Origin of the sequence: Pseudobacteroides sp. (assembly GCF_036567765.1) — a bacterium.
Lineage (GTDB): Bacteria > Bacillota > Clostridia > Acetivibrionales > DSM-2933 > Pseudobacteroides.
On record NZ_DATCTU010000098.1, the window covers coordinates 1 to 57,671 of the forward strand.

Genomic DNA, 57,671 nt, shown 5'->3' on the forward strand with positions numbered 1-57,671 from the left:
GTTTTTAAATTTTATAGTGTTCAGCCTTAAGAGGCTACTCTCTTTTTCTCTTGCACTACCCATTATTTTCTTATGGGTGCAAGCTATACCAGTAATGAATTTACATTGACTTTTTGCTGAAAATTTTTTGCAACACTAATGCTTTTATATATTACTTTTTAGCAAAATCCGGATCTGGTGTATCGGATGTTTTCACATACACATAGTAATTAGGTTTTTGACCTCTGACGGTATAATCACTACATTTCCATTGAATGAACATGAATGTTTTACCATCGAGCTGCTTTATTACATAAGATGAAATAGTAGTAATACCATCCATTGAACCAAAGACATACCCTTTAGTCCATTTTTCTGTCATACCTCCATCGCTCTTAATACAATATGATACTTCTCTACCGTCGTCATAGAAGTTATGAATACCCAACTGAACATATTTTCTACGGGTTATATCAGTTGAATCAAGTTGATCAGGTGAAGCAACAAAGTCAATTTGTTGCCATTCACCAACTACATCCTTATCCAATACGAATTTATAGTCCATAGAGTCATGCATACTGCCGTCTTTACCCTTTGTGACAGTGATCTTAGAGACAAGAGCATTAATCTGATCATCAAAAGAAGCTGTTGTATCCGGTATAGGAGTAGTAGCAGGTGTAGGTGTTACTGCCGAAGTAGTAGATGTTGTATCAGTTGAAGATACTACTTTATCAGTAATCTTAACTGATGCTGTAGTACCATCCCAAGTAACATCCTTACCCAGAGCATCAGCAATAGCTCTAACAGGTAAGTATGTAGTACCATCAACAGCAAATGGAGTAACGGCTTTGCCGTTAGAATCTTTATCGATTTTAACTCCATTAACATATACAGTGATGGGTTTACCACCAGATGTGAAACATGCCGTTATCTGTTTCACTACCTCTTTAGTAGCTGCCGCAAAAGCAGGTGTTGCTGTACAGACGATGAATGTGAGAATCATTCCGAGAGCTATATCCCCAATTTTGTTAAGTCTTTTCATTTCAATATCCTCCTTCGTATAATAAGTTTTGTTACTGGCATCAAATTATTATTTTGATACCAGATTACTGTTTTCATCCCTTGGAGCTGGAGGCGGTGCTGGTGTATCCGATGTTTTTACAAACACATAGTATTCAGAAATATTACCAGTTCTGACATAATCTCCATTCTTATGTTCTACTATCATAAACGTTTTACCATTAATGGTAGTTATGGCATAAGCAGAGATAAATTCACTATTCTCCAAACCAATGTATCCTTTAGTCCAGCGGCTATAGGAATCATAACGTTTTCCATTCGTTGTCCCGTGTTCATACATTATACCGTCATCATAAATACTGATACCAGACCAAGACGTCGGAGAATGTGGAGCGTCATTAGGATTAAAATGATAATACATATAAAGATAATCATATTTGTTAAAATATTGCCATTCACCGCCAGCATCCTTATCTGATGTGAAAGTATAATCCAATTTGTCATGCCATTTACCGTCAGCATCTATTGTAGTAGTAAGCTTTGCATTATCATCTTTAATACTCCCGGGCAAATTTACAGCAACACCATTAACTTTAAACGGTATTTGCCTGGCTCTCGGATCTGGCATATCAGAAGTTTTTATAAGCACTATGTAAAAAGGTTTTTGACCCCTGATGGTATAATTGTCACCCTTAAATTGTATAAACATAAATGTTTTACCGTTGAGGTGCTGTATTTCATAATGTGAAACGGTATATCCATTGCCCATAGAAGCGATATAACCTTTAGTCCAGGCAAGAGGCACAAATTCTTTATTTCCATCGGAATGAACACCGGTTACCATCATTCTTACGCATCCCATATAGAAGGTATAAGTAATGGGGTCCACAAAATCCCGTCTTGTCAACTCTATTGAATCAAATTTTTCAAGAGTTTCAACACTGTCAATTTCCCATGGCCATATATAACTTCTTTTTGTTGAATCGGTTCCATCAAAATCTTCAGGCGTTTTAACAAAGCCGATTTGTTCCCATTGCCCCATTGCATCCTTATCATCTTCGTAATCACCAACTTTTAGCACTTCATGAATAGCACCATTTTCATCTTTCGTAACAATAATATTTGGATCATTATCCTGATAAGTAGTAGTCTTGACTTTAGGAGTAGGTGTTGTCTTATCATCAGTTTTAATTGAAGTAGTGTCAGAAGTGGTTGCTGTTTTATCCGTAATCTTAACTGATGCAGTAGAACCATCCCAAGTAACGCCTTTCCCTAAGACGTCAGAGATAGCCCTAACAGGTAAGTATGTGGTCCCGTCAACAACAAACGGGGTAACAGCTTTACCGTTAGAATCTTTATCAACCTTAGTACCATTTACATAAAGGCTGATAGCTTTTCCACCGGAAGTGAAGCATGCTGTAAGTTGTTTGATTACCTCTTTAGCAGCCGCAGATGCAGGTGTAGTTGTACCAAGAATAAGTGCAAGTATTACACCAATTGACATGTAACCAAGCTTATTAATTTTTATCATTTTAGCCTCCCTTTTACTCAGCAACATTTTGCTACTGGCATCCAGTTGTTTTTTATAAATTCCATAAACCGGTTTTAATCGCTGCCATTCTTTTCTTTATTTCGGCAAAAGCATTGATTTTCAAAAGCATCGTTTTCAGTTTTTATTAAATTTTCCAGAAATCAGATTTTCTAATAAGAAAAAGATATGATGCTTTTCCGCTTTTCGTGTATATTTTTTAGGTCGTTTTTACACTCTTAATACTTACATTATCTGGATACAGGTATAGTAAAACCCACCTTGCTATCCAGTTTGCCATTTTAACATCTCCTTCGCAGTTATGTTAGTATATCATTGATTTACTAGCAAATTCATTAACCTTTGCAGCAGAATCACGGTATTTAAAAGAAGCTTAATAAGCATTCATATTTCACGTTTGAATAAAGCAATTAAATTTCTACAGTTTAAGCCATTTAACGTCTTTGGGTACATAACCGCGATCCTGTAATATAGAAGCAATTGCAACTTTCTTTAACATATTGCCTGTTTTATAATATTTATCAATCAGCTCACTGTCGCTTATGCCTTGGCATAGGCGTTTTCTTTTTCTTACGTTCAATTAGACAGTAATCATGTGAGATTACGAATACTATGCATTGATAGTAATACATGCTCCAATTTGCTGTTTTAGCATTAAGATTGTGCTTTCAGAATTTTTATTCTGCCGTTTTTATTGTTTTGCAAGAGATATTAATTTGACTTTGCCCCCGACGTTAAAGTGCTGAACTACAAAGTATTAAGTTCTATAACCTTAAGCAGTTCTTTAATACAATTTGTATCAACACAACGTATTCTACCTTCATCCCTTTTCTTTCTTAGCCCAATAGATAGGAGGGGATTAATTTGAATTGCTCCTTGTCCAATAAGCCAGTTAAATAAAGCATTTAGGTTACTATATGGTCTATTAAATTTAGCAGGACACGCATCTGATAGTGGTGTTAAGAAAGCTAATAACTCTTTTTTAGTATATCAATTTGCACTAAATTACCAGACTGTCTCATAAACCTTTCAAAAGTATTGTTATAAGCCCTAATTGTCAACTCTGACATCCCTTGTGCTGTCTTAAACTTAAGAAAATCACTCATAGCTTCATGAAGAGTCTCGTAATGATTATTTGTTACATTAGAAATGTTTTTTATACGTTTCCTTTGCATAGCAAAATACCCCTAAACTTTAATTTTAATTTGAAAGTTAAAAGGGTAAACCTTTATCCCTGATTGATTCGAGAGACATTAAAAAACCCACAGAACACATAATTCTGTAGGTTTGAGAGGCGCCACCCAGATTTGAACTGGGGAGTAAAGGTTTTGCAGACCTCTGCCTTACCACTTGGCTATGGCGCCATATCACTGAGACTAGACACTAGATCCTTACGGTTTCTAATTTCTAGTCTCAGTTGTAGAGCGGGTTACGAGATTTGAACTCGCGACTTTCACCTTGGCAAGGTGACACTCTACCGCTGAGTTAAACCCGCAAATGGTGCCCAGAGCCGGAATCGAACCAGCGACACGTGGATTTTCAGTCCACTGCTCTACCGACTGAGCTATCTGGGCATTTATGGCGACCCGGAAGGGGCTCGAACCCTCGACCTCCAGCGTGACAGGCTGGCATTCTAACCAACTGAACTACCGGGCCAAATTAAATCGTCTAACTTAGAACTTGATGCTTTTGGTGCTTCAACTCATCATCAGCCACAAGCGACAATTGATAGTATACTCAAATAAATTCATAATGTCAACACTAAATTTAATTATTATTGTAAATTATATCTCTATTACTAGCTATTATTTAATATTTCTAATTAATACTTACAAATTCACAATTTCTATATTAATCCTTAAAGCCTCTCAACAATATCCTTCAAATCTTGCTCGGTAAATTGATATTTTTCATTGCAGAAATGACAGACCAGCTCTGCATGATGTTGTTCGTTTATTATGTCATTTATCTCATCTTTCCCCAAGCTGACCAAGCCTGCTTCCATGCGATCCCTAGAGCAGTTGCAAAGATATTTGCACTGTCCCATTTCAGTAACCTTGGGGCTTAAGCCTTCAAGTATAACATTTAAAATATCCTCGGCCTTTTCATTCTTTAAAAGCTCTGATACCGGAGGTATGGTCTTAATTCTTTTTTCCAGATCATCAATAATCCCCTCATCGGCATCCGGCATAACTTGAATGAAGAATCCGCCGGAATTTATTATACTCTCATCCGAGTCAACCTGTACACCAAGTGATACAATAGTTGGGATCTGTTCTGAATAATAGAAATAACAGGATAAATCCTCAGCTATTTCTCCTGACACCAGATTAACGTATCCAACATATGGCTCTTTAAGGCCTAAATCTTTTATTATGTTAAGGTACCCTGGTTTTCCGACAGCCGAAGCAATATCCAGTCTGCCTTCATCGGTAAAAATGTTGTCCACCTGAGGATTGTAAACATATCCTCTTACATTTGATTTGGAATCCGCTACAACTACTATTCCCTCTATAGGGCCGCTGCCCTTCACCTGTATTGTTATTATGTCTTTTTCACCCTTTAGTGTCTTGGACATTAAAGCAGCTGCCGTCAATGTTCTTCCCAATGCGACAGAAGCAATTGCAGTAAGGTTGTGTACCCTGCTTGCTTCCCTTACCATATCGGTTGTGTCGGCCATAAATACCCTCAGCTTGCCGTCAGCTGCTGTGCCGCTTATTATATAATCCTGCATGCTATTATATAGTCCTTTCAAACTTATATTATATGTTTTGTAATAAATTGTTTCTTACAATATATATTTTAAAAATATATATTAAAAAATTGAAAACCCCGATATAAATTATACCGGGGTAGATAAGGCTCATTACCGTTTTAGTTTCGGTGTTGAACTAAATTAATTAGCTCTCTGAACTTTAGCAGCCTGAGGACCTTTAGCTCCTTCAACTACTTCAAATTCAACTTCTGCACCTTCCTCAAGTGTCTTAAAGCCGTCCATGTTTATTGCCGAAAAATGAACAAATACGTCATTTCCGCCATCTCTTTCGATGAATCCGAATCCTTTTTCAGCATTAAACCACTTTACTCTTCCTCTTTCCATCTAGAACTCCTCCTGAAATAAATACTAGTTTTGTAGGCATATTGCATGCCTCATCAATTCTACAACATTTTATCACACTATTCAACAGCTTGTCAAGAACAATAAAGAACATAAAGTCAAGAGCCAATATTTTCTTCATCGCATCTCCACAAATATATGCCTAAATTTATTTTTTCATTCATATCAAATATTATACCTTCCTTAATAAGAAGATCTTTCTGTGCTTCTCTTCCTCCAAATGCAAATCCTCCGGCTAGTTCCCCATGCCTGTTTACAACTCTGTGACAAGGCACATCTCCTTTATATGGATTTGAATGCAGTGCCCATCCCACAATTTTGGATTTTTTGGGTTCGCCCGCCATTCTTGCAATCTGACCATATGTTGCCACTTTTCCCTTGGGAATTTTTCTAACTATTTCATATACACGCTCAAAAAAACCCATTATCCAAACCTCCTCACTGTGACTTTCTACATACAAAGAAAATCCTTTCACTTTCTGTTTCCGGTTTTCTAAAGGAGAATTGGTCATATATACCTAAAAGCTCCATACCTTTTATACTTGATATTAGTGTTTTTAGTTCTGCTATAGAATAAGCCCTTTCATAATGGAGTTCATCAAACCTGTCATATTTACCCTGATTTTCTACAAAAAAAGTTAAATCAAATTCACATATTCTCTTAGATCTATTATAATTATTTGCCCATATGTACGTAATATCCTTGCCTACTTCATATAATACATTATTTCCCAGAGTGTTTTCCAGTTTAAATTCTGAATTTATATCAAAAATTAATAATCCACCTGGATTTAGGTAGTTTGCAGCAAGCTTGAAAAAATTTTTAAGTTTTCTCTTATCGGTAATATAATTTATAGTATCCATTAAACATAATGCAGCATCAACAGTTCCATACAATTCAAACTCAGTTATATCCTGGTTTAGGTATAATATGTCAAGTCCTTTCTCCTTGCTCTTTTCAGATGCACACGAAAGCATTTCGCAAGACAGGTCTACTCCTATCATTTCATAGCCCTTTTCGGCAAGATTGATGCAAACACTTCCGGTACCGCACCCTAAATCAAGCATTAATGAAGGCTTACAACTATATTTTTTGAATATACTCTCAATATAATCCGACCATTTTTTGTAATCCACATCATACATCAGCTTGTCATAAACATATGCAAAATTATTGTAAATAACACTTCCCCCTTATACCACTTTTAAAATATATGAACAAAATCATGAAATGATTTTGTCAACCTTGATGTTGTCATAAGAAATTGTGGTGTAGCATACACCATAATTTCCTAGACATTTAAAAAGTCAGCAAATCAAGCTTGCTGACTTTCTCCTGCATAATATAGCTTCTTTCTTTTTGAGACTATTCCGCCAATTCTTCCGGTTTCCTTCGCAGTCAGGCCCTTCCACCCAAGTTTTTTCACCTTTTCGCTTAAGCCCAATTCGGCTACAACCTGATTTTTTATTATTTCTTCAATTTTCTCCACAAATCCACCTCCATAAAAGAAGTACAAAATCGCTTTATACGCTTTTCATTTAGTCATGATCAAAAAATAACTTCCGCTATAAATTTTTCATTCATGCCTTAGTATGTGGAAATGTGCTGGTTTTATACAATATTTATATATAATACAAACTATTTAACTTGCTCTTTAATATAATCGACTGCTTTTTTAAACTGGACATCCTTTTCTCTAGGAATATGTGACACCGGATAATCCTTGTACTCGTCAAGGGACTCTATCTTTAAATCGGGCTCTATGCCAATACCTTGAATACATTTGCCGGAAGGGGTAAAGTACCTTGAAACCGTTACCTTCAACCCTGAACCGTCTTTAAAACCATAAACCTGCTGAACCAAGCCTTTTCCAAATGTCTTTGTGCCTATTAATTTACCCTTTTGGTGATCCTTGATAGCTCCCGATAATACCTCGGAGGCACTTGCACTATTACCATTAACAAGCACTGCCATCGGATAACCAAACTGCCTGTCATCAGACAATTTTTCATCCCTTTTTTTATTTTTGTCCTCTGTATAAACTATAAGACCTTTTGGTAATAGCCTGTCGGCGATTTCTACAACCTGCTCATAGTCACCCCCAGGATCATCCCTTACATCTATAATAAGACCTTTTAGCCCTTTGTCTAAAAGTTCATTTAAGGCTCTACTGAAATACGAATATGCATCATTGTCAAACATAAGAATCCTGATATAACCAATATTTCCTTCTAGCATTTCCCACTTTATGTTTGAAACTTTTATTTTTTTCCTGATAATATCAAGGTCTATGGACTTTTCTTCCGATGGTCTGTAAATTGTAACTTTAACTGTAGTATTTTCTTTTCCCTTAATCATTTTAATGATGAGATTCTCGTCTTTTATTGAAGTTACATCTTTTCCGTCAACTTTAATAATTTTATCGCCTTGTGTAAGCCCTGCCTTTTTAGCCGGCGATCCCTCAAAGGCCTCCACAATAGTCAATATCCCGTCATTATCCATTATTACATTCATACCGATACCAACGTATTCTCCCTCAGTGCGTTCGGAAAAACTGCTCATTTGTTCCTTTGTAAAATATACGGTATAGGGATCCTTCAATGCATCTGTCATGCCCGTGATGGCCCCCTCAAGCATCTTGTTTTCGTCAACCTTGTCATAATAGGTATTTTTTAGTATTCCTTTTATTTGATTAAATTTTTCTACACTTTCCTTATCAACTTCTTTTTTATCGAATGAGACATTATTTCCGCTACCCATCAAATTAAACCCATTAAACAGAAAGAATGTCAATATAAACGTAATTACTGCTGTCACAAATACCAAAGATATCATCCCTGCAACTATACTTTTTTCATTATTCAAAACATAACACTCCTTAGGTAGTTTATTAATATAATAATATGCATCAAAAAACACTTATAAACCCAGACTTATCCGGGTTTATATATTGTGACAACAATGTAGGGCGTTTCAGCCGTTTTTTAATGTATAAAAAATTAACGTGCATATTGGAGGGGGTTAACTGTAGCCCCATTTCTTCTTACTTCAAAATGCAAATGTGGTCCTGTAGACAATCCTGTACTTCCAACTTTAGCTATAACTGCTCCAGCATCCACGCTTTGTCCCGTACTCACCAAAAGCTTACTGCAGTGAGCATATAAGGTTGCAATCCCTCCGCCATGATCAATAATTACAGTATTACCATATCCGCTTTGCCACCCTGCTACAATAACAACGCCCTTATTTGCAGCTACAATTGAAGATCCTGATGATGCTCCAATGTCTATTCCAGTATGCATTTTATACTTTTTCAATACAGGATGGAACCTGTTGCCATAATAGGAAGTTATACTGTGGGAACTCGGTGCAGGCCAAATCATATTGCCGCCAATGTACTTTACTTTTCGTTGAAGAGACCTGATCTGACTTTCCAATTCCTTGGATTTTTTGATAAGCTCGTCTTCCTGCTCATCAAGCTTTTCAAGCTTATCGTTTATCTCTCTGATCTCATTTTCCAAATCAGCCCTTGATGCTTTAAGGCTTTCAATTTGCTTTTTCTTTTTGCCGATCATACTTTCTTTATCAAGCTTCATTTTTTCCTTGAGGCTTTTTTTATATTCAATATCGGATTTAGCTCGTTTAATTTCTTCAATAAGCTCCTTATCCTTTTTTGATATGGCTTGCATGTATTTAAGCCTTGCAAAAAAGTCTGTAATATTTTTTGATTTCAGTATGGTATTTGTCTTTCCATAGCTGGCATTCTCATACATTACCTTTAGCCTGGTCTTAAACAGCTCTTCCTGTTTTTTATAGTTCTCCAGTGTCTCATCGATAGAATTCTGGATTTCCTCAATTTCCTTCTCAAGGTTCTCTTTTTCAGCTATAAGCTCTTGGTATTCGGTACTTTTAGTATTCTGCACCTCTGTTATGTATTTTTTCTCATCAATTGCAGACCTAAGCTTGCTTTGCTCCTGCTTTTTCTGCTTGCTTATACTGTTTATTTTGCTGTTTATATTTTCTCTTTGTCTCTTTGTATCACTGAGCTTGTCTGCAGTAGAAGATAATGCAGTAGCTAAAATCATTATAACTATAAGAGTAATAGAAACCTGCTTTTTCATAACAGCCTCCTCGTCATATTAAAACCATAACTAATCTTACATTTGCACTAAATTGATTAGTGCAAATGTAAGATTAGTGATTTTAAGTTTGATTTATCATCAGTAAAATTTATATTTATGCACCCTTATACATATTTATACACGAAGGTATTTTCTTATAGATATACCGCTTCCAATCCCTCCGACCAAAATTCCTATAATACAATAGGAACCGACAACATAAAGCACAATTGAATTGATGCTTACAAAGCTAAGGCTTTCACCCAAAACACCTTTGCTGAGCTGGGCATCAATAGTGCTGTAACAATAGTAGGTTATTATAAATGATATTACAGCTCCTACAAAGCCTATTATAATACCTTCAACAATAAATGGCAAGCGGATAAACCAATCTGTTGCACCTATATATTTCATTATATTGATTTCTTTTCTCCGTGCAAAAACCGTAAGCTTTATTGTGTTGGATATAATAAATACCGAAACGCATAAAAGTATTGCCAAAAGAAGCATGCTGATGATTCTTGCCCAGTAAGATATATTGGATAATTGATCTACATTTTCCTCCAGAAAACCTATACTTTCAACACCTTTTGTGCTTCTAAATGTGTCTACTGTACTTTTTATATGCTCAGAATCTTTTATTTTAATAATAAAGGATTCCGGAAGAAAGCTGCCGTCATAGCCCTCCAATATACTGCCGTCTTCCAAAAGCTCTTTGCATCTTGCCAAAGCCTCTTCCTTTGTGACCCTCCTGACATCTGAAACATTGCTGTTCATTCTTATATTTGCCTCTATATCCTTTACCTGTGTTTCGTCGAGATTTGGGTCGCAGTATACTTCAATCTGAAGCTGCTTTACCATCATATCGTCTATCTTAAATTTCAGATTCATGCTAATTATAAGAAAAATACCAAAAACAAGCAGTGATGCAGTTACTATAACTATAGATGCAAGAGACATTAACTTATTTCTGTATGCATTTATAATACCGTCTTTAATTATATATTTGGTGGTTCGTATCTTCATCTTTGTATTGACCTTTCTCCTGATCCCTTATAATTTCTCCTTTTGAAAGTGCGATAACCCTTTTTTTCATTGTATCAACTATATTTTTCTCATGCGTAGCGACAACCACAGTGGTCCCCATCTGATTAATTTCCTCCAGAAGCTTCATAATTCCCCATGAAGTCTCTGGGTCAAGATTTCCCGTCGGTTCATCTGCTACAAGCAATACTGGATTATTTACCAAAGCCCGTGCAAGAGCAACTCTTTGCTGTTCCCCACCCGAGAGCTGATTTGGATAGGCCTTGGCCTTATTGCTTAGCCCTACCAAACCCAGTACCATCGGAACACGCCTTCTTATTTCTTTTGGGGATGCCTCTACAATCTGCATTGCGAATGCAACATTCTCATAAACAGTTTTTCCTGAAAGGAGCCTAAAATCCTGAAAAACCACACCAATGCTCCTTCTAAAAAAAGGTATTTCCTTTCTGCCCATTGTGGTAACATTAAAACCATTAACACTTACAGTACCATCTGAAACTTCCTCTTCCCTTAAAATCAGCTTAATCATTGTGGACTTACCTGATCCGCTTTGTCCTATAAAAAACGCAAAATCGCCTTTATTTATTTTTAAATTTATACCGGCAAGTGCCAAAGTGCCGTTTTGATATATTTTTGTAACATTTTCAAAGTTTATCACAACAACTCTCCTTAAAAATGAGCTTTAGTTCCTATTATTCTTTATCTGCTCTTCATTATAGTCCAAATATTTTTTCACCATCAATGCTATTTTGAAAATAACAGCTTCGTTAAATATCCTAATATCAAGCCCTGTCAATCTTTGAACCTTATCCAGTCTGTATACTACCGAGTTTCTGTGTAAGTACAAAGCCCTTGCAGTTTCCGAAACATTCTGGTTATTTTCAAAAAATTTAAGTGCTGTCACTACGGTATCATTGTCCAGCTTTTCTTTTGATTCGCCCTTAGAGTCATTTCTATGATCATTATCATGAAATTTGGATTCGCCGGAAAACACTTCGTTTAAGAACAGCTTGCAAAGGATAGGCGGAAGCTGGTAAATCAACCTGCCTATGCCCAAATTATTGTAGTTTATAATATTCTTATCATTTTCAAAGATCCCTCCGATTGATATTGCGGACTGGGCCTCCTTGTATGAGTTTTTTACTTCCATTATGTTATCGGCAATGGAACCTATACCTATACTTGCATTAATCATTACCTCTGCACTTAATGTATCAAGTATGGTTCTGGCTATAGAATCAATTTCACTTGCATCATCCCTGTTTTTTAATTCTTTTATCAGTACAATATTTACTTCGTCCACAACAACAACAAAATCCCTTGCTTTGTTGGGGAATAATTTGGATACCACGTCATAAACCATTTCGCAAACAGACATATCTTTGGTGTTCTCTGTTCTTATAAGTATTGCAACCCTTGCCGCATTGTTGGAAAGATGCAATTCCCTGGATTTCTGGAGCACATCACTGGGCAGAATATTATCAAGTATTATATTTTTAATAAAAGTCCCTTTATCAAGCTTTTCTTCATGCGATAAATTAGCATTCATTATATTTATCGTAATTAATGAAAGAAACTTAATTCCCAATTCTCCATCCATAGCCAAAAAAACCATGTTTTCAAGCTTATTTCGATTTAATATTTTTTGGTATGAGTATCCTGAAATACTTTTTATTTTTTCATCAGACTCAATAATATAGGCTGCATTCTCATCTATGTCTCCAATCCTGGATTCATCGGAGCATGCTATGATAACACCGGTTTCATCTAATACCCCAAACTCGGCATCTACTGTTTCTCTAATTTGATAGACAAGGCTCTGATATATCTTTGACTGCATATCTATCCACCTCAGCAATAATATATTTTGTATAGTATTATGAATAAATTGTGTTCAATTTGTATTTCATCCTTTTAAATAATTATACACTAAATAAACAAAATCGCAACGCGATTTTGTTTCCTTGAAAGACCGTCGTGAGAAATTGTGGTGTAGAATACACCATAATTTCCTAGACATAGCAAAATCGCAACGTAAAACATATACACATTACAAAAGGAGAAGATTAAATTTAATCTTCTCCTTAATTTAAAGGTATTTAAAGGTGATCGTAGTAATTAGTTCATTATTGTTTTTTCTGTTTCTTTGTCAAACAGGTGTATTCTGTTTGTATCAAAAGCTATCTTTATGATATCTCCAGCTCTTGCTTTTGTTCTTGGGTTAACCCTTGCTGTAAAGTCAACATCATCAACTACCATATAAAGGTAAGTTTCAGAACCAAGATTTTCTGTCAATTCAATTCTTGCTTCAACTAAACTGTCTGACATCTGATCAAGGAAAGCTGGCTCATCATGTAAACATTCAGGCCTGATACCTAAAATAACTTCCTTGCCGATATAGTCTGTTCCTTCAAGCTTCTTTGCCTTTCCTTCAGGCAGCTTGATTATATCCTTACCGAAAGTAAGGTATATACCGTCGCCTCTTTTTTCAACCTTTGCATTTATAAAGTTCATTTGAGGGCTTCCTATGAATCCTGCAACGAACATATTGCATGGTCTTTCGTAAAGTGCTTGAGGAGTATCTATCTGCTGTACATAACCGTCTTTCATAACAACTATTCTTGTACCCATTGTCAAGGCTTCTGTCTGGTCATGTGTAACGTATATAAAAGTTGTCTGGAGCTTCTGATGGAGCTTGTTGATTTCTGTTCTCATCTGAACCCTTAACTTTGCATCAAGGTTTGAGAGAGGCTCATCCATTAAGAATACTTTAGGTTCACGAACTATAGCACGGCCTAACGCAACCCTCTGTCTCTGACCACCGGATAACGCCTTTGGTCTTCTGTCTAACAAATGTTCTATATCAAGAATCTTCGCTGCTTCATGAACCCTTCTCTTTATTTCATCCTTTGGTATTTTTCTAAGTCTCAAACCGAAGGACATGTTTTCGAAAACTGTCATGTGAGGATACAAAGCATAGTTCTGGAAAACCATCGCTATATCTCTGTTTTTAGGGTCTACATCGTTAACAAGCTTATCGCCTATGTACAGCTCGCCTTCGGATATATCTTCTAAACCTGCAATCATTCTGAGTGTAGTAGTTTTTCCGCAACCTGAAGGTCCAACCAATATGATGAATTCCTTATCTTCTATATCCATATTGAAATCATTAACAGCTGTAACACCACCAGCATATCTTTTGTATACATTTTTCAGCTTAACACTAGCCATTTTTTCTCCTCCTATTGAGTTAAATACGATTATAATAATTTTACAAGTTCACAATACTACTATAACATTTATAATAGAATTTTAACAGACATACTTCTTAACAAATTTTATCGCATCTACTTGGTCAATTTGCATAAATATCTTGTTTAAAGCCGTATACATATATAAAACATGTTACCTAAACTATTAATTCAAATAAAATATTGAATTTTTATGCATCAGGATGTATAATTATGTAATAGTTGAGTATTATAAATTTCTCACGACAACGATCAAGATCGATAAAATCATTTCATGATTTTATTCATAATATTGTTTTACAGGAGGTTGTTTATGATTAATGTAGGAATTATAGGTGCCACAGGATATGTTGGAATTGAAATTTTAAGGCTTCTTCAAAAACATCCTGGCATAAGGGTTACTTCTATCGTATCTCAAAACTTTGTTGGGCAAAAAGTTTCCGATATATATCCAACATTGAGAAACGTTTTTGATATGGAATGTGATGCACTGGATATAGAAAGCATTTCTAAAAAAGCTGACATTTTTATTACAGCACTTCCCCATGGTGTATCAAAGGAAGTTATTCCAAAACTTATAGCTCTTGATAAAAGAGTCATAGACCATAGTGGAGACTTCAGGTATAAAGATGTAACAGTTTATGAAAAGTGGTATGGTATCACACACCAGATGCCTGAGCTTCTTGAAATGTCAGTATATGGATTGCCTGAGCTGTACCGTGATAAAATAAAAGATGCAAAAATTGTTGGAAATCCCGGCTGCTATCCCACATGTTCAATACTTGGCATAGCACCGCTTTTGAGAAACAATATTATAGATACCAGGAATATAATAATAGACGCTGCTTCAGGAGTTACGGGTGCAGGACGCAGCACGGATCTTCCATATCAGTTCTGCGAGTGTACCGAAAATTATAAGGCATACAAGGTTTCTAACCACAGGCATACATCTGAAATAGAGCAGGAATTGAGTTTTCTCGCAAATGAAGACATTTTGATTTCATTCACTCCCCACCTTGTTCCAATGAAAAGGGGAATGCTCTGTACATCATATGCCAATTTGAAAAATGAAACATCCACAAGTGAACTTATAAATATGTATAAAGAGTTTTATAAAGACGAATATTTTGTAAGGGTGTTGGATGAAGGCAAGCTTCCCGAAACAAAATTTACTGCCGGGTCAAACTTTATTGACATCAGCGTGGTTGTAGACAAAAGGCTAAACAGAGTGGTAGTACTTTCATGCCTTGATAACCTTGGTAAAGGAGCATCCGCTCAAGCTGTGCAAGACCTTAATATCATGTGCGGATATGATGAAAAAACCGGCCTCGAAGCACCCGGATTGTACTTGTAATAATTTTATTAAAATCAGGAGGAACATTAATGTATAAATCTATGGAAGCCATAATTAAAAAAGCAGAGATTCTAATAGAAGCTCTTCCATATATACAAAAGCTTAACGGAAAAACTGTCGTAATAAAATACGGCGGTAATGCAATGATCAATGAGGAATTAAAAAACTCGGTAATGGAAGACATTACGCTATTAAAATATATAGGTGTCAACCCTGTGGTGGTTCATGGGGGCGGACCAGACATAAACAAGGCACTTAACAGCTTTAATATAAAAAGTGAATTTATAAATGGCCTCCGTGTAACCGATTCAGCTACGATGGAAGTTGCACAGATGGTTCTGGTGGGTAAAACCAACAAGGAAATAGTCTCCCTTTTAAACCAAAAAGGTGGTAAAGCCATAGGTCTATGCGGTATAGATGGCAATCTCATAGAGTGCGAGCAGTATACCACAACAGTTGACGGCAAAGAAACCGACCTGGGATATGTAGGCAAAATCACCAATATAAACTCCAAGGTTTTGGATATAATAGCCAAGGATGAATATATCCCCGTTGTTGCACCCATAGGTGTGGGCAAAGACGGTAGAAGCTATAACATCAACGCAGACACTGTAGCAGGTGAAATTGCTGCATATTTAAAAGCGGAGAAGCTTATGCTTTTAACTGATGTGGAGGGGGTAAAAACTTCAAAGGACAGCACTGAAATACTATCAGCACTTACAACCAACGAAGTGCATGAATTAATTGATAAGAAAATAATCCAGGGTGGAATGATTCCCAAAGTATTAGGATGTATAGATGCCCTCGAAAAGGGAGTTGGCAGAACCCATATAATTGACGGCAGAATACCTCACTGTATTCTACTTGAGATATTTACTTATAAAGGCATCGGTACTATGATTATGAAGGAAAAGGTACTGTATCACAACAACGAAATGCTCTAAAACATGAAATGCACACTATATTTCGATCGGAGGTTTTAACCATGGAATTGAATGAAATTATGGAACTTGACAAAAAATACTTTGTAAATACATTTGGCAGCAGAACCCCTGTATGCTTTGAATACGGTAAAGGCATAAACTTATGGAGCACAGACGGCAAGAAATATACAGATCTTTTTGCAGGAATTGCAGTAAGTGCTTTGGGCCATTCACACCCCAACCTTGTTGATGCTATAAAGACGCAGGCTGAAAAATTTATACACTGCTCAAATCTCTATTACATTGAGCCCCAGGCAAAGCTTGCAAAGGCTCTTGTTGAAAACTCATGTGCAGATAAAGTTTTCTTTTCAAACAGCGGAGCAGAAGCCAATGAGGCAGCTATTAAACTTGCACGAATTTACTTTAAGAAAAAGGGAATGCCTGAAAAATACGAGATCATAACCCTTGAAAAATCCTTCCACGGAAGGACTCTTGCCACCATCGCAGCTACAGGCCAGGATAAGTATCAAAAACCATACTGCCCACTTACACCATCATTTACCAGTGTCCCTGCAAATGATCTGGAAGCATTAAAAAATGCCATAAATGAAAACACCTGTGCCGTTATGTTGGAACCAATTCAGGGAGAAGGCGGAATAAATCTCCTTTCACCTGAGTATATGAAAGGCGTTAGGGAGCTATGCGATAAGGAAGGCATTTTCCTCATTCTTGACGAGGTCCAATCAGGACTTGGAAGGACTGGAAAACTCCTTGCATATCAACACTTCGATATTGAGCCCGATATATTTACGCTTGCAAAGGCATTAGGCGGAGGATTCCCAATTGGTGCAATGTGTGCCAAAGATCATGTTGCCAAGGCTTTTGAGCCCGGAGATCACGGTTCAACCTTTGGGGGCAACCCTCTTGCATGTGCGGCAGGCCTTGCAGTAGTGGAAACCATGCTGAATGAAAAGCTTGTTGAAAACTCAGCAAAAATGGGAGATTACTTTATAGAACAGCTTTGCAGTTTAAAAGAAAAATATAGCTTCATATCCGACATAAGGGGAAAAGGCCTTATGATAGGAATCGAAGTAAGCAACGGTAAGGCAAAAGAACTTGTTACAGCATGTTTTGAAAGCGGTTATCTTGTAGGAAATGTGGGGCCTGGGATTATGAGGGTTCTTCCTCCTCTAATCGTGAGCAAGGAAGACATTGACGGCTTCATAAACGTATTTGATATTATATTATCCCGCTTTTCCAACTAAATTTGTAGTTTAAGGAGAGATTGCATGAAGTCTGTTTTAGTTCTTGAAGACGGCACATATTTTACAGGTGAAAGCTTTGGCCGCAAAGGTGAAGCTTTCGGAGAGATTGTATTCAATACCTGCATGACCGGATATCAGGAAGTAACAACTGATCCTTCCTATAATGGGCAGATAGTTGCTATGACTTACCCTCTAATAGGTAATTACGGATTCAACCAATTGGATAATGAATCTTACAAACCTCATATACAAGGCTTTATTGTAAGTGAGCTTTGTGATTACCCCAGCAACTGGAGATGCGGCATGAGTGCCGACAAGTACTTTGAAACCAATAACATTACCGGTATTAAAGGAATTGATACAAGGGCTTTGACTCAATATATCAGAAAGTTTGGAAGCATGTATGGTGTAATATCCAGCGAATGCGGGAACATAGATATACTGATGGAAAAACTTAAGTCCGAGAAAGAACGCAAAAGAAATCTTGTAATGGAAGTTACTACAAAAATTCCTGTTTATAAACCCGGTCCAGGGAAAAGGATAGTTGTCATGGACTTTGGGGTGAAAAACAATATAATAAGGGCTCTGCAGGACAGGAATTGCTATATATGCATCCTTCCTGCCTTTTCTACTTTGGATGACATTGTGAAACATGACCCTGAAGGTATACTTTTATCTAACGGCCCCGGTGATCCTATGGACCTGTTGTCTGTTAAGAACACTGTAGAAAGCCTCATTGGTTTAAAACCCATTATGGGAATCTGTTTAGGTCACCAACTTCTTGGAATTGCCCTGGGCGGGGTGACATACAAGCTTAAGTTCGGTCACCATGGAGGCAACCACCCGGTTAAAGACCTTAGAACAGGCCGTTGTTATATTACATCACAAAATCACAACTACGCTCTGGAAAAGGACTTTTCCAAAGATGTAACCATTACCCATGTTAATATAAACGACAATACTACAGAGGGCTTCAGGCACAACACACTTCCGATACTTAGCGTGCAATACCATCCGGAAGCCGCTCCAGGCCCACAGGATTCTGCTTATATTTTTGATGAATTTATGAATTTATTATAGATTTAAATCGGAGGTCAAAATGCCAAAAAGGGAAAATATAAAAAAAGTGCTCGTCATTGGCTCAGGTCCTATAATAATAGGTCAGGCGGCAGAATTCGACTACTCCGGAGCTCAAGCCTGCAAATCCCTTCGCGAGGAAGGCATGGAGGTAGTATTGGTAAACAGTAATCCTGCTACTATTATGACCGACAGAGAAATAGCAGATCATGTATACATAGAGCCAATTACCCTTGAGTTTTTGAAGAAAATTATAATAAAAGAAAAACCTGATGGAATACTGGCTTCCTTAGGAGGGCAGACAGGTCTTAACATGGCTGTTGAACTCTCTGAGGACGGCATACTCCAAGAGCTTGGAATAGAGCTTTTAGGAACCTCCTTGCAGTCTATAAAGCTCGCAGAGGATAGGGAGCTTTTCAAGCAAACCATGAACAGAATTACTGAAAAGGTCCCCCAAAGTGCCATAGTCACCAATATGGCAGATGCTCTGGAGTTTGCGGCGACCAACAAATTTCCCATTATCATAAGGCCGGCTTATACATTAGGCGGTACTGGCGGTGGAATTGCTACAAATTTGGATGAGTTTGAATATATTTGTGGCAAGGGACTTAAGCTCAGTATGATAAACCAGGTCCTTCTTGAGCAGAGTGTTGCAGGATGGAAGGAAATCGAATATGAGGTTATCCGGGACGGTGCCGACAACTGCATAGTAGTATGTAATATGGAAAACTTTGATCCGGTGGGTGTACATACAGGTGACAGCATTGTTGTAGCACCAAGCCAGACCTTGTCTGATATTGAGTATCAGATGCTCAGATCCGCCTCAATAAAAATAATCCGTGCTCTGGACATAAAGGGCGGATGCAATATACAGTTTGCCCTCAACCCACACAGCTTCGAGTATGTGGTCATTGAAGTAAACCCAAGGGTTAGCCGTTCAAGTGCTCTTGCATCTAAGGCTACAGGATATCCTATTGCCAGAGTGGCTGCCAAGATCGCAATAGGCCTAAATCTTGATGAGATAAAGAATTCTGTAACTCAAAATACTTATGCCTGCTTTGAGCCATCCCTGGACTATATCGTTACTAAAGTGCCCAGATGGCCTTTTGATAAATTCATTACAGCAGACCGAAGCCTGGGAACTCAAATGAAAGCAACCGGTGAGGTCATGGCTATAGGCCGAACCTTTGAGGAGTCACTGCTTAAGGCTATAGACTCGCTGGATATTAAAATCAATTATCAGCTTGGACTAAGCTTATTTGAAAACAAAACAGTGGCAGAACTGATGGAATTTATCCAACAAGCCCATGATGAAAGAATTTTTGCTATATGCAAGGCTCTGCAAAAAGGTGTTACTTGCGAAGAAATATGCAAGGTAACAAAAATCGATATGTTTTTCTTGAAAAAGCTTGAAAAAATCGTAAATATGGCGGAAGACATCAAAAATGCAGGCATAGCATTTTTAGATTATGACCTATACACAAGGGCTAAGAAGATTGGTTTCGGTGATTCGTACATTGCAAACCTGACCCGTGTATCTGTAGATAAAATAAGCGATTTGCGGCACAAGTACCCCATAAATCCGGTTTATAAAATAGTTGACACCTGTGCCGGTGAGTTTGAAGCAGTAACGCCTTATTATTATTCAACTTATGAGGAAAAGGACGATGTAACAGTATCTGAAAGCAAAAAGGTCCTTGTTATCGGTTCAGGCCCCATAAGAATAGGCCAGGGAATTGAGTTTGATTACTGCAGCGTTCATTCCATCAAAGCACTTACAGAAATGGGATACGAATCAATAATCATAAACAACAACCCGGAAACAGTAAGCACAGATTTCGATACTGCTGATAAGCTTTACTTTGAACCTCTTACTAAAGAATGCGTGCTCGATATAATAGAAAAAGAGGAGCCTGTGGGCGTTATAGTGCAGTTTGGGGGCCAGACAGCCATAAACCTGGCGGCTTCCCTTCAAAAGGAGGGCGTCCGGATACTTGGTACATCTGTTATTGATATTGACATTGCAGAAGATCGGGATAAATTTCTTAAGCTGTTAGAAAAGCTGGATATACCCATACCCCCAGGAAGCACTGCTTTTTCTATTGACCAGGCAAAAATTATAGCCAACCAGATCGGCTATCCTGTTTTGGTAAGACCTTCATATGTGCTTGGCGGAAGAGCCATGGAAATAGTATACAATGACCAGATGCTGGATGAATATATGGGCAGGGCTGTTGACTTGTCATCAAGACATCCCATCCTTATTGACAAATATATAGAAGGCAAGGAAATTGAAGTGGACGGGATCTGCGACGCTACAGATGTAATTATTCCCGGGATTATGGAACACATCGAAAGGGCCGGTGTTCACTCGGGAGACAGCATCTCAGTATACCCATCAAGGTCTCTTTCGCAGGAAATTAAGTATACTGTTGTAGATTACACCATAAGGCTGTCAAAGGCACTGAATATTCTAGGGCTTTTTAACATACAATTTGTAACAGACAATGAAGGCAAGGTTTACGTAATAGAGGTAAACCCAAGGGCCAGCAGAACAGTTCCCTACATGAGCAAAATAACAGGTATTCCAATGGTAAATGTGGCGACAAAGCTTATTTTGGGTAAAACATTAAAGGAAATGGGCTATACACCCGGCCTTTATAAAGAAACAGAGTTTTATGCAGTAAAAGCCCCTGTATTCTCCTTCTCAAAGCTCACCACGGTAGACACATTCCTTGGACCTGAAATGAAGTCTACGGGAGAAGTAATGGGAGTTGATAAGGATTACCACACAGCACTTTACAAGGCATTTGTAGCGTCAGGACTAAAGATTCCTTTAAACGGAACAGCACTTATATCTGTAGCCGACAGGAACAAGGAAGAGTGCAAGGACATAGCACAGAAGCTTTGGGATCTTGGGTTTAGGCTCATCGCCAGCGAAGATACTTATTTATATCTATCAAGGGCAGGAATAGAGGTTGAAGCAGTTTCCAATGAGGAAATACTTGATTATTTGAAGAACGATAATATTTCTCTTGTAATCAATACTCCAACCAGGGGCAGAATACCTACCAGGCTTGGATTCCAGTTAAGGAGAACCGCCATGGAGTATAACATTCCCTGCATTACCTCAATTGATACAGCTAATGCCGCATTGGAAGTTCTTGAGCATATTATCAACAAAAAAGATGCTGCGGTTTATGCATTGGACGAATATTCAGAATTACAAAGTTAAATGGGAATTATAAAAAACAACCGATCGTGCCTAACCATGAAAATAACTTTTTAGGAGGAATATACTATGAAGCACTTAATAAGTGTTTATGATTTGACATTAGAGGATATCAACGAAATTTTCAGCCTTGCAGAGAAGCTCAAGAGGCAGCTAAAGGAAGGCGTAGAGCATAAACTTTTAAAAAATAAGACCCTCGGGATGATATTTACAAAATCCTCTACTAGAACCAGGGTTTCATTTGAAGTGGGAATGTATCAATTGGGCGGTTACCCACTCTTCCTAAGCTCCAATGACATTCAACTTGGCAGGGGTGAAACCATATATGATACAGCTCAAGTTCTATCCAGGTATATAGACGGTATAATGATACGTACTTTTGATCACAGTGATGTGGAAGAGCTTGCCAAATACGGTGATATTCCTGTTATTAACGGACTTACTGATCTTATGCACCCATGCCAGATTTTAGCCGACCTCTTTACTGTTTATGAGCACAAGGGTGAATTGAAGGGCCTAAAGCTTGCGTATGTAGGTGACGGCAATAATATTGCAAACTCACTGCTCCATGGCTGTGCAAAAGTAGGAATGGATATATCTGTAGCTTCACCGAAGGGATATGAGTGCGACATGAACATCATAGCTGAAGCACAGAAGGATGCAGAGATTTCGGGCTCTAAAATCGTTCTTACAGAAAATCCTTATGAAGCTGTCAAGGATGCAGATGTAATATACACAGACACCTGGGTAAGCATGGGTCAGGAAGCCGAAAAAGCAGAACGCATTAAAATCTTCATGCCATACCAGGTTAACAGCGATCTGTTCTCAAAGGCTAAGGAAGATGCAATTTTCCTCCATTGCCTGCCTGCATACAGGGATTATGAGGTTACTACAGATATAATTGACGGTTCGCAGTCTCTGGTTTTTGATGAAGCTGAAAACAGACTTCATGTTCAAAAAGCTATTATGGTTAAACTAATGGGACAATAATCAGGAAGGTATTTGGCTATGAATTACTCGTTTATAATCAGGAAGGCAACCGCTGAGGATGCAAAGGCTATCCAAACCATTACAAAAATGGCTTTTAAAAAGTATATGGAAGATACCGGCCTTGAAGGAACAATGGATGCCCTTGAAGAAACTATCGAGGATATCGTTGCGGACATATACTCAAAAGAAGTTTTTGTTGCCTTCATTGATGATACTCCGGTAGGTACAATACGACTTAAGATAAACCCCGATAACACTGCATACATAAGCAGGTTTGGTGTCAATACCGAATACCATAATATAGGTATAGGCAAATCACTCATTAATCTGATTGACAAGGTAGTAAAAAACAAGGGTATAAAGAGAGTTACCCTTCACACTGCTTCCAAATACAAGGATCTCATCAGGTTTTACTACGGTAGAGGCTTTTACATTGAGTCTACTTCTTGTGATCGCGGATACATACGTGCACTACTGGTAAAAGAATACAATTAGGGAATTAGAAATCCCTCCTAAATCTTATAACAAGAGACTTAGGAGGGATTTCTTTTAATAGTGCCTATTATAGATGCTCTATAAGAGCCAGAATTATTGGCTTATCCTCACAAAGTCATATTTGACAGATTATAAATAACCTGTGCCATTTGTGCTCTATTTGTCAAATCTTGAGGGTTAAGCTTTACATTACTGCTGTTAATGATTCCATTATTTACGAACAGAGTCATTGCTTCCTTTGCCCAAGTAGCGATATTACCGGAATCACCGAAGCGTTCAATGTTTTCACCATCTGAAATTGCAGGTAATTGTTCAATTTTCTTTAATATATTATATAACATAGAAAACATTTCTTGTCTTGTTATTTCTTTATTAGGAGCATATAAGTCATTTCCGATTCCATTAGTTATACCAAGCCTTTTAGCCGAAGAAAGATATCCGGAATAGTATGTGTTTCCTGCATCCTTGAAATTTTCTGTCCAATTCTCATCCGGTTTTAAATTATATGCTCTCATAACCATAACAATAAATTGACCTCTTGTTAATTTGCTTTCCGGTTCAAATTTACCATTACCGTTACCAACAGTGATTCCTCTTGATGATGCAAAGCTTACTGCATCACTATACCAAGCATTACTTGTCACATCGGAGAAACTTAATTTGTTATAGCCAATAGCATATTTTGAGAAATGTGTGGTTTTAAATGTGATCTTACCTGTTGTGGCTTCGTATTTGCAGTTTTTAACTATTTCTGCCACACCTTTATCATTTATGTAATAAACCACTATTGCATTGATATCTTCTTCCGGCTTTGGTGAATAAGGAACTGATACAGCCACATTTCCTCCAAATTGTGATATGGTTTTTTCTTCACTTGTAACATTGAAATCATATACAGGTCTATCTCCTACAATTTGTCGGGTATCCGGAGATAATGTTGATGCTTCAACCTTTGAAGCTGTAATTTTTATATCACCCAAATTTGCATTTGAAATAGTTGAAAATGTCTTTTTATCGAATGAAATAGAAGCAACCTGGGATGAAATAGTAAAGGAATCGGCTTTACCTTCATGTATTAGCTTTATTGAATCTTTGTCTATATTGACTTCCACTGCATTGGCTGTTGCAGGTGTTTCCACTTCAAACAAAATTTTAGCGGACGCTTCTTTCCCATCCTTGACAGCTTTAGCTAGTGCCTTATTGATGGCAGTATTCGCCTCAGATTGTGTAATTTTAGCTGATGCATTGCCTTTGGTATCAGTAGTAGCAATTACAATTAACGAAGAATCATCCAGGTTTTTCTTTTTGTCTTCATCCTTTACGTTTGGTGTGGCTTTTGCCTCAGTCGGTGTTGATGTAGAAGTTGGAATGCTGGTAGGAACACTATTGTTAATTGATGAATTTGATGGAGAAGCAACTATAGATACTGTATAAGTTACTATTTTCCCTAATATAGTAATTGTAAGGGTTTGACTTTTGACCGCCGAGGCACTATTGAATCCTGTAATATCATTTTTTGATATGGTTTCTACTCTTGTGCTGCTGTCAGGATATGTGCCTGTTACTTCAAGTCCTGTAATGTCAAGTTTATCACCAACTGTATAACTCAGTTTTGAGGCGGGTTTAGTTATGGAAATACTGTCGGGAGCTATTATTTGTATATCATAAGTTGTTGTCTTTTCGGCAAAGGTTATGGTGAGTGTTTGAGTATCTGCCAAGTTTGAACTATCAAATCCTGTTATATTCTCCGCAGTAATATTTTCAATCCTCTTACTGAAATCGCTATAAGTGCCCTCTACTGCCAGTTCTGCTATGTCCAGGCTTTCTCCGGTTTTATAGCTTAATTTTGCAGCCAGAGTTTTTATGGAAATACTGTCAGGTCCAATTACACTTATAGTGTAATTCAATGTTTGTCCGAAATATGTAATTGTAAGCTCTTGAGTCTCAGTTATTTTAGAGCTGTCAAAACCGGTTATATGGGAAGGTGATATAGGCTCAACATATGTTATATCACCGGGATAGGTTCCAGTTACTTCAAGACCTGATAAATCCAATGATTCTCCAATTTTATATACTAACTTGGAAGCAGCTCCGGTTACTGATATACTTGTGGGATTTTTTATATCAACAGTATATGAGGTTATTTTTTCTGCAACTGTTATGGTTAATATCTGACCATCTACTTCTGTTGAACTATCAAACCCGGTTACGTTGTCTTTAGTAATATTTATGGTTTTTGTCTCATCACCACTATAATTTGCAGTTATTTCAATTCCCGTGATGTCCAATGTGCTCCCAACCGGAAAAATCAGTCTTTGTGCAGGAACAGATATGGATATGCTCTCAGGACCTATAATATCAACAGTGAATGTTGTTGTCTTGTCACCAATAGTAATGGTAATAACCTGCCCGTTAACTGGCATACTGCTGTCAAAGCCTGATATATCGGACTGTGAAATGCTCAAATCCTTTTCAACATCACCGGAAAATATTCCTCTTACGGTTAGTCCTGTAATGTCCAAAGATTCTCCTAATTTGTATGTTGATTTAGTAGCTGGTGTATTGACTTCTATGCTTTGTGGACCGGATATTTTAACATTATAGGTAGTTGTCCTGCCAAATGCTGTAATGGTCAAAGTCTGACTTTCGGCAGCCACACTGCTGTTGAATCCTGTTATATTATTTGCAGCAATGTTAACAGGTATGGTGGTGTCATCACTATACTTTCCAACTACTTCCAGTCCAGAAATATCCAGTGTATCGCCTAGGTTATAATCCAACTTGGTTGCAGGGGATGTAATTTCCAAACTGTTAGGAGTAAGAACATTTATCTTGTATGTGGAGGATTTGCCGCTTACGCTAACAGTCAATACTTTATCTGTTGCTGCCTGAGTGCTGTTGAAGCCTGATACATTGGCTGAAGTGATGTTCACCTCTTGAGTGCTGCCGTCGGAGTAAGCACCATTTACAACCAATCCTGTAATATCTAAAGTTTCGCCTATCTTATAGTTTAACTTGACGTTAGTTGAATCAAGACTGATGCTTAGCAGTGTTTTTTGTATTTCTTGAAATTTGAACAGTGTGGGATATTTTTCTGCATAGGCTTTTGCTGTAGAACCAGCATATCCTTTTATAAGTGTTTTAAATTCGTCCGATGATCCTCCACTAGAATTTCCACTGTAAATTGTACGATAATCATCCGGTATTATTGTAGTTCCTGATAAAAAGGTAACTGTTCTAACTGTTGAATATCTAAGAGCAGTACCGATATCAGCAACCCCATGGGGTATTACCAGCGTATTGACGGGTGCACCTCTTATAAAATTACTTCCCAAATAAGTTATACTGGAAGGAAGAGAAAGTGTTTGCAGTTCCCAGCAATCAACAAAAGCTCCAAACTCAATTTTTGTAAGTGTTGAAGGAAGGGAAACATTTGCTAGTGTATGACAGTTATAAAAGGCACCATCATCAATTGTAATTACACCTTCCGGTATTATCACACTAGTCAATGTAGTGTTTGCTTGTCCTGTATAATTCATACCTGTACTGTATCCAGTTTTGCTTCCGGACTGATCTGTATACCCATCACCAATACTTGTAACCGGATACCCTCCATTTGTTTTTGCTGGTATGGTAACCGATGAAGCAGTTCCAAAATATTGGACAAGGGAAGCAGTGGAATTTCTAATCCTATACTTGAAATTTCCTTCTGTTATTTCTGTGTAATTATCTCCATATCCATATGATGAAAAGTTAAAACATGTAAACAAATATAAGATGGTTATTATGCAAACATAAATACGTTTTAGTCTGATTTGATATACTTTATTCATATAAGGGAGCTCCTTTACATTAGTGTATTTTTAACCTGCTCTTTCCAGTGCTTTCAAAATCCTATCCTTTCGGAGCGGCTTCAGTATGTAGTCCTCTACCCCAATATCAAAGCCGTTCCGGGCAAAGCATTCCTTTTCCGACATCAGTACAATATAAACCATCTTCAATCGCCTTTTCAAAGCCAGTGCAAGGTCCAACCCAGACATACCTGGCATCTGAACATCTACAAATATGATGTCAGTTCCTTCCCTGATGGCTGCTTCCATCGCTTCTACTGCTATGGAATATGTGCCTATTATTTCTATCCCATCTACTTCGTATAGAATGTCGGATAGTTCCTTCAGGCACCATTCCTCATCATCCACCATCATCACTCTCAACTCTTCACCACCTTGATTATTTATTTGACTATACTTTTATTTTACAAACAAGCACTAGCAAATCACTAGCAAAACACAAAAAAGGACAGCTTTTGGCCATCCTTTATCTTGATTTAATGAATTTATATTCATATTTCTGGGTTTATCTGATTTTTTTAAGCCTTTTCACCAAATTCAGATTCTCACCAAAGGCTTAAGCCTCTTTTGCAGCTCATTGAATTTACAAATATAGCTTTCTCGGACAATATCTGACCAGATCCAATCCTCACCTTCAAGATACTCACCCCTATAGTATTGTATTGCGTTTTTTGCCGCTTCAATGGTGCCGGATTGAGTAAATATTTCATATGCTTTATCAAACTGCCTCACATCCCAGTCTACATCCTTAACCCTCAAAATATATCTGTCATCGTTATACTCAATATTTATCCCTTTACACCCTATTTCCTTCAAGCTTTTTCTCAAGGCATATACAGAGGTCTGAAGATAAGCCAGAGCTTGTTCCGGCTCATACGCCGCCCACTGCTCATCGCAAAGCTTATATTTTGTCAGCCCCTTTCCTTCATGCTGTAAAAGATAGGCAAGAAGCTCCTTTGATTTGGAGCGGCTCCATTTGATTGTACGGCTTCCATCAGAAACCTCAAAGGAGCCGAAGCAGCGTATATTGCAGACGTTGCTTTGCATTTCCGATTTATTTTTAACCTTCATAATCAGCTTTTCAACAGCTTTGTTAAGCCGTTCAGGGCGTATAGGTTTCAACATATAGTCAATTGCATTTACGTCAAAGGCCTGTGCCGCATAATGATTGTAGGCTGTAACAAACAACACTTCCATGTGGGGATTAATTTGACAAAGCTTCTCTGCCAGCTCTATGCCGGTTACACCAGCCATGTCTATGTCCAAGAATGCACAGTCCGGTTTTGTTGAAGGCAGCTCTCGCAGTGCCTCCAACGGATCTGAATATGCACCTGCTACCTTGATATTTTTATAATCACCTAGCATCATCTTTAATTCTTCCAGTATCACATGCTCATCATCAACTAATATTGCTCGAATCATACCTCATCACCTCTATTCGAATTGAATATTTTCATTGTTACAGTTGTTCCTTGCCCTACTATGCTCTGAATATCCAGTCCCTGACCATAGTAAAGTATCATCCTCCGCTGGATATTCCTAAGTCCCACTCCTGTCTTTGGATTTTTTTCTTGAAACAGTTCCGATAGTTTTTCGGGCGGGATACCAATACCATCATCCTGTACTGAAATAATGATAGCTTTTTGGCTCTTTTTCACACCGAGCCTCACCATACCGCCTTGTGGCTTTTTCAGTATGCCATGACGTATGGCATTTTCAACCAGTGGTTGAATTGCAAGCATGGGAACTGAAATATCAATGGTTTCATCTATGTCATATTCTACTTTCAGCTTGCCTCTGAAGCGTTCCTTTTCAATGGAAATATAAGCACGGACTGTCGCAAGCTCGCTGGCAATGGGAGTCACTCCTGCAAAGTTTTCAAAGTTAAAGCTTCCTCTCAGATAATCTGCCAGATCATAAAGAAGCTCCTTTGTCCGCTGAGGCTCTCGCGTACTGAGTGCAGCTATTACACTTAAAGAATTATATAGGAAATGAGGTTTAATCTGTGCCTGTAAAAAGGATAATTCTGTGGTAACCATTCCATTGACTGATTCTTTAAGTTGTACAAGGGTTCTTACTCTTGCCTTTAGCTCTAAGGCCTCAAATGGTTTTGAAAGATAATCATTGGCCCCGGCTTCAAATCCTGCTTGTAAATCCTCCGGCCTTGCTTTTGCTGTGAGCATAAGTACCGGTATATCCATGGGCTGAAACCGCTGCCGGATTTTTTTCAACACTTCAAAGCCTGATATTCTCGGCATCATGACGTCCAATATAACAAGGTTGTACCTGCTTTGTCTTTCAATCTCCTTTAAAAGTTCTTCTCCACTTGTCACTGCTTTTACATAATAGCCTTCGTTATCAAGAATGTTGAATAATGCAGTAAGACTTGCAGGATCATCGTCCACCGCAAGGATTGAATATGTTCTTTTTTCTTTCTCTTCAGGTGAAGTTAAACCTGAAATTTCATCTGTTTTATTTAGTGTTCTGATTATACTTTCCACATGCATATCAGCTTTAGATTCCCTACTCAAAGGCAGTGTGAATAAAAACCTGCTTCCTTTTCCTTCTTCCGATCTCACCCAAATGCTTCCGCCATGAAGTTCTATCAGTGTTTTTGTTATGGAAAGGCCAAGTCCTGTCCCCCCTGCTTCCCTTGTTTCAGTAGAATCTACCTGAAAGAAGTGCTTGAAGATGTCCTCAAGTTTGTCCTGTGGAATTCCGCTGCCTGTATCCGTGACCCAAATCTCTGCATAATCATTCTTTATAGCTGCACCCACCTCAATATACCCATGCTGAGTAAATTTAAGGGCGTTTCCTATCAGATTGTAAAAAATCTGACGCAAGCGTTCAGCATCTGCCTGGACAGGAGGAATTCCTTCGGGTATGTTGTTGATAAATTCTATCTCCTTGTCGCCTTTAAGCTGGCTTAATACATATAGTGTCATACCTACTACCGAATGCAGATCAACAGGCCTTTTATATAGCCGGATTTCTCCATTTTTCAAGTTTGATATATCCAGAATATCATTGATAAGGTTGTATAATCTCCGTGCCGCAGATATAACTATCTGAAGGTTTTTCTCCTGCATTGCTCCAAGTGTTCCACGGCTGCTTTCCATGACCGAATTGGTGATATTGATAATACCGTTCAGCGGCGTACGCAGTTCATGGGAAGTGTTAGCCAAGAAAGCATCCTTAAGCTTGTCCAGTTCAAGAAGTCGGATGTTCATAGTCTCTAAAGTATTAAATGACTTGTTATACTGCTTTGAAAGCAGAGAGAATACCGTGCCAATAAAGACTATCATAAACATATATCCAACATAGTTGTCACTTTTGACATTATTCAGATACAATGTGCCATCAGCAAAATATAACAACACACAGGTAAAAGCCACAACCAAACGTATAAGCTCGGATTTCTCGAGAGCCCCATATTGCTTTTTTATAATAGCTGATAAAAACACGATAATTATAAATACATAGGCTGCCATACCTAATAGCAGGGCTATGTTCTGAAATTCAGATGCTGTAGAAAGAGGAAACAGTATAAAAAACACACAATATCCGCCGAACAATATAAGGATTGATTTTATAAACCACTTCGGTATTGCTTTTTCTGCAATTTTTTTAGCAAACAAGCAAACGAAAATTATTGTCAAATGAAGCAATACATTATGAATCTTTACCAGTATATCATATCGATCTGACAGGCTTTCAAACATCTGAAGAAGGATTTTCTCACCATATAAGCTTTCAAATAATGAAAATGTAAATGCATATAAACTATAATACAATATGCTCAGGTCTTTTCGCCTTCCCAAAAACACAAAAAAGTAATACAGCCCTGTAATAAACAGGCAAGCAGCTAAAAAGCCATTTAAAAAGTTATTGCGTACCGACAACATGTAAATGTTCTTTTGATTTCCTAAGTAGATACTTTGTACTATGCCACCTTTCTTATAGTCAAAGTCAGCAACCTGAACGATAATTTCTATGTCCCTGTCTTTTGGATAGAAGGTCGCAGAATAGGGTGTATTTGCCATAACATATCCATCTTTTTTGTACAAAGCCGGATTTCCACTGGACAAAACTTCAGTGCCATCAATGAAAATACGGCTGGACATACGGATACTGGTGGTTTTTATCCCAGCTGCCGCCAGGCCATTCCCCAAGTGAACCTTCAATCTATAGGTAGCAGCTCCCTTATCAGAAAGCCGTACATTTCCTATGCTGCCCTGCCAATCGGAAGGCACCTTAATATATCCCGTAAGAGTACTTGTTTTTGGCTCAACTAAATCATTGGGTGTAAGAAGCCTGTTCCAATAAAATTCCCATTCTCCATCCAGTCTGACATTACCGTTTTTGCCAAAGTTCCAATCAGACAAGTCAAGGTAGCCTTGGTGGGCTGTGGGCTGAACAGGTCCATAGTTTTTTTGCCATAAATACAAATAAATTACTGTACCAATTATTATAAATAGAATCAGAACATATTTTTTAAAAAAACTGATTTTATTTATCACATTTCAATCCTCTTATGCTCAAAATATTCTTTCATGTATTTATCGTAAAACTAAAGTAAAAAGTTAAGTACTTAAGTTTCATACAAACATGAAAGTTTATTTTTTTATAGCTTCAGATTGAGATTTTCCAGTAAAGTATTTATGCCGCCCTCAAAATTGAAAAACAGCGGCCTGTTCTTTTCATCCAGGACTAGCAGATAAGGTATTGTCTGCTTAGGAAAGATTATAAAGACTTGGTCTAATGAATTTACCCCATAATCGGTAAGCCATTTGTTATTTATTTCTGCCGATGGTACTAAAGGCACCCTGACAATGTACCCCTTTTCGGGAAAGGCCCTAACTTTTCCAAACATTCCTGTGATCTTCGCTAAATATCCGAGAGCTTCCTTCCGAGCAACAGGATTTGCCTCAACCTCCCTTACTACCTCTCCCCTTGCGATATCAAAAATCTCAATGTTCTTATTTGTTATGTCCGAGTCTGAAGATACTAAGAAGGATACTAAATTGTTTCTCCCAAATTCACCGACATTAAAGCTTATGGATTCAAAATATTTTTCAACTTCAATGCTCTGTTTATACTTGTAAAAACCGCAGCCCATAGCACAAACCAGTATAAGGGCAAAGAAAACACCCATATGCCTTGTCTTCATTTTAACAATTACCATTAACATATCACCTCATTATTCATTATGTTGCGAAGTGATACTTTATTACTTTTTAGCATATGTTTGCGTAAATTATTAATCTTAATCCCTATTGTCTAATTAACACTTTTAATATAATTTATTGTGCTATACCGCTTCATTATCCGCCTGTTCAAGATTTGAAACTGAATTATTCTCTAAAGTGTCCATTCTATTCTCCCCATCCAACTTTTCTTTCATCAATGTTATTTCCTGAGTCAATCGAATTATTCTTTTTGACTGATTTGAAACTACTATGGTTATCTGCAACGAATATAAAATTAAAAAGAGCAGCCCGAAAACAAATAATACTGACGGAGCATATTTTATGTTAATTAACATGGATATCTTCTCTATAGAGACAGGTGATACCGATAACATTAAAATTACCACACCGAAAAAAATCCAAAGCAACGAATATTTTTCCGACAGCTTATTTTTTCTCACAAGCTCAACAACGATTAACAAAAACATGATACTGAAAATAACAGAGAACAAGTAAATATTCATTATCATGACAAAGCACCCGATCTGATAGAATTAATCAATAATACAATACTCACCTTAATCATGTAATAGGCAGATTTAAAGGGTGTGATGGAAGAGGTTCCCCCTTGTCTTTCATTCATTTCTACTGGGATCTCCATAACTTTAAATCCCTTTTTATGAAGTCTTATCAAAACATCCACCTCAGGGTAATCGGAGGGATACTTATCCGCAAAGTATTCGAGTATTTTCCGATTTACAGCCCTAAACCCCGATGTAGTATCCTTAATGGGGTTTCCGGTAAGAAGAGTAACCAGCCCTGAAAAAAACACCATCCCAATGCGCCTTGATAACTTTGAATTATAGCCGGTCTTCTTCACATACCTTGACCCTATTACCATATCTGCATGACCATCTAGCAAAGGGGCTATCAGATCACCTAAATAAGCAGGATCATGTTGTCCATCCCCATCCAATTGAATTGCTATATCGTAATTATTCACCTTTGCATAAAGATAGCCTGTTTGCACAGCACCTCCGATTCCAAGGTTATACGGAAGCTTTAAAACCTTCACACCATAATCCTCTGCAATCTTTGAGGTATTATCATATGAGCCGTCATCTACAACTACAAGATCAATATTATGACCTGAGTTAAACAAGTTGTTTATCACTTTTGAAATGCTTTTTTCTTCATTAAAAGCAGGTACTATAACCAATATTTTTTTATTCCATGTATTTATTGCATTCATATTGATTTGATGTGGGAATATTCCCTTACTCCTCCCTAATATTTAATACCCTTTGAATACATTAATAATATTACAATCTCTTACCATTTAGTTTGCTCAAAAATTATATTTTGATGTATAATATATTCCATTAGCTTTAAATATTCAGTTTCAACATTTCTATGGATGACGGTTTATGTTTTATACATTTGGCCGCTCCTTTCTAATTTTACACGTTACCTACATTTATTTATTTTCCAGTAAAACAAAAAACTAGAACTGTCCAGACTAATAGTAATTAATCCAAAGAGCCCTAGTTATTACAATACGAACTGTTAATAAGTTTTGCCAAACTTTAATCCAATCAAAATAACATCTGACATGTTAATTGAATTATCTTTATTTATATCGCACTTTACAGCATAGCCGCTTTCTCCTAGGATTTTCCCAAAACTTTGTGCTATCAATATAACATCCGACATGTTTACTGTCCTGTCTTGGTTAACATCTTCCGCCCAGCCCGAAAGTGTATTTGTCGGACTTGCCTTAGTAGGTGTAGGACTTGCTTTTGTCGGCGTCGGCGTTGGAGTTGCAGATGCTGCCGGTGTTGGAGAAATTGTTATTCCCGCAAGGTAGCTGTTAACCGCACTATGACGCTTAGTTACGAGGTTTTTAAGATCTGTAAGTCCTTGATTAAACTGCGTTGCCCCATTTGTCAGGAAGCTGTATGGGCTTTTTTCGCCTTCAGCCCCTACTGTAAATGGCCGTATCATTTCATGAAGCTGGCTCATTTTCGCTGTTATAGTTGCTTGATTAAAGCAAGTGCTCATTGCATTCTTCATCTCGTAGTGATAAATGTTTTTGTAAACCAGATCATCTATCAAATAGCGAATCAAAGGCCAATTATTTCCGATTTCATTTAAGGAAAGTGTAGCAGGTATAGTTCCCATACCAGGCATACCGGGAAGACCGCCCATACCAGGCATACCCATCATGCCGAATGGATCTTCGGTAAGTGACAAATTGAAATCCCATGGAATATATACCATTCGTCCATTATCCGCAACATCCTGATACAAATAATGGTTCTTGGTTACCCAGCCGTAAGTATCAAAGTTCGTAATTGCAGTATTTATTGCAAGCCAGCGGAGAAAAAGATTGACATTAAAAACTTTTTCAAGGTTTGCTCTCCATGTTGCTGCATTGGACCTAGGAGCATTAAGTGCTGTAACAAGTGCCTGCAGATCGCTCCAGTCATCGGCATCTTCGTTGGTCTTCTTCTCATAGCCTTCCTTTTTGAATACTGTCAAATCAGCTCCGTTTGATGCTGTCCCCATACCAAATCCAGTTGAAGCTGCAAGGCCTTTGTACAAATTCCCCTCATCGCTTCCAAATTGAGTATCAAGCATCTTATTGGCAACATCCTCAAATCCAGTATACAATCCCCAGTATACAGGACCACTGCCGCTATCTATGTACACCCTGTAAAATGCACCACGGGCTGTCGGAACACCTGCTGAACGGAAAATATCACTTGTGAGTTTGTCCCTTATAAAAGAAGGGTCATACCAACAATTACTAAGCTTAAGGTCCTGGAATCCATAAAATCTCTGATTGTCAATCTCAGGATATTGATCTTCAAATTTGTCGAATTTTAAATGTAAGGGAAGTTTATGCTTTCCGCTTTGCAATGGAGTAAATAGCGTACTTGACCCTTTATATCTTACGCCCACATTAGTCCAGGTATAACCGTTAAATTTTACGGTAGCCGGCACATATATGGGGTCTGTAGTACTCATCATATTCAAGGATTTTACATTAGTTTCCATTGTATTATAGTTTTGTGAACTGATAGTAATGTCAATACGGTTTACCTTATCCTCAGGGAAAACCACTTGATAATTAGGATCCGCCTTTTTGCTGTGGGTTTCTTCCGTCCACCCCTGCGGTCTGGCAACATCTGCTGCATTAATCCTGACTGGGCTGATGCATAAAAGAGAAAACACCAAACAGGTTGATGCAGCAATTAATTTTAAAAATCTTTTCATCCGCACACCTCCGAAAAATCTATTAATATATTATTAAAAGCGAGTACAGGATTTTGATACGTTTTCTCAATTTTCTCTATGTACTAAGTTTATCATATATATTTTCTCAGTACCAATAAAATGAAAATTTGGTCAAAAAAATGCTGATTTTGATACTTGCTAGATTAAAAGTGATTAATCTAGATAATGTCCCTGTCCGTTAAAGCAGATGAAAGTTTTTCAAAACTCTCATCCCTGATTTTTTCATATTGGTTATTAGCTTTTCCGTCCCTAATAAAAACACTATATCGGCTCTAATACCCAAGAGTATCCTTGCATTTATTTTAATATATTTGGATATAGCCTGTGCTATGGGTTTTTCAGCAGATTGGGTTATCCTGTCCAGCTCCTTAAAAATTGCAATATGAAATGGATTTGGTTCCTTTACTACCTGATTATACTTTAGAGTCTCTATGGCTTCAATTGTGACAATAGGCGATATTCCTGTATATTGCTCAGATGATTTTTTATTAAACAAACGGTTTAGTAATGTATTTCTTTATATGGTTCATCGTTTACCGAAACTATTGTAAATTCAACAGGATTAAGTTCAGCATTAAAGTTTATTCCTAGGCTTACACTTGAGATTTTTCTCAGGCCTTTCAGAAGATCGGGAAGCTCTTTTTCCATTGCCTTAAATGTATCCTCTTCCGTTTTATTTTTTATAGCTTCAGAAATCTTTTTTAGCCCCTTTGATTTTAATTTTGCTCCTGAATCATAAATATCCTTTTTCATTTCAATAACACATGATACATAAGTTTCAAGCTCTCCAACCCGGGAAGCTGTTTCCTGCAAAAGGACTTCTCGAGTAATTTTATGTGCATTTATAACTGCCATCCCATCCAATAATGGAAGCACCTATTTAAAACAGGAGACAATCTCAGGGTTTTGCTGTAAATCTTCAATAATGTCGAGTCTATAATTTAAAACATCAGTGTCTTCGCTTAAGTTTATTAAGATATCCCTTACCGAAACCAAATGAGCGGAATCTATACTTAAAGCTTTTGAAAGCTCCTTTAATTCCAGACTTGAAACTATGCAATGATCCTCTGATATTACTTGTTTTACTTCTTTAAATTTTTCTATGTCCGGCCAAAGTAAACTCATAAATCCTAATTTTTTTGCTTCCACACACATTCCTCTTTGGATTTTTATATTAACATATCATTCCATAAACCTCTCTATATCAATCGATTCTATTACCTAATTTTAGCACAATTAGGTACACATGAATTTACACATAAACAACAACCACAATATAGCATTTCTCCAAATAAATTGATATAATAAATTATATGTAAAAAACAACCATTAATAAACCTTTTCAAATACTCAGGAGGCACGCTCATGATAGAATTACCAGAAGCTTTAGCAATGGCACAACAAATTAATGAAACAGTATTAAATAAGAAAATCCTAAACGTAACTGCGGCACATACCCCCCACAAGTTTGCTTGGTTCTATGGAGACCCTCAAAACTACAATAGGCTGCTTTCAGGTAAAAAAATAGGTAAAGCTGCCGGTTACGGTTCTATGATAGAAATACAAGTTGAAGATTCTATAATATTACTACATGAAGGTTTGGGCATGAGGTATCACTCAGAAAATGAGGAGAAACCAAAAAAACACCAGCTTTTAATTGAGTTTGAAGATGCAACGGCTATCAGTGTATCTGTTCAGATGTATGCAGGAATAGGTTGTTTTAAAGCAGGCGAATTGGATAATAAGTATTATAAGCTTGCAAAGGACAAGCCGTCACCCCTGTCCGATGAATTTGACAAAGATTACTTTGACAGCTTGGTTAATGCTCCTGATGTACAGAAGCTTAGTATAAAGGCTTTTCTTGCAACTGAGCAAAGAATTCCCGGACTTGGGAATGGTGTACTTCAGGACATTCTTTACAATGCTAAAGCCCATCCCAAGAAAAAAGTGCGAGATCTTTCTAAAGAAGATAAGGATAACATCTTTAGCTCAGTTAAATCCACTCTGGCAGAAATGACATTCCAGGGCGGAAGAGATACTGAAAAAGACCTGTTTGGCTGCCTTGGAGGGTATAAGACCAAGCTCAGCAAAAACACCTCAGGAAACACATGTGAACTTTGCAGCGGTATCATAGTAAAAGAAAACTATATGGGCGGCAGCATTTATTTCTGCACAGGATGTCAGCTGCTGTAAAATAAAAAATTAATGGAGGACATCAAAAATGAGGGAAATAAATAGAAATATTTATTCAGTTATAAAACGAAATAGTGTTTTATATCCTCACAATACATTGGTGTCCATCAACAATGAAAATGCCACCTATGATGCATTTATTAAGGATGCTGATCTAATAGCCTATTCTCTGGCTAACCTTGGGGTTTGTCCAAATCAAAAAATAGGCATCATTATGCCAAACTCTGTTCTGTGGTATAAAATATTTTGGGCTGCAGTAAAAATCGGTGCCCAGCCGGTTCCTTTAGATCCCCAGATAGGACAGTGGGAAATGGTCAGGCTTATGACACTGGCTGACATTGAGATATGTTTTGCCGCCTCGTCCTACAGGGCAAACAATATTTTACAAAACATCAAAACCGCATGTAAGGATATACCCTCCCTCAAAACAATAATAGGTATTGATTTGGAAATGGAGCAAGATGGTATCAAGCCCTTCAGAAACTTCATCATCTCTGAAAACGCCCAAAATCCAGATGTCATATACTGTCCTAAGGATAATCACACTCTTATGCTTGCCTGTACATCAGGCAGCACAGGAAATCCTAAAGTAATTGCAGTGCCCCATATAGGTTTTTATAAATCCCAGCTTGATATGGCAGATTATCTAGGGTTTGACCATAGGGACATAATGCTTTTGGGCATGCCCCTGTATCACCAGGGTGGTTTCGGCATGGGGCTCCAGATGGTCTTAAAAGGCGGAACCGTCGTGTACCAGACCTTGTTTGATCCACTGATGTTTTTAAACATTATCGTTGAAAAAAAGATAACTGTTATTCAACTTACAACAACCCTAGCTAAAATATTGTTATCGGCTGCTGAACTCTACACTTTTGATCTTTCAAGCGTGCGTATTTGTTATTTTGCAGGTGAGGTACTGCCAATAGACATTGCCAAAGTCTTTTATGAAAAGCTTGGTATTCGTGTAATTAATATCATCGGCTCTTCTGAAACCGGAACCATGGTAGTATGGGATTCACTGTATGACATGGATACCGATCCCAGCATTTTTCGTCCCCTTAGTTTCACAAAACTAAAGGTTCTTGATGATCATGAGAATGAGGTGCAGATTGGTCAGGTGGGAACAATATTCATTCATACCGACGCACTCATTACGGAATACTATAAAAACGAGAAGGAAACCTCCCTTAAACTCAAGTGGTTTGACGGTCTGAAATGGTTTAACACGGGAGATCTCGGAATGAAGCTTTCGGATGGAAGAGTCCGTTTTGCCGGAAGGGCTAAACGTATAATAAAAAGAGGCTCCAATCTCGTATGCCCTGAAGAGATAGAAGGATTTCTTTTGACCCATCCCGATATAGAAGCCATTGCAATAATTGGAGAAAAGCACCCGGTAATAGGGGAAAGGATTGTAGCTTATATTCAGCCCAAAAAAGGCTGCATCATTACCAGGGGAAAGATTCTGAAATTCTGTCAGGGGAAGATGTCAGCCTACAAAGTTCCTGATCAGGTTATTGTTACTGATGAGATACCCAAAGATATTGGCAAAGTGCAATATAAATATTTAAATGGCAATTCTTTAGAATAAGTTATTTTGATAAGTTATTATGAGGTTATTGTGAAGTTATTCTATCTGTATACAACCTGATTTTTGCCTTTTATCTTGGCAGTATACATCCTCTCATCTGCTATTTCAAACAAATCCCGGTTTAATTCCAAAGAGTCGTTTATGTATGCAGCAACTCCCATGCTTATTGTGATATGACCTTTTTGTGACATACTCCCAAAATCAAATTCATGCAGTGCAACTTCTTGTCTGATCCTTTCTGCAATGGTAATAATATTTTGCTCATCGGTATTACTGAAAAGTATGACAAACTCTTCTCCGCCATATCTGCATACAATATCTCCATCACTAACACTATTTAAAAGCAACTTTGCCAGCTGACATAAGATTTCATCTCCTACAACATGCCCCGTACTTATCATTTATTTTTTTAAAATCATCAATATCCACTATTGCTATACCAAAATCCTCAACATTTCCAATGTCTATATTATGTTTAGTATACTTTAATATTTTTGAGACTTTCTCGGCATACTTTTCGCTAAATACCCTCCTGTTAAATATTCCCGTCAATCCGTCCATGTCAGCCAGTTCCTTTAACCTTTGGTTCAGCTCTACTATTTTTTCATTCTGCACCTTTAACTCGGTGTTGTACTTATCGAGCTGAATATTTTTTTCTCTTAATATAGCCATACTTTCATAGTGCCTGGTAACATCCTTAAATAGAATAATTTGCCCCATATTCTTTTTATTCATCGTAACTACAGCAGGTTCTATTTCAAAAAATCTTTCACTTCCGTTGATAATGTACCTCTTTTCCTGGGTTTTAATATTATTGTATTCATAAGTGTTATAGCAACCCGGATCATCCTTTGCACCTTCTACATATGATATTTCAAGTGTTTTAGCTATCTCCTGAAAACTGTTTCCTATATTGATTTTTAGTGAATTGCCGAATAAATCAACAAACTTTTTATTGAAGTCTACAACTGTCAAATTTTTATCAATGATTACAAGAGCCTCTGACATATGATCCATTATTGTTTTTAATGCTATTGGTGTAATATCACAAAATCCATATTTATTGATGGCTATCCAGAAAAACAAAGCAGTAGCCGAAAAGGATATAACCATATCATCAGGCGTCAAAGGCGTAAAGAACAGGCTGGTGATACTTAATACCATAGGCGGTATAATACCTAATATAATAAAAATCAATTGTTTAAAATATGCAGCTGAATTTATTAATGCATATCTTAGGAAGTTATAAAATCCAATAAATACACATGCATATAAGTAAGCAACATGAATATAGCCATAATAACCTATATCGGTTTTTCCTGTGTGTATATCATACGCTTTCCACAGCAAGCCATGCCAGTCATTTGTCGCCCACATAACCGAACTTATGCATGGCAGAACCCAGAACCATAAATATTTAGGGTTTCTGATATTAGCGTTAGGGTTTATATAGACAAGACTCATAAGTAAAAATATTACCGGAATAAAGAAAACCGGTATATCCTTTGATCTGTAAAATACATCATAAAGGCTATTATCGGGTGGAATAGAAAATATAAATCCCCGCAGCGTTATAGAATCCATTATGCCACTATACAGCAATGCGGATAATAAGTAAATAAACATTCGTGCAACAGGTGTTTTATTCTTTTTTCGCATTGTATTTGCCAATAACAAACTTGATGATGCCATTGACATATATAACAATATAATAAACAATTATGTTCACCCATTTTTATGCATTTGTATTTATTTGTATATCGGTTAAATTTTAATCAATCATTATAGCAGATATAACAGCAGGGCTATTTATAAAAATCCTGTTGTTGTGCTTCTTAATATAACCTTCCTCAAATAGTTCTGTTACAGACGTTTCAAAATCAGATTTCCCATTCTGTGTTTCCAAGCTGTCCCACAGCTCCTTGTCCTCAGGTCTTTCGAAATCCAGAAAACCCAAATTGAATATATTTTCGACCAACTCATTTTTTATTATTGCCATTTTATTTTTTTCGTCATAGGGCGGAAGCAGGGTCACGCTTTTAGGAACTATTCTTCCTGTATCATATTTATATATAGTATATAGAGAACCCAGGTTTAGATTTGGAGGCAACTGAAACCTCATAAGACTATGAGAACAAATCTCCTTTTTGCCATCCCCGTCAAAATCATTTACTATATATCGATAAATATGTGGATAAAATCCCATTTTTCCTTTTAATAGCTCGCTTATTTCAAATCCGCTTTCATCTTCCAAGGATTTTATATCACCTGCGGGATCAGCTGTCCATTGCTTGTTTAATTGAGGAAAAGCAACTCTCACCTTTCCACTTTTAAGATAACTGAATTCCATATCCGGCAGATCAATTTTAAACTCCCTCAATTTGTTTTCCTTATATTCATAAGCTTTGCATTCCCCTGTCATTCCTACCCCATTTGTCATCCATGAGTATGATATAAAAACAACTGAGCCCTTATCTTTAGGAATAAACTCAACTGACGGTGCATCATACATTATGTGGAATGGTTCAGTTACCCACCCTATCTCCGTTTCAACTGTAACTTCACCTAAACCTACTTGAAGCTTAAGCTTCCCATTTGAATCTTTTGTCGGCGACTTGTAAAATGCCAGCACAACATCCTCCGCTGTGCCGTCACCGTCAACATCATGGCTGTAAGCCTTTCTCATACTGTCCTGCACCTTATCCGGCAGGTCAATTGAAGTTTGCAACTCATCTATTAATAAGTTTTTCCAAAAGCCACTGCTGTCTCCCCAAAGTCGATAGATATTCGTATCCTCTTTCATATAAAAAGTGCTATCCTCAACAGACAGCAAAATATGGTTTGCCCCATCAAATTCCAAGCTATAGTCATATTTGTTGAAATTAAAGCCGGAGTATTTAGCGGTTGAAGCATCTAGCTTTTCAGACTTTTGCAGCATGTCCAAAACAGTGTGTTTTAATAATTCCGATGCCTTATATGCTTTACTGCGGTCTTTTTCCCTTATCTGCAGCGTATAATTGTCATTAGTTGTTACCAGTTCCTCAAAGGTTTTATAAAGCAGCTCATTGGAACTAACCTTGGGCTGGGAGCTGCTCTTTGGTGAGGGATTACTCTCAACTAATGGGTTGTTATATGGCTGCTCTTGGATTTTACCGCACGATGTCAGCAGCGAAACGGATAATATCAAAGTCAAAATAAATTTGGGCAATCTTTTTTTCCATTGTCTCATCATGGTATCTCCTCCATTCTGCATATAGTACTCTAATTATCCGATATTAGCGGTGAATACATCATTATGGCATTGTTTTCTGTGACAAACTCATCATCCACCATAAGACCTCTTTCATTATAAACTTTTCTATGTATTGTATTGTGCCTTATATATCCACCCCAATAAGTGCTTTTGATGCTATGCTCCTTCTCATACACCTCATATGAGGTATTTTGCGGCTTTTCACACATCCACTCCGCGTAGAGGAACTCATCGTCCATACTTAATTTCAGTTGATAGTCGTTATCTGTTTCATTTAGAATTTGAAGATCAATATAATTGTATACACAGGTTGCACCGCTTCCAAAGGGCTGTGTCCTTCCTGTATCGGGAAAAATGTCATGGCTGTGTCTGTATCTTTGAATTACAGTGAGGGGTGTATGTAGTGTTATCCAGTATATAATGTTGGATAGTTGGCAAAGTCCTCCACCCGCACCTGCACCGAAGCTTCCGTCAGGATTCAGGATAAGGCCTTCCTTATAGCCTTTTTTTGCAGATGGCTTACCTATAAGCTTCCAAAAAGAAAATATCTGGCTTTTTTTTAAAATTATCCCATCTATTCTCTTTGAAGCAATCCTTAGATTATTTACCTTATTATATTGCAAGCTTATATCGACTCCGGGAAGCTTCCTGATAAGAGGTGCTTTATGGCAGAATGCCTTGTAAGGCAAGCAGCTTAGTAAAAAGGAATTTGCAAACTTGTTTCCTCCCAAATACCACTGGCAGTATCTTAGAAATGTATAATACCTCTTACCCAGATAAATCCTTAGCTTTACCCGCTTTTTAGGCTCGATATATAAAGATTTCATTTATATCATCTCCATAGAATTGAGTAACAGGATGAAAATCATTATTATCTTTATTATATTAGATTTGAAGAAGAAATAAGTTACATATTAGTTAAGAAATGATTAAAATATTACTTACACTTTTGAGCGGGTGTTGAAGAGCTAAGTCAACAATTTCCTATACAATACAAAAAGATACCGAGCTGTACGGCACGGTATCTTTATAATAGTCTATAAAAGTCATTTATTATTTCTTTTTAAAGCCAATCAATTCCTTAGCACCTGCAACAATAGCCTCTTTTGTAAGCCCGTATTTTTCAAGTAATGCTTCAGGTTTACCCGACTTACCGAATTGATCGTTAACCCCTATTCTCTTCATAGCAACCGGATAGTTTTCTACAACAACCTCAGCTACAGCACCTCCGAGACCGCCAATAATACTGTGTTCTTCAACTGTAAGTATTGCTCCCGTTTCCTTCGCAGCTTTAACTATTATGTCCTTATCTATGGGCTTTATTGTATGAATATTTACAACTCTGGCCTTTATTCCTTCATTTGCCAAAAGTTTGCTAGCCTCTAAAGAAAGGTGAACCATATATCCGGTACTGATGATGGTAAGATCACTGCCTTCAGCTATTTCAATACCTTTACCCAGCTCAAATTTGTAATCATTCTCATCGAATATTACAGGACAAGCAAGTCTTCCCAATCTTAGATAAAAGGGCCCTTTTGTTTCTATTGCAGCCTTCACCGCAGCCCTTGTTTCTACAGCATCTGCAGGGCTTATAACAGTCATATTGGGTATAGTCCTCATAAGAGCAATATCTTCAACGGTTTGATGGGACGCTCCATCCTCACCTACAGTAATACCTGCATGAGTAGCACCTATTTTAACATTGAGTGCCGGATAGCATATCGAGTTTCTAACCTGCTCGAAAGCCCTGCCTGCTGCAAACATTGCAAAGGTACTTGCAAACACGGTTTTATTACAGGTAGCTATTCCTGCAGCAGTAGCCATCATATTGCCTTCAGCAATACCCATATTTATAAATCTTTCAGGATATTTATTCTTAAATAAATCAGTTTTAGTGGATTTTGATAAATCCGCATCTAAAACTACTATTTTAGGATCACCGCCAAATTCTAACAACGCACTTCCATAAGCTTCCCTTGTAGCTATTTTCTTTTCCATGTTATTCGACCTCCAATTTAGCCAAAAACTCATCCAACTCAGCTATAGCCGCATCTCTCTGCTCTTTGTTGGGAGCCGAGCCATGCCATCCTGCCTTATCTTCCATAAAAGATACGCCTTTACCTTTTATTGTTTCAGCAACAACCATTACCGGTTTGTCCTTAGTTTTTTTAGCTTCATCCAAGGCTTCAATTATCTGCTGGTGTTCATGACCGTTTATAACAATAACTTTAAAGCCGAAAGCTTCAAACTTTTCCTTCACCGGCTCAGGCGAAAGAACCTCGGCAATTTTACCGTCAATCTGAAGGCCGTTATGGTCGAGGAATACAGTAAGGTTATCCAGCTTATAATGTGCTGCACACATAAGTGCCTCCCAAACCTGTCCTTCCTGAATCTCACCGTCTCCTAAAATTGAATAGACTCTATAGTCTTTTCCATCAAGCTTGCCTGCTAAAGCCATCCCTACTGCAGCCGAAATACCCTGGCCTAAAGAGCCGGTTGACATATCAACTCCAGGGACCGATTTCATGCTTGGATGCCCTTCAAGGTAGCTGTCAACTTTTCTAAAGGTATGTAAGTCTTCCTTAGGAAAAAAACCTTTTTCTGCCAAAGCACCGTACAGTGCCGGTGAACAATGACCCTTTGAAAGAACAAAACGATCCCTGTCCCCCCATTGAGGATTCTTTGGGTCAACCCTCATTTCCTTAAAGTAAAGGACTGATAAAATATCTGCACAAGACATTGATCCTCCAGGATGCCCTGAGGATGCACTGTAAACCTGCTCAATAATATCCTTGCGGATTATTGTTGCATAACGCTTTAATTCATTAATCTTCTGGATATCCATCACTACAACTCCTTATTTAGAATAAATTAAAATTAATATAAAACTCACATTACAAAATTGCAAATGTATTACATAAAAATCAATTAATTTTTATAAATAAATTTCACAATTTATTTATGTAAGAATGGATAAATTATTTATATTTTCTATAGTTATAAGTATCACTAAACAGTATACTATAGAGATACTAAATAGTCCAGAGTATATTCGGTTTTTACCCTTTATTTCCCTTCCCCGTCTCAGTTTCCGTCATAGGTTTTGAAACCTTCTCCCAGAACCTCTCTGATGTCGGTAAGGATAATAAAGGAGTTGCTGTCCAGTTCCATTATTATTTCCTTCAGCTGCTGTAGCTGCCCCCTATGAACAATGCAAAGCAGTACATTTTTGTCCTTGCCGGTATACATTCCGATTCCCCTTAAAGCAGTTACGCCTCTATCCATGACATCCATTATCCGGGCAGCAATTTCGTCGGATTTATCGGATATGATAAGAACGGATTTGGCAAAATTCACTCCTTCCAATACAGCATCTATTACCTTTGAAGAGATATAAAGAGTAATTATCGCATACATTCCCAGATGGAAACTGTTAAATGCTATGGTTGCACAGATGATTATAGCGGTATCGATAATCATTATAAGCTGCCCCATGGTCAGGTTGGCTATAAAATGGTTAGCAATTCTTGCAGCCAAGTCACTCCCGCCTGTGGTTGCACCTGCTTTAAAGACCATCCCCAATCCCAATCCCATTAGAAAACCTCCGAATATGCTGTATAAAAACAGATCTGGAACTGATGGAGTAGGCTCCACCTTAACAAGATAATTATCTACAAAATACCTGGTATAAGGCTCTAGAAAATCTATAAAAACAGATAGTAATATTGTGCTGAAAAAAGTCCTTACAATAAACTTTCTTCCTATAAATTTAAATCCAAAAACAAATAAAGGAATATTCAAAACCAGCATAATGGCTCCTACAGGAAACTTCTGGCTAGTAAGATAATATATAACAGTGGCTATGCCGCTGACTCCCCCCGGAGCAATTTTGTAGGGCACCATAAATACACTTATTGATACAGCAGTTATAAGCGAGCCTAGGACAATGAGTAAGCTGTTTTTCCAAAAAGCATTAGTTTTTATGCCTGAAAATATTTTTTTCATAACCACACACCTATATTCTTTTTTATATACTATGATTTCATTGATGTCAAAAAAACTCTATTCTTATCCAATATTATTATTTTCCACATCCAGAAAAATGATACACAAAATAAAGAGCTGTTGCTATTTTACTAGGGTATGCTATAATATACACGGGTTTTAACTCTATGAACGGAGAGAAAATATATGAAAGTTCTTCATTTGATAGGCGGTGGAGATGTTGGCGGTGCCAAAACCCATGTTCTGTCGCTTGTAAAGGAATTGAGCAAACACATAGATGTCAAGCTGATAAGCTTTAGAAAAGGCGTTTTTGCCGATGACGCAAAGGCAATGGGTATAGACGTGGAAGTTATTCAATCCGGTAATTTATTAAAGGATATCAGGAGAGTCATTTCCATTGTACAGGATGAAAATTATGTGATGACCCATTCCCATGGTGCAAAGGCAAACATGATAGCAGTAATTGTAAGCCGCTATACCAAGGTTCCCACCGTAACAACAGTGCACAGTGATTACAGGCTGGATTATCTCCAGAGCTTCATAAAGAGGGTCACCTTCGGAATAATCAATACTATAGCCCTAAGGTTTATTGACTATTATGTTGCCGTCTCTAAGAATTTTAAAGACATGCTTGTAAACAGGAGATTTTTACCCAATAAAATCTTCACAGTTTATAATGGAATAGATTTTGATCATGATATAGGAACTTACTCTAAAGACAAGTTTGCAAAGAAATATAATCTTAACATTGATTCAAGCGATATACTTGTAGGTATACTTGTAAGATTGACTCCCGTTAAAGGACTTACTGTATTCATCAACGCTGCCAAAGAAGTAATTAAGAATAATCCTAATGTCAAGTTTCTTATAGGCGGTGAGGGTGAAGAAAAAAAATCCCTTGAAGCAAAAGTAAGCTCAATGGGACTATCGGATAATGTACTCTTTTTGGGTTTTGTAAACGATCCATACGAGTTCATGAGTAATATTGATATAAATGTATTGACATCCATAAGCGAAAGCTTTCCATACTCTATTCTTGAAGGTACAAGAGTAAAGAAAGCTACCGTAAGCAGCAATGTTGGAGGTCTGCCCGACCTTATTGATCATGGTGTAAATGGATTTCTCTTTAATCCTGGAGACCATGTAAAACTGTCCCAGTACCTTCTGAAGCTTGTTAATGATAGGGAGCTGAGGGAAGACATGGGCAATCGGATCTATCTAAAGGCCAGCGAAAAGTTCTCCCTTAAAAACATGTGCAAAACTCAACTGGATATATATGAATCTGTATTGCAGGCCAAGTCCTTAGAAAGCCACTCTGACCCTGATATAATAATATCAGGATATTACGGTTTCAAAAACATCGGGGATGATGCCATGCTTATGGCCATCACCAAAAACTTGCGTCAACATAAAAAGGACGCCAAAATTATGGTTTTATCCAGAGAGCCCCACGAAACAAAAGGCTTATACAATGTAGACTCTGTGTTTCGCTTCAACCTTATAAGCATTTTAAGGTCAATGAAGCGCGGTAAGCTTTTTATCAATGGCGGCGGTAATCTTATACAGGACAACACAAGCACCAGATCTCTTATTTATTACCTGTTAATGATCTGGTTGGCAAAAAAAAGGCATATGAAGGTTATGCTGTATGCAAACGGAATTGGCCCCATAAATAGGCGTATTAACAGAAAAATTACAAAATACGTTTTAAATAACGCCGATGTAATAACCTTGAGGGAAAACTGTCCTTCAAAGCAGGAAATTGACAATCTACTTATAACCACTCCAAAAGTTTTGATAACAGCAGATCCCGCTACCACTATTGAACCTTCACCCTCAGAGGAGATAGACAAAATTCTTCTTAATGAAGGAATTGATGGGGAGGGTCCATTCATTGGTTTTTCCATAAGGAAGTGGCATAACCTGGATAGGTATGAGCGGGTTGTAGCAGATGCTGCAGATTATGTATTAAAGACCCATGGGTTAAAGCCTGTTTTTATACCGATGCATTACCCTTCAGATCTTGCCATATGTGAAAGAATAGCTTCTAAAATGAGCGGAAATGCTTATATAATTAAAAATAAATACTCGGTTCCCGAAACAATAGGTATAATCAGCAGAATGGATATTCTTGTGGGCATGAGGCTCCATGCACTTATCTTTGCTGCCTGCCAGGCGATCCCCGTAGTAGGCCTCATTTATGAACCGAAGGTTGAAGGCTTCCTTAAATCAATAAACCAGCCTTCTGCAGGACATGTGAAGGACCTTGACTACGACAATCTCATAGCATTAATTGAAAAGGTGCTGAAGGACAAATCAAATATCAGCAGGCAATTGGCCGGAATATCGGATTCTCTTAAGGAAAAGGCCATTGAAAATGCTAAAATAGCCATAGATCTTTTATAGTTCGGTATCTGTATAAGGATGGCACAATAATTTATATATAGGAGTAAGTGTTTTTTATGAGAAATACTGTAGACATTTTAGGTGTACCTGTTGATAAACTTAATATGAGACAATCCGTCAACACTGTAACGGCATTCTTATCTCAGAATAAACTTCATGCCGTGTATACACCCAATGCGGAAATAATGATGGAGGCCCACAGGAACCCATATCTTAAAGATATTCTGTGTCAAGCCGATTTACTTGTTGCAGATGGTGCAGGAGTGGTGTTGGCATCAAAAATATTAGGGCTTGGCCTTCCCGAAAGGGTTGCAGGCTTTGATCTCATAAAAAATCTATTTGCCGAAGCAGAAAATATCAAAATGAGGTTCTTTCTCTTTGGAGGTAAGCCGGGCATAGCTGAGGAAGCAGAAAAATACCTTTTAGCCAATTATAAGAATATTGAGGTTGTAGGCGTGCGGAGCGGTTATTTTAGTAGCTCTGAGGAAAAAGAGATTATTGATCAGATTAATTCGTCCAAAGCAGACATCCTGCTTGTAGCCCTTGGTGCCCCCAAACAGGAAATATGGATTCATGAGCACAAACGCCTCCTGAATGCTAAGGTTTGCATTGGAGTGGGAGGTAGCCTTGATATACTGTCAGGCAATGTAAAAAGGGCACCTGAGTTCTTCCAAAAGTATGGTCTTGAATGGTTTTACAGGCTTTGCAAGGAGCCTTGGAGGTATAAGCGGATGATGGATTTACCGAGGTTTATTATGAAAGTATTGCAGGTTCGACTTTCTTCAAAGAAAAGTAAAACAGTATAATAGTGGTGTAGCATATACTACTATTTCCTAGACATAAAAAAGCTGCTAAAAGTTTTATAACTTGAAGCAGCTCTTTTTAGAACTTCGAAACCTATGATAAAGATATCCAACACGCTTACATATCCATCATTTTTTTCTTCATGTCCTCATAAACAAACTTGTACATTTTAAACAACTCATTTGCAGCAGGGTCTCCAGTATTTACATCCGGGTGGTATTTTTCCATGATACCCTTCCAACCCACTTTTAGTATCTCTTCTCTCATACCCCTAGCTCTATCAAGAGCACCAGTTTTTTCATTCAACTTAACTAATTGATCCCTAAGCTTGGTAAGCTTTTCGAGCATTAAATTCAATTCTTCATTTCCCATATTAGAACTCCCCTATTCTCATTACTTCTTTCTAAATTTAAAAGTGATCGATAACACTTTTATATAATTAATAATTACAAATTATTACACATTTGGCAAGTAGCTAAATGCACATATAAACTTATCTCTATATTTATAAACGCTGCCCTGTAAAAAAGTTTTTTCTCGCAGCTCACCTCCAGACGATGAGAATCAACTTGTACAGGTCCTCTATGGATTTGGTAATTATTATTCCACATTTTTAGATTTGTACACATTCCGTAATAATGTCTACTAAATCAAAACTGTAAAACAATTTATTTCCAAGCCCAAAAAAATTTATATGAATTGAATAGATATAAAATACAGTTAACTATTACTGTATATAACTATTCAAACATTTTTAATTTAATTAATTTAATTGAGTAAACAATTGAAATAAGGAAATAAAGAAACTATCTGAGATACTGCATAATGAAAGGAATCAACTACTGCTTATTACTTACTTCAATATATCATATTATGCGATATAGAAAGAACAAAATCATTATGTAACTTACCTTTATTAATTTATATTGTACCACAGGATTTTATTTTTGTGAATATAATTTTGCTATTTTTGAGGAAAATCTTTACCAGTGTATAGTGAAATATTATATGCACTAAGCTCATAAACATGATTTAGTGTTAGGATTTTCTTATCCCTCAGCCTTAGAGCCATGGCGTCATTGATAAGACCTTTTGTACAGGCTTTGATATATGCTTCTAGGGTATGAGATGATTGCCCGTTCATGGCAAGGAGAATTTCTGCTGCTTTATCCAGTGTAAGGCCTTTATCCGTAAAGTATGGTCTCAATCGTTCATCAAGCTCAAGGGAGTACTTTTCAGGTGCAAGCCTTGCCACACCGTTTAACAGAAGAGCAGCAAATTCCTTTTGTGTTGCTTCCTTGTCAAGTTTGTAGTCATTGTTGTTTCCACTCGATATGATGCCCAAAGTGTTCAGCTGCCTGATAGAGGGATAAACCCAGCTGTCTACATTGGGATTTTTTATCTTAAAATTTGGAAGATACGCCCCCAGCTTTATAAGCAGCTTGTTTAACTCGTTCATGTTCTCAACCTTTGACCCTTTATTTAAAAACTCCCGCGGTCTTTGATTTTTTACAATTGAGTAGACAGCAGCCACGCCAGCCGATTCCCCAACTGTCATACTAGTACTATAGCCCGTTGTACCGCTTGAAACAAGTGAAGAGTATGATATTTTGTCCCCAACCATATATAAGTTGTCAATATCTTTAGGTATTGTACATCCTAAAGGTATGGAAAACAAGGCAGGCTTTCCAATCACATATTTTTCTTTGGAGTCTCCCTGCGAGTAGGCAACAATAGAATTTGATACAACTGCAATCTTGTCTATAAAATCGGTGTTTTCAAGGGCTTCATTTATGCTTAATACATGTTCACCCTTAAAATGCCTGTAGTCATTTATAATAAACTTGTCTGCGGTACTTTCATAAACTGAATTCTGGAAGGGAATAAGCCTGTCTTTTAGAAAGCCTGCGAAGTTTTTTGTTTCTTCCACCGCTTTAACATATGCTTTCTCAACAGCCTTATGGTCTGAAACATCTATGTCAAAGGCTTCAATTCCTTGAACTATAACCTTCTGATCTCCCTCGTCAAAAAATCCAACTTTACCCAATTTGAACTCAGGGTGTATAGGCTGGTATTGGGACAGTACATCCTTAAGCCTTGCAATTTTATTTTGACCCAGCAACTCTTCCACATCCGTCCATTTCACATTGGCAACCTCAAAGTTTATACCCACAGGCCTGTATATATTTTTTAGATTTAGATCGTCTGCACCTTTAGTAAAAGGAACATTGCACTTAAAAAGAAGATCGCCGTTCTTTGAAGCATCAATAAATCTTTTTGCATAATAGCTTGTCTCCTTTTTATCCACAACGAGGTTTATTCCGTATAATGATTCATTATCTATGGTTGCGGATACCAAAACACCACCGTAAACCACTTGAAGATCTTTCTCCTCTTCAACGAGGCTTTTCATTACACTTTTATATTTTTGAGAAGAAATAGTTGTACCCAACTGAGAGGCTATTTCTTTAAAGATTTTACCGCCTAAGGCTTCATTATTTACCCCCTTTAAAATCTCAAAATTAAAATCAAGGGAACTGCAAGGCAGTCCCCCTAGATCGCTGCCTGAAGCCACAAGCAGCGTTTTAGCTCCTGATCTGGCCGCTGCCAAAGAAGCCGCCAATCCCTCTGGCTCTTCTCCATAAACGATCACATCATATTTGTCTTTTTCTTTTATTATGTCATTCTTTGCCCAACCAAGATCGCTGCTTGCCTCTTTAATATCACCATCCTTTTTAATAAGGGGCTTTACTGCAAATTGATATATGAACAACAAACAAACAAGAAATATGCCGATTCTTACAATCTTATCCTTCATATTTCCCCTCCAAATCCGATATAGGCCTGGTCCACCATATAAATCGTTAACAACCTGTACCACAATTTTACTTGTCGGCTATTTTATATGTTCCCTTGACAATTAGCCAACAACCTGTAACTGCGGTTATTCCTCTTCCATCATCCCTTGAAACAAGAAGCAAATGGTTGAGTGCAATAGGAGCACCTGTAGTTAAATCCGCACTCTTTGCAGCTGTTATATCCGAAAGCCCTCCATATGTGCCTGATATTGCCTTAGCACTTCCGGATCTTAAAATAATTTCTGTGCTTGCCCCTGCTATAAGCTTCTGACCCGCTTTAAGCTCTAATGGCTGAAATTTGAAGGATTCCGGGTCAACCTCTTTTAACTGCTTGCTCATAGCATCATTTGACGCTGTGAGCTTTGTTATTTTATCACTGGCTTCAGTAAGCTTTTTTGTCAAATCACTTATTGTTGTATTTGCAGTTTCTAGCTTTGCAGCAATTTCACCAACCTTCTGATCCACATAGCTTTGTGAAACCACAGGATCGTTTTCGGTACCGGGCTCAGGTGAAACGGCAGTAACTGCCTTTACAATATGTACAGTAAAAAAACTTGTCATTATAATAAACAACAATATAGGATATTTATATTTAAATATTTTTGATCTCTTCATCATTTGTACCCCCTAGAATATCATATATCTGTTAATCCAAAACTAATACTGATGGCATCGTTTACTTTATCCATCAACTCTTCATCCAAACGACCTATCTTTTCTCGAATCCTCATTTTATCAATTGTCCTGATCTGCTCTAAAAGTATAACCGAATCCTTGGCAAGGCCATATTCCATAGCTCCAATTTCTATATGGGTAGGAAGCTTTGCCTTGTTAATCTGGGATGTAATGGCTGCTGCTATTACTGTAGGGCTATACTTATTGCCAATGTCATTCTGAACAATCAAAACAGGCCTTACGCCTCCTTGTTCAGACCCTATAACAGGACTCAAATCGGCATAAAAAATATCTCCACGCTTTATTACCACTATATTTCCAACTCCCCGAGACTTTCCTCATATTTTTGCTGCTGCTCATTGTCCGCATCAAAACACATTTCTGCCAGTCTAGCATTAATCTCCGCCATCTCCTGGTAGCCTTTTTTCATTTTATCCCTCATTTCGATTCTTCTTTTCTCTCTTATATAAAGCTTCATCGCTTTCCTGACAAATTCACTTCTGTTTATTTTCTCAACAGCAATAATTTCATCAACCTCTTTTAATAAATTATCAGGAAGACTCACCAATATTTTTTTTAAATCTGACAAAAATAACCCCCCATTCTTATATTCGGGTTCCTATCTTAAAATGACTTACGGAACTAACAGCTTTTGAAGCTATGCTGCAATGCAGCGGGTATGTACTGTTGAAAGCCATAAATAGAAAGGATATTTCTAATGAATTAATAATGATTATTCCAAAACCGATCATAATATATTTTGATATTCATATTATATATATCATTATATAATCCCTAATATTCATGGGTCAAATTAAAATAATATTACTCCTGTCATAAGTACACTGTAATTATTGGCAATTAAGCTTTAAGGAAAAATCCCCCCATAAAATCGAACTGTTTTTTCTTCAATTATTCATTTTTTATTTATTATATTCCTAATGAGTTATGATTAATCATATAACTTATTAGTTTTCATTCATGCCTTAAATCAGATAGTTCAATACCTTTTGGATTTTACCTCCCTTCAAATAAACTCTTGGTATTCTTTTCCCTATTATACATACAACTTCATAGTTAATAGTTCCGATGATTGAAGCAATTTCTTCTACGGAGATTTCATTACTTCCCTGTTTTCCGAACAAAACCACTTCATCACCGACAGATACTTCACTTGCAAGATCGGTGACATCTACGAGACACTGATCCATGCACACACGCCCAACTACAGGAGCAAACTCTCCATTTATCAAAACCTTTCCCTTGTTACTCATAAGTCTGGTATAACCATCAGCATATCCTATAGGTATTGTTGCAATTTTACTTACCCTGGAAGTCTTAAATGTTCTGCCATAACTTATACATGTATTATTCTCAACTTCCTTCACAAGTATTACATTTGCTTTCAAAGTCATAGCAGATTTTAGGTCGATTTTTTTTGCATCAACCTCATTGGACGGATACATTCCGTATTGGATAATGCCCGGCCTCACAAGATTTAGGTGCATGCTGGGAAATTCAATAATGGCTGCACTGTTGGCAACATGCTTCACAGGTATATACACACCTATCCTGTTAAGCTCGCTGCAGATCCCCATGAACCTTTCAAACTGCATCTCTGTGTAGCTTTTGTCCTTCTCGTCCGCTGAAGCAAAATGTGTAAAAAGACCCTCGACAACAATTCTTGGAAGCTTGCTTATTTCCAATACATTTTTTACAGCACTGTACCCGGGCATAAAGCCTACCCTGGTCATACCGGTGTCTATTTTAATATGGATTTTTACATTCCTTTTCTGCCTCACAGCTTCTTCAGACAATGCTCTTGCAAGATCATGGCTGAAAACTGCCTGAGTAACATTATATTTTATTATATCGGCAGCTCTTATAGGATCTGTATAGCTTAAAATCAATATGGGCACATCAATATTGTTTTTTCTAAGCTGTATGGCCTCATCAAGCATTGACACGGCAAGACATGTAGCCCCGTTTTCCAAAATGGTTCTCACCACTTCCATAACACCATGTCCATATGCATCTGCCTTTACTACTCCCATTATTTCCGATTTTTTATTTGTTATTCTTCTTATTTCCCTTAAATTGTGGGCAATAGCATCAAGATCAACTTCGGCCCATGCCCTGTTAAATTTCTGCTCCATTTTTACCCCTTCTTTTATATATATTGGTGTATTGCATAAGGCAGTTCTTCGATCAAGTCACCTGCTATAATCCCATATTGGCCCTTCTTATGTGCAGCCATATCCCCTGCCAAACCGTGGAGAAAAACCCCGGCAACTGCAGAGTCCTCAGGCGTAAAGCCCTGGCCTATAAATCCTGCTATTATTCCTGTCAGCACATCACCTGTACCTGCAGTTGACATCCCAGGATTTCCTGTGGGATTTATATAAATTCTCCCGCCAGGAGCAGCAATAATGGTTTTTGAGCCCTTTAATACCGTTATAACATTATACTGGGCGGAAAAATCCCCGGCATGTTTTATTCGGTCATTCTGAATATCCGAAATGCTCATTCCCATAAGCCTGGCCATTTCTCCCGGGTGAGGCGTAACTACCACGGGCACCTTTGCCTTTTTCAATATTGCTGCATCCTTTGAGACGGCGTTCAAAGCATCTGCATCAAGCACAATGGGAACACTTGCATTTACAAGTATCTCTTGTACTAGTTCAATAATGTCCTGCCGACATGAAATACCCGGACCAATTGCCGCCACATTCATTTTTTCCATTTGTTTTAATATATCTTTAGCGGATTCTTTGGAAAAGTGCTCTTTACCCTTATCCTCAAATGGTATAACAATGGGCTCCACCAACTGAGCACTGTAAATATTACCCAATACAGCCGGAACCCCAAGATACACAAGCCCTGCACCCGACCTTAAAGCTGCCTTTGCACAAAGGCAGCCTGAGCCTGTCATTCCCGTTGAACCGCTTATAATGAGGACCCTCCCATAATTACCCTTACTACTTTCCTTTATTCTTTTTGGTATTATATCGGACACATGCTCTTTATCTATAAGAGTTGTTTTCATATTTACAGCATCACATATTGACTTGGGTATACCGATGTCGGCGATTACAAGCTCACCCGTATGTTCACACCCGGGACTAATTAAAAGTCCGGTCTTTGGAAATGTAAATGTTACGGTTTTATGAGCCTTTATGGACTTTCCAAGGACTTTTCCCGTTTCACCGTTTACCCCAGAGGGAATATCTATCGATACAACATATTTTGAAGAGTCATTTACAAGTTTTACTATTTCCTCAATGATGCCTGTCACTTGCCCTTTAAAACCTGTTCCAAAAATCCCGTCTATAACGGCATCACAGCATTCCAGTTCCCTTTTAATTTCCGAAAGTATATTTTTATCGACGACTTCAACAGTCTTTATATTCATGTTTTCAATGATTTTTAAGTTTATTTGTGCATCACTTTTAACTTCGGATTTTTTCGAGGTAATATATACAGATACGTAGGCCCCTAGATTATTTAAATGCCTTGCAACAGCATAAGCATCTCCACCGTTATTCCCCTTACCCGCCAAGACAATAACCTTTTTTCCTTCCATGGCACCGATACTTCTTGTGGTCTCCTCTACCACCTTAAGTGCAGCATTTTCCATGAGAACAATTCCCGGTATACCTATTTTGTTTATGGTTTCATCATCCATTCTTCCAATTTGCTCCGGAGTTGCAACCTTCATATAAAACCCTCCACAATTTCCTACATATTAACAAATAAGTAAAATAGAACTTCCCGAGCTTAAGCCCATTATTAAGGGAAGTCGTATTTTACTTATTCCTTTTATATATTAATTATTATTAACCATTATATATTACTCATTATATATTACTCATTATATTGATCACTTTTAAATATCCTGAAAACCTTCTAGGCTTTATTGCTTATTCCTTCTCTTTTCCTCATTGTAATACTCAACGCAGCTAAAACTAATGCCACAATTACCCAGAAAATCAACATTACTCTTGGATAATACCATATATACTCAGCCAGTGCCATTACAAGGACGCTAACAATAGAACATATTCCTGCAATAAGAATATTGTTTATGTTTGCTTCTGCCTTATTTGACAAGTTTAATATGCACTTTTTAA

51 protein-coding genes, 4 tRNA genes and 1 pseudogene (1 of these 56 running past the window's edge) are annotated in these 57,671 nt (G+C 37.4%); 11 read left to right on the plus strand and 45 right to left on the minus strand.

Annotated features, from left to right (window positions below):
- Window positions 1-151: 151 nt before the first annotated feature.
- The 19 genes and pseudogenes from VIO64_RS15545 to VIO64_RS15635 all read right to left on the minus strand — a co-directional run bounded on the left by VIO64_RS15545 (window position 152) and on the right by VIO64_RS15635 (window position 14,063).
- Window positions 152-1,021: a stalk domain-containing protein gene (locus tag VIO64_RS15545; protein ID WP_331919865.1), complete on the minus strand. Its 870-nt coding sequence runs from the start codon at window positions 1,019-1,021 to the stop codon at window positions 152-154.
- Window positions 1,022-1,069: 48 nt separating this feature from the next.
- Window positions 1,070-2,530: a copper amine oxidase N-terminal domain-containing protein gene (locus VIO64_RS15550; protein WP_331919867.1), complete on the minus strand. Its 1,461-nt coding sequence runs from the start codon at window positions 2,528-2,530 to the stop codon at window positions 1,070-1,072.
- 436 nt (window positions 2,531-2,966) lie between these two features.
- Complete coding sequence (locus VIO64_RS15555) at window positions 2,967-3,128, minus strand: hypothetical protein (RefSeq protein ID WP_331919869.1); 162 nt, start codon at window positions 3,126-3,128, stop codon at window positions 2,967-2,969.
- Window positions 3,129-3,516: 388 nt separating this feature from the next.
- On the minus strand, window positions 3,517-3,723 hold the full coding sequence (locus VIO64_RS15560; RefSeq protein WP_331919871.1) for a hypothetical protein: 207 nt from the start codon (window positions 3,721-3,723) through the stop codon (window positions 3,517-3,519).
- Window positions 3,724-3,840: 117 nt separating this feature from the next.
- Window positions 3,841-3,912 (minus strand) — tRNA-Cys (locus VIO64_RS15565).
- A 59-nt stretch (window positions 3,913-3,971) separates the two neighbouring features.
- Window positions 3,972-4,043: transfer RNA gene (locus VIO64_RS15570), tRNA-Gly, on the minus strand.
- A 3-nt stretch (window positions 4,044-4,046) separates the two neighbouring features.
- Window positions 4,047-4,122 (minus strand) — tRNA-Phe (locus VIO64_RS15575).
- A 5-nt stretch (window positions 4,123-4,127) separates the two neighbouring features.
- Window positions 4,128-4,204, minus strand: a tRNA-Asp gene (locus tag VIO64_RS15580).
- Between the two features lie 202 nt (window positions 4,205-4,406).
- Window positions 4,407-5,282, minus strand: coding sequence for an Hsp33 family molecular chaperone HslO (hslO, locus tag VIO64_RS15585; RefSeq protein WP_331919873.1), 876 nt, complete (start codon window positions 5,280-5,282; stop codon window positions 4,407-4,409).
- A gap of 162 nt (window positions 5,283-5,444) precedes the next feature.
- Complete coding sequence (locus VIO64_RS15590; protein WP_036942702.1) at window positions 5,445-5,648, minus strand: cold-shock protein; 204 nt, start codon at window positions 5,646-5,648, stop codon at window positions 5,445-5,447.
- Between the two features lie 116 nt (window positions 5,649-5,764).
- Window positions 5,765-6,091, minus strand: coding sequence for an MGMT family protein (locus VIO64_RS15595; protein ID WP_331919875.1), 327 nt, complete (start codon window positions 6,089-6,091; stop codon window positions 5,765-5,767).
- Window positions 6,092-6,104: 13 nt separating this feature from the next.
- Window positions 6,105-6,848, minus strand: a complete 744-nt coding sequence (locus tag VIO64_RS15600) for a class I SAM-dependent methyltransferase (RefSeq protein ID WP_331920011.1) — start codon at window positions 6,846-6,848, stop codon at window positions 6,105-6,107.
- A gap of 134 nt (window positions 6,849-6,982) precedes the next feature.
- Window positions 6,983-7,117 (minus strand): annotated as a pseudogene (locus VIO64_RS15605) (small, acid-soluble spore protein, alpha/beta type); the annotation flags it as partial.
- 188 nt (window positions 7,118-7,305) lie between these two features.
- Window positions 7,306-8,532, minus strand: a complete 1,227-nt coding sequence (locus VIO64_RS15610; protein ID WP_331919879.1) for a S41 family peptidase — start codon at window positions 8,530-8,532, stop codon at window positions 7,306-7,308.
- 134 nt (window positions 8,533-8,666) lie between these two features.
- A complete protein-coding gene (locus VIO64_RS15615; protein WP_331919881.1) occupies window positions 8,667-9,788 on the minus strand; it encodes a murein hydrolase activator EnvC family protein in 1,122 nt (373 codons plus the stop codon).
- Window positions 9,789-9,923: 135 nt separating this feature from the next.
- On the minus strand, window positions 9,924-10,814 hold the full coding sequence (ftsX, locus tag VIO64_RS15620; protein WP_331919883.1) for a permease-like cell division protein FtsX: 891 nt from the start codon (window positions 10,812-10,814) through the stop codon (window positions 9,924-9,926).
- The gene (ftsE, locus tag VIO64_RS15625; protein WP_331919885.1) at window positions 10,783-11,490 is read right to left on the minus strand and encodes a cell division ATP-binding protein FtsE; all 708 of its coding nucleotides are present in this window, start codon (window positions 11,488-11,490) and stop codon (window positions 10,783-10,785) included. The genes ftsX and ftsE overlap by 32 nt, the downstream gene beginning before the upstream one ends.
- Window positions 11,491-11,514: 24 nt before the next feature.
- Window positions 11,515-12,672: a helix-turn-helix domain-containing protein gene (locus VIO64_RS15630; RefSeq protein WP_331919887.1), complete on the minus strand. Its 1,158-nt coding sequence runs from the start codon at window positions 12,670-12,672 to the stop codon at window positions 11,515-11,517.
- A 278-nt stretch (window positions 12,673-12,950) separates the two neighbouring features.
- Window positions 12,951-14,063 carry a sn-glycerol-3-phosphate ABC transporter ATP-binding protein UgpC gene (locus VIO64_RS15635; RefSeq protein ID WP_331919889.1) on the minus strand — a complete coding sequence of 371 codons (1,113 nt, stop codon included), beginning with the start codon at window positions 14,061-14,063 and terminating at the stop codon, window positions 12,951-12,953.
- Window positions 14,064-14,396: 333 nt separating this feature from the next.
- On the opposite strand from VIO64_RS15635, the gene argC reads away from it, so the two are divergent.
- From argC to VIO64_RS15670, 7 genes are all read left to right on the plus strand, one after another.
- Window positions 14,397-15,437: an N-acetyl-gamma-glutamyl-phosphate reductase gene (gene argC / locus VIO64_RS15640; RefSeq protein WP_331919891.1), complete on the plus strand. Its 1,041-nt coding sequence runs from the start codon at window positions 14,397-14,399 to the stop codon at window positions 15,435-15,437.
- Between the two features lie 29 nt (window positions 15,438-15,466).
- Window positions 15,467-16,381, plus strand: a complete 915-nt coding sequence (argB, locus tag VIO64_RS15645) for an acetylglutamate kinase (protein ID WP_331919893.1) — start codon at window positions 15,467-15,469, stop codon at window positions 16,379-16,381.
- A 41-nt stretch (window positions 16,382-16,422) separates the two neighbouring features.
- Entirely contained in the window at window positions 16,423-17,625 is a 1,203-nt protein-coding gene (locus tag VIO64_RS15650; RefSeq protein ID WP_331919895.1) for an aspartate aminotransferase family protein, read from the plus strand.
- Between the two features lie 24 nt (window positions 17,626-17,649).
- Window positions 17,650-18,705 carry a glutamine-hydrolyzing carbamoyl-phosphate synthase small subunit gene (gene carA / locus VIO64_RS15655; protein ID WP_331919897.1) on the plus strand — a complete coding sequence of 352 codons (1,056 nt, stop codon included), beginning with the start codon at window positions 17,650-17,652 and terminating at the stop codon, window positions 18,703-18,705.
- A gap of 19 nt (window positions 18,706-18,724) precedes the next feature.
- Entirely contained in the window at window positions 18,725-21,937 is a 3,213-nt protein-coding gene (carB, locus tag VIO64_RS15660) for a carbamoyl-phosphate synthase large subunit (RefSeq protein WP_331919899.1), read from the plus strand.
- A gap of 66 nt (window positions 21,938-22,003) precedes the next feature.
- Complete coding sequence (gene argF, locus VIO64_RS15665; protein WP_331919901.1) at window positions 22,004-22,924, plus strand: ornithine carbamoyltransferase; 921 nt, start codon at window positions 22,004-22,006, stop codon at window positions 22,922-22,924.
- An 18-nt stretch (window positions 22,925-22,942) separates the two neighbouring features.
- Complete coding sequence (locus VIO64_RS15670; protein WP_331919903.1) at window positions 22,943-23,419, plus strand: GNAT family N-acetyltransferase; 477 nt, start codon at window positions 22,943-22,945, stop codon at window positions 23,417-23,419.
- A 107-nt stretch (window positions 23,420-23,526) separates the two neighbouring features.
- On the opposite strand, the gene VIO64_RS15675 is transcribed toward VIO64_RS15670, so the two are convergent.
- From VIO64_RS15675 to VIO64_RS15725, 11 genes are all read right to left on the minus strand, one after another.
- Window positions 23,527-27,252 carry a bacterial Ig-like domain-containing protein gene (locus tag VIO64_RS15675; RefSeq protein ID WP_331919905.1) on the minus strand — a complete coding sequence of 1,242 codons (3,726 nt, stop codon included), beginning with the start codon at window positions 27,250-27,252 and terminating at the stop codon, window positions 23,527-23,529.
- A gap of 30 nt (window positions 27,253-27,282) precedes the next feature.
- Window positions 27,283-27,624 (minus strand): LytR/AlgR family response regulator transcription factor, encoded by a 342-nt coding sequence (locus VIO64_RS15680; RefSeq protein WP_331920013.1) that lies wholly within the window; start codon window positions 27,622-27,624, stop codon window positions 27,283-27,285.
- Window positions 27,625-27,807: 183 nt separating this feature from the next.
- A complete protein-coding gene (locus VIO64_RS15685; protein ID WP_331919907.1) occupies window positions 27,808-28,692 on the minus strand; it encodes a response regulator in 885 nt (294 codons plus the stop codon).
- Window positions 28,689-31,790, minus strand: a complete 3,102-nt coding sequence (locus tag VIO64_RS15690; RefSeq protein WP_331919909.1) for an ATP-binding protein — start codon at window positions 31,788-31,790, stop codon at window positions 28,689-28,691. Before VIO64_RS15690 ends, VIO64_RS15685 begins: the two co-directional genes overlap by 4 nt.
- Before the next feature lie 104 nt (window positions 31,791-31,894).
- On the minus strand, window positions 31,895-32,455 hold the full coding sequence (locus tag VIO64_RS15695; protein ID WP_331919911.1) for a hypothetical protein: 561 nt from the start codon (window positions 32,453-32,455) through the stop codon (window positions 31,895-31,897).
- 126 nt (window positions 32,456-32,581) lie between these two features.
- Window positions 32,582-32,989 (minus strand): DUF2304 domain-containing protein, encoded by a 408-nt coding sequence (locus VIO64_RS15700; RefSeq protein WP_331919913.1) that lies wholly within the window; start codon window positions 32,987-32,989, stop codon window positions 32,582-32,584.
- On the minus strand, window positions 32,986-33,711 hold the full coding sequence (locus VIO64_RS15705; protein ID WP_331919915.1) for a glycosyltransferase family 2 protein: 726 nt from the start codon (window positions 33,709-33,711) through the stop codon (window positions 32,986-32,988). The genes VIO64_RS15700 and VIO64_RS15705 overlap by 4 nt, the downstream gene beginning before the upstream one ends.
- Window positions 33,712-34,025: 314 nt before the next feature.
- Window positions 34,026-35,738: a CotH kinase family protein gene (locus VIO64_RS15710; protein ID WP_331919917.1), complete on the minus strand. Its 1,713-nt coding sequence runs from the start codon at window positions 35,736-35,738 to the stop codon at window positions 34,026-34,028.
- Window positions 35,739-35,937: 199 nt separating this feature from the next.
- Complete coding sequence (locus VIO64_RS15715; RefSeq protein WP_331919919.1) at window positions 35,938-36,255, minus strand: hypothetical protein; 318 nt, start codon at window positions 36,253-36,255, stop codon at window positions 35,938-35,940.
- Window positions 36,256-36,260: 5 nt separating this feature from the next.
- Window positions 36,261-36,614: a hypothetical protein gene (locus VIO64_RS15720; protein ID WP_331919921.1), complete on the minus strand. Its 354-nt coding sequence runs from the start codon at window positions 36,612-36,614 to the stop codon at window positions 36,261-36,263.
- A 21-nt stretch (window positions 36,615-36,635) separates the two neighbouring features.
- Window positions 36,636-36,908, minus strand: coding sequence for a hypothetical protein (locus VIO64_RS15725; RefSeq protein ID WP_331919923.1), 273 nt, complete (start codon window positions 36,906-36,908; stop codon window positions 36,636-36,638).
- 216 nt (window positions 36,909-37,124) lie between these two features.
- Between VIO64_RS15725 and VIO64_RS15730 the strand changes: the two genes are divergently transcribed.
- Together VIO64_RS15730 and VIO64_RS15735 are read left to right on the plus strand one after the other, a co-directional pair.
- Entirely contained in the window at window positions 37,125-37,952 is an 828-nt protein-coding gene (locus tag VIO64_RS15730) for a DNA-formamidopyrimidine glycosylase family protein (protein WP_331919925.1), read from the plus strand.
- Between the two features lie 28 nt (window positions 37,953-37,980).
- Window positions 37,981-39,540 carry a class I adenylate-forming enzyme family protein gene (locus VIO64_RS15735; protein WP_331919927.1) on the plus strand — a complete coding sequence of 520 codons (1,560 nt, stop codon included), beginning with the start codon at window positions 37,981-37,983 and terminating at the stop codon, window positions 39,538-39,540.
- Between the two features lie 41 nt (window positions 39,541-39,581).
- Here the strand turns inward: VIO64_RS15735 and VIO64_RS15740 are convergent, their stop codons facing one another.
- From VIO64_RS15740 to VIO64_RS15770, 7 genes are all read right to left on the minus strand, one after another.
- Window positions 39,582-39,887, minus strand: coding sequence for a GGDEF domain-containing protein (locus VIO64_RS15740; RefSeq protein WP_331919929.1), 306 nt, complete (start codon window positions 39,885-39,887; stop codon window positions 39,582-39,584).
- Between the two features lie 22 nt (window positions 39,888-39,909).
- Window positions 39,910-41,259 carry a histidine kinase N-terminal 7TM domain-containing diguanylate cyclase gene (locus tag VIO64_RS15745; RefSeq protein ID WP_331919931.1) on the minus strand — a complete coding sequence of 450 codons (1,350 nt, stop codon included), beginning with the start codon at window positions 41,257-41,259 and terminating at the stop codon, window positions 39,910-39,912.
- Window positions 41,260-41,311: 52 nt separating this feature from the next.
- Entirely contained in the window at window positions 41,312-42,772 is a 1,461-nt protein-coding gene (locus tag VIO64_RS15750; RefSeq protein WP_331919933.1) for a hypothetical protein, read from the minus strand.
- Between the two features lie 29 nt (window positions 42,773-42,801).
- On the minus strand, window positions 42,802-43,620 hold the full coding sequence (locus VIO64_RS15755) for a VanW family protein (RefSeq protein ID WP_331919935.1): 819 nt from the start codon (window positions 43,618-43,620) through the stop codon (window positions 42,802-42,804).
- A 226-nt stretch (window positions 43,621-43,846) separates the two neighbouring features.
- A complete protein-coding gene (locus VIO64_RS15760) occupies window positions 43,847-44,791 on the minus strand; it encodes a transketolase family protein (RefSeq protein WP_331919937.1) in 945 nt (314 codons plus the stop codon).
- A 1-nt stretch (window position 44,792) separates the two neighbouring features.
- Entirely contained in the window at window positions 44,793-45,638 is an 846-nt protein-coding gene (locus tag VIO64_RS15765) for a transketolase (protein WP_331919939.1), read from the minus strand.
- Window positions 45,639-45,877: 239 nt separating this feature from the next.
- Entirely contained in the window at window positions 45,878-46,798 is a 921-nt protein-coding gene (locus VIO64_RS15770; RefSeq protein WP_331919941.1) for a YitT family protein, read from the minus strand.
- A gap of 186 nt (window positions 46,799-46,984) precedes the next feature.
- Between VIO64_RS15770 and csaB the strand changes: the two genes are divergently transcribed.
- The gene (csaB, locus tag VIO64_RS15775; RefSeq protein ID WP_331919943.1) at window positions 46,985-49,204 is read left to right on the plus strand and encodes a polysaccharide pyruvyl transferase CsaB; all 2,220 of its coding nucleotides are present in this window, start codon (window positions 46,985-46,987) and stop codon (window positions 49,202-49,204) included.
- A gap of 56 nt (window positions 49,205-49,260) precedes the next feature.
- On the plus strand, window positions 49,261-50,010 hold the full coding sequence (locus VIO64_RS15780; RefSeq protein ID WP_331919945.1) for a WecB/TagA/CpsF family glycosyltransferase: 750 nt from the start codon (window positions 49,261-49,263) through the stop codon (window positions 50,008-50,010).
- Window positions 50,011-50,125: 115 nt separating this feature from the next.
- Here the strand turns inward: VIO64_RS15780 and VIO64_RS15785 are convergent, their stop codons facing one another.
- The 8 genes from VIO64_RS15785 to VIO64_RS15820 form a co-directional block, all read right to left on the minus strand.
- A complete protein-coding gene (locus tag VIO64_RS15785; RefSeq protein WP_331919947.1) occupies window positions 50,126-50,380 on the minus strand; it encodes a hypothetical protein in 255 nt (84 codons plus the stop codon).
- A gap of 592 nt (window positions 50,381-50,972) precedes the next feature.
- On the minus strand, window positions 50,973-52,826 hold the full coding sequence (locus VIO64_RS15790) for an FAD-dependent oxidoreductase (RefSeq protein ID WP_331919949.1): 1,854 nt from the start codon (window positions 52,824-52,826) through the stop codon (window positions 50,973-50,975).
- Between the two features lie 67 nt (window positions 52,827-52,893).
- Complete coding sequence (locus VIO64_RS15795) at window positions 52,894-53,484, minus strand: hypothetical protein (protein WP_331919951.1); 591 nt, start codon at window positions 53,482-53,484, stop codon at window positions 52,894-52,896.
- Window positions 53,485-53,501: 17 nt separating this feature from the next.
- A complete protein-coding gene (locus VIO64_RS15800) occupies window positions 53,502-53,852 on the minus strand; it encodes a type II toxin-antitoxin system PemK/MazF family toxin (protein ID WP_331919953.1) in 351 nt (116 codons plus the stop codon).
- Window positions 53,852-54,130: a CopG family ribbon-helix-helix protein gene (locus tag VIO64_RS15805; protein ID WP_331919955.1), complete on the minus strand. Its 279-nt coding sequence runs from the start codon at window positions 54,128-54,130 to the stop codon at window positions 53,852-53,854. The genes VIO64_RS15800 and VIO64_RS15805 overlap by 1 nt, the downstream gene beginning before the upstream one ends.
- 397 nt (window positions 54,131-54,527) lie before the next feature.
- A complete protein-coding gene (gene alr / locus VIO64_RS15810) occupies window positions 54,528-55,697 on the minus strand; it encodes an alanine racemase (protein WP_331919957.1) in 1,170 nt (389 codons plus the stop codon).
- A 14-nt stretch (window positions 55,698-55,711) separates the two neighbouring features.
- Window positions 55,712-57,259: an NAD(P)H-hydrate dehydratase gene (locus VIO64_RS15815; RefSeq protein ID WP_331919959.1), complete on the minus strand. Its 1,548-nt coding sequence runs from the start codon at window positions 57,257-57,259 to the stop codon at window positions 55,712-55,714.
- A gap of 188 nt (window positions 57,260-57,447) precedes the next feature.
- Window positions 57,448-57,671 carry the final stretch of an O-antigen ligase family protein gene (locus tag VIO64_RS15820; RefSeq protein ID WP_331919961.1) on the minus strand. The gene runs 1,324 nt beyond the window's last position, so the window shows 224 of its 1,548 coding nt (coding positions 1,325-1,548); its start codon lies off the right edge, out of view — the gene reads right to left on this strand; it ends in the stop codon at window positions 57,448-57,450.

Excerpts from the sequence above, each read along its gene's own strand:
- VIO64_RS15630 (WP_331919887.1), bottom strand. The coding sequence starts at position 12,672 with ATGCAGTCAAAGATATATCAGAGCCTTGTCTATCAAATTAGAGAAACA.
- VIO64_RS15735 (WP_331919927.1), top strand. The coding sequence starts at position 37,981 with ATGAGGGAAATAAATAGAAATATTTATTCAGTTATAAAACGAAATAGT.
- VIO64_RS15760 (WP_331919937.1), bottom strand. The coding sequence starts at position 44,791 with ATGGAAAAGAAAATAGCTACAAGGGAAGCTTATGGAAGTGCGTTGTTA.
- ftsX (WP_331919883.1), bottom strand. The coding sequence starts at position 10,814 with ATGAAGATACGAACCACCAAATATATAATTAAAGACGGTATTATAAAT.
- VIO64_RS15695 (WP_331919911.1), bottom strand. The coding sequence starts at position 32,455 with ATGGTAATTGTTAAAATGAAGACAAGGCATATGGGTGTTTTCTTTGCC.
- VIO64_RS15780 (WP_331919945.1), top strand. The coding sequence starts at position 49,261 with ATGAGAAATACTGTAGACATTTTAGGTGTACCTGTTGATAAACTTAAT.
- VIO64_RS15650 (WP_331919895.1), top strand. The coding sequence starts at position 16,423 with ATGGAATTGAATGAAATTATGGAACTTGACAAAAAATACTTTGTAAAT.
- argB (WP_331919893.1), top strand. The coding sequence starts at position 15,467 with ATGTATAAATCTATGGAAGCCATAATTAAAAAAGCAGAGATTCTAATA.
- VIO64_RS15675 (WP_331919905.1), bottom strand. The coding sequence starts at position 27,252 with ATGAATAAAGTATATCAAATCAGACTAAAACGTATTTATGTTTGCATA.
- carB (WP_331919899.1), top strand. The coding sequence starts at position 18,725 with ATGCCAAAAAGGGAAAATATAAAAAAAGTGCTCGTCATTGGCTCAGGT.
- VIO64_RS15635 (WP_331919889.1), bottom strand. The coding sequence starts at position 14,063 with ATGGCTAGTGTTAAGCTGAAAAATGTATACAAAAGATATGCTGGTGGT.
- VIO64_RS15795 (WP_331919951.1), bottom strand. The coding sequence starts at position 53,484 with ATGATGAAGAGATCAAAAATATTTAAATATAAATATCCTATATTGTTG.
- VIO64_RS15685 (WP_331919907.1), bottom strand. The coding sequence starts at position 28,692 with ATGATTCGAGCAATATTAGTTGATGATGAGCATGTGATACTGGAAGAA.
- VIO64_RS15615 (WP_331919881.1), bottom strand. The coding sequence starts at position 9,788 with ATGAAAAAGCAGGTTTCTATTACTCTTATAGTTATAATGATTTTAGCT.
- VIO64_RS15815 (WP_331919959.1), bottom strand. The coding sequence starts at position 57,259 with ATGAAGGTTGCAACTCCGGAGCAAATTGGAAGAATGGATGATGAAACC.
- csaB (WP_331919943.1), top strand. The coding sequence starts at position 46,985 with ATGAAAGTTCTTCATTTGATAGGCGGTGGAGATGTTGGCGGTGCCAAA.
- VIO64_RS15560 (WP_331919871.1), bottom strand. The coding sequence starts at position 3,723 with ATGCAAAGGAAACGTATAAAAAACATTTCTAATGTAACAAATAATCAT.
- VIO64_RS15710 (WP_331919917.1), bottom strand. The coding sequence starts at position 35,738 with ATGAAAAGATTTTTAAAATTAATTGCTGCATCAACCTGTTTGGTGTTT.
- VIO64_RS15705 (WP_331919915.1), bottom strand. The coding sequence starts at position 33,711 with ATGAATGCAATAAATACATGGAATAAAAAAATATTGGTTATAGTACCT.
- VIO64_RS15545 (WP_331919865.1), bottom strand. The coding sequence starts at position 1,021 with ATGAAAAGACTTAACAAAATTGGGGATATAGCTCTCGGAATGATTCTC.
- VIO64_RS15785 (WP_331919947.1), bottom strand. The coding sequence starts at position 50,380 with ATGGGAAATGAAGAATTGAATTTAATGCTCGAAAAGCTTACCAAGCTT.
- VIO64_RS15720 (WP_331919921.1), bottom strand. The coding sequence starts at position 36,614 with ATGGCAGTTATAAATGCACATAAAATTACTCGAGAAGTCCTTTTGCAG.
- VIO64_RS15755 (WP_331919935.1), bottom strand. The coding sequence starts at position 43,620 with ATGAAATCTTTATATATCGAGCCTAAAAAGCGGGTAAAGCTAAGGATT.
- argC (WP_331919891.1), top strand. The coding sequence starts at position 14,397 with ATGATTAATGTAGGAATTATAGGTGCCACAGGATATGTTGGAATTGAA.
- argF (WP_331919901.1), top strand. The coding sequence starts at position 22,004 with ATGAAGCACTTAATAAGTGTTTATGATTTGACATTAGAGGATATCAAC.
- VIO64_RS15790 (WP_331919949.1), bottom strand. The coding sequence starts at position 52,826 with ATGAAGGATAAGATTGTAAGAATCGGCATATTTCTTGTTTGTTTGTTG.
- VIO64_RS15680 (WP_331920013.1), bottom strand. The coding sequence starts at position 27,624 with ATGATGGTGGATGATGAGGAATGGTGCCTGAAGGAACTATCCGACATT.
- hslO (WP_331919873.1), bottom strand. The coding sequence starts at position 5,282 with ATGCAGGATTATATAATAAGCGGCACAGCAGCTGACGGCAAGCTGAGG.
- carA (WP_331919897.1), top strand. The coding sequence starts at position 17,650 with ATGAAGTCTGTTTTAGTTCTTGAAGACGGCACATATTTTACAGGTGAA.
- VIO64_RS15590 (WP_036942702.1), bottom strand. The coding sequence starts at position 5,648 with ATGGAAAGAGGAAGAGTAAAGTGGTTTAATGCTGAAAAAGGATTCGGA.
- alr (WP_331919957.1), bottom strand. The coding sequence starts at position 55,697 with ATGGAGCAGAAATTTAACAGGGCATGGGCCGAAGTTGATCTTGATGCT.
- VIO64_RS15700 (WP_331919913.1), bottom strand. The coding sequence starts at position 32,989 with ATGATAATGAATATTTACTTGTTCTCTGTTATTTTCAGTATCATGTTT.
- VIO64_RS15770 (WP_331919941.1), bottom strand. The coding sequence starts at position 46,798 with ATGAAAAAAATATTTTCAGGCATAAAAACTAATGCTTTTTGGAAAAAC.
- VIO64_RS15670 (WP_331919903.1), top strand. The coding sequence starts at position 22,943 with ATGAATTACTCGTTTATAATCAGGAAGGCAACCGCTGAGGATGCAAAG.
- VIO64_RS15765 (WP_331919939.1), bottom strand. The coding sequence starts at position 45,638 with ATGGATATCCAGAAGATTAATGAATTAAAGCGTTATGCAACAATAATC.
- VIO64_RS15750 (WP_331919933.1), bottom strand. The coding sequence starts at position 42,772 with ATGATGAGACAATGGAAAAAAAGATTGCCCAAATTTATTTTGACTTTG.
- VIO64_RS15550 (WP_331919867.1), bottom strand. The coding sequence starts at position 2,530 with ATGATAAAAATTAATAAGCTTGGTTACATGTCAATTGGTGTAATACTT.
- VIO64_RS15595 (WP_331919875.1), bottom strand. The coding sequence starts at position 6,091 with ATGGGTTTTTTTGAGCGTGTATATGAAATAGTTAGAAAAATTCCCAAG.
- VIO64_RS15730 (WP_331919925.1), top strand. The coding sequence starts at position 37,125 with ATGATAGAATTACCAGAAGCTTTAGCAATGGCACAACAAATTAATGAA.